Source organism: bacterium (genome assembly GCA_021371935.1).
GTDB lineage: Bacteria > Armatimonadota > UBA5829 > UBA5829 > UBA5829 > UBA5829.
In genome coordinates this window covers 346,028-403,698 of the sequence record JAJFVF010000002.1, presented here as the reverse complement: position 1 = coordinate 403,698, position 57,671 = coordinate 346,028, and the positions used below count along the sequence as shown (strand labels likewise).

Annotated in this window: 42 protein-coding genes (2 of these 42 running past the window's edge); 27 read left to right on the top strand and 15 right to left on the bottom strand. The window is 48.0% G+C overall.

What is annotated here, in order from left to right:
• The 7 genes from LLG46_01845 to LLG46_01815 all read left to right on the top strand — a co-directional run.
• Window positions 1-1,262 carry the 3' portion of an ABC transporter ATP-binding protein/permease gene (locus LLG46_01845; GenBank protein MCE5322038.1) on the top strand. 454 nt of this gene lie to the left of the window's left edge, so the window shows 1,262 of its 1,716 coding nt (coding positions 455-1,716); its start codon lies beyond the left edge, outside the window; it ends in the stop codon at window positions 1,260-1,262.
• Complete coding sequence (locus LLG46_01840) at window positions 1,259-2,440, top strand: glycosyltransferase family 4 protein (GenBank protein ID MCE5322037.1); 1,182 nt, start codon at window positions 1,259-1,261, stop codon at window positions 2,438-2,440. The genes LLG46_01845 and LLG46_01840 overlap by 4 nt, the downstream gene beginning before the upstream one ends.
• Before the next feature lie 16 nt (window positions 2,441-2,456).
• Complete coding sequence (locus LLG46_01835) at window positions 2,457-3,614, top strand: radical SAM protein (GenBank protein ID MCE5322036.1); 1,158 nt, start codon at window positions 2,457-2,459, stop codon at window positions 3,612-3,614.
• 89 nt (window positions 3,615-3,703) lie between these two features.
• A complete protein-coding gene (locus LLG46_01830) occupies window positions 3,704-4,777 on the top strand; it encodes a glycosyltransferase (GenBank protein ID MCE5322035.1) in 1,074 nt (357 codons plus the stop codon).
• Window positions 4,755-6,623 carry an O-antigen ligase family protein gene (locus tag LLG46_01825; GenBank protein MCE5322034.1) on the top strand — a complete coding sequence of 623 codons (1,869 nt, stop codon included), beginning with the start codon at window positions 4,755-4,757 and terminating at the stop codon, window positions 6,621-6,623. The genes LLG46_01830 and LLG46_01825 overlap by 23 nt, the downstream gene beginning before the upstream one ends.
• Window positions 6,620-7,483 (top strand): hypothetical protein, encoded by an 864-nt coding sequence (locus LLG46_01820; GenBank protein MCE5322033.1) that lies wholly within the window; start codon window positions 6,620-6,622, stop codon window positions 7,481-7,483. Before LLG46_01825 ends, LLG46_01820 begins: the two co-directional genes overlap by 4 nt.
• A 36-nt stretch (window positions 7,484-7,519) precedes the next feature.
• Window positions 7,520-8,251, top strand: coding sequence for a sugar transferase (locus LLG46_01815; GenBank protein MCE5322032.1), 732 nt, complete (start codon window positions 7,520-7,522; stop codon window positions 8,249-8,251).
• Window positions 8,252-8,305: 54 nt separating this feature from the next.
• On the opposite strand, the gene LLG46_01810 is transcribed toward LLG46_01815, so the two are convergent.
• On the bottom strand, window positions 8,306-8,683 hold the full coding sequence (locus LLG46_01810) for a HEPN domain-containing protein (protein ID MCE5322031.1): 378 nt from the start codon (window positions 8,681-8,683) through the stop codon (window positions 8,306-8,308).
• A gap of 198 nt (window positions 8,684-8,881) precedes the next feature.
• Between LLG46_01810 and LLG46_01805 the strand changes: the two genes are divergently transcribed.
• The 5 genes from LLG46_01805 (at window position 8,882) to LLG46_01785 (ending at window position 16,595) form a co-directional block, all read left to right on the top strand.
• Window positions 8,882-11,902 (top strand): extracellular solute-binding protein, encoded by a 3,021-nt coding sequence (locus tag LLG46_01805; GenBank protein ID MCE5322030.1) that lies wholly within the window; start codon window positions 8,882-8,884, stop codon window positions 11,900-11,902.
• Window positions 11,903-11,912: 10 nt separating this feature from the next.
• A complete protein-coding gene (locus LLG46_01800; GenBank protein MCE5322029.1) occupies window positions 11,913-13,925 on the top strand; it encodes a carbohydrate ABC transporter permease in 2,013 nt (670 codons plus the stop codon).
• A 93-nt stretch (window positions 13,926-14,018) separates the two neighbouring features.
• Complete coding sequence (locus LLG46_01795; protein MCE5322028.1) at window positions 14,019-15,002, top strand: ATP-binding cassette domain-containing protein; 984 nt, start codon at window positions 14,019-14,021, stop codon at window positions 15,000-15,002.
• Complete coding sequence (locus LLG46_01790; protein MCE5322027.1) at window positions 14,999-15,790, top strand: ABC-2 family transporter protein; 792 nt, start codon at window positions 14,999-15,001, stop codon at window positions 15,788-15,790. The genes LLG46_01795 and LLG46_01790 overlap by 4 nt, the downstream gene beginning before the upstream one ends.
• A 1-nt stretch (window position 15,791) precedes the next feature.
• Window positions 15,792-16,595, top strand: a complete 804-nt coding sequence (locus LLG46_01785) for an ABC-2 family transporter protein (GenBank protein ID MCE5322026.1) — start codon at window positions 15,792-15,794, stop codon at window positions 16,593-16,595.
• A gap of 60 nt (window positions 16,596-16,655) precedes the next feature.
• On the opposite strand, the gene LLG46_01780 is transcribed toward LLG46_01785, so the two are convergent.
• From LLG46_01780 to LLG46_01750, 7 genes are all read right to left on the bottom strand, one after another.
• Window positions 16,656-17,663: a peptidyl-prolyl cis-trans isomerase gene (locus LLG46_01780; protein ID MCE5322025.1), complete on the bottom strand. Its 1,008-nt coding sequence runs from the start codon at window positions 17,661-17,663 to the stop codon at window positions 16,656-16,658.
• A 22-nt stretch (window positions 17,664-17,685) separates the two neighbouring features.
• Window positions 17,686-18,456, bottom strand: a complete 771-nt coding sequence (locus LLG46_01775) for a FliA/WhiG family RNA polymerase sigma factor (protein MCE5322024.1) — start codon at window positions 18,454-18,456, stop codon at window positions 17,686-17,688.
• A gap of 211 nt (window positions 18,457-18,667) precedes the next feature.
• Window positions 18,668-19,519 carry a metallophosphoesterase gene (locus LLG46_01770; GenBank protein MCE5322023.1) on the bottom strand — a complete coding sequence of 284 codons (852 nt, stop codon included), beginning with the start codon at window positions 19,517-19,519 and terminating at the stop codon, window positions 18,668-18,670.
• Window positions 19,520-19,638: 119 nt separating this feature from the next.
• Window positions 19,639-22,011, bottom strand: a complete 2,373-nt coding sequence (locus LLG46_01765) for a hypothetical protein (GenBank protein ID MCE5322022.1) — start codon at window positions 22,009-22,011, stop codon at window positions 19,639-19,641.
• 12 nt (window positions 22,012-22,023) lie between these two features.
• On the bottom strand, window positions 22,024-24,375 hold the full coding sequence (locus tag LLG46_01760; protein MCE5322021.1) for a hypothetical protein: 2,352 nt from the start codon (window positions 24,373-24,375) through the stop codon (window positions 22,024-22,026).
• Between the two features lie 23 nt (window positions 24,376-24,398).
• Complete coding sequence (locus LLG46_01755; protein ID MCE5322020.1) at window positions 24,399-26,774, bottom strand: beta-galactosidase; 2,376 nt, start codon at window positions 26,772-26,774, stop codon at window positions 24,399-24,401.
• A gap of 129 nt (window positions 26,775-26,903) precedes the next feature.
• Window positions 26,904-27,626 carry a prepilin-type N-terminal cleavage/methylation domain-containing protein gene (locus tag LLG46_01750; GenBank protein ID MCE5322019.1) on the bottom strand — a complete coding sequence of 241 codons (723 nt, stop codon included), beginning with the start codon at window positions 27,624-27,626 and terminating at the stop codon, window positions 26,904-26,906.
• A 513-nt stretch (window positions 27,627-28,139) separates the two neighbouring features.
• On the opposite strand from LLG46_01750, the gene LLG46_01745 reads away from it, so the two are divergent.
• Window positions 28,140-29,519, top strand: coding sequence for a hypothetical protein (locus tag LLG46_01745; protein ID MCE5322018.1), 1,380 nt, complete (start codon window positions 28,140-28,142; stop codon window positions 29,517-29,519).
• A 5-nt stretch (window positions 29,520-29,524) separates the two neighbouring features.
• On the top strand, window positions 29,525-30,895 hold the full coding sequence (locus tag LLG46_01740) for a S41 family peptidase (GenBank protein MCE5322017.1): 1,371 nt from the start codon (window positions 29,525-29,527) through the stop codon (window positions 30,893-30,895).
• Between the two features lie 80 nt (window positions 30,896-30,975).
• Here LLG46_01740 and LLG46_01735 read toward each other — a convergent pair whose 3' ends face one another.
• The 4 genes from LLG46_01735 to LLG46_01720 form a co-directional block, all read right to left on the bottom strand.
• Window positions 30,976-33,354: a fibronectin type III domain-containing protein gene (locus LLG46_01735; protein MCE5322016.1), complete on the bottom strand. Its 2,379-nt coding sequence runs from the start codon at window positions 33,352-33,354 to the stop codon at window positions 30,976-30,978.
• 80 nt (window positions 33,355-33,434) lie between these two features.
• Entirely contained in the window at window positions 33,435-33,899 is a 465-nt protein-coding gene (locus LLG46_01730; GenBank protein ID MCE5322015.1) for a hypothetical protein, read from the bottom strand.
• Between the two features lie 358 nt (window positions 33,900-34,257).
• On the bottom strand, window positions 34,258-34,932 hold the full coding sequence (locus LLG46_01725; GenBank protein ID MCE5322014.1) for a hypothetical protein: 675 nt from the start codon (window positions 34,930-34,932) through the stop codon (window positions 34,258-34,260).
• 352 nt (window positions 34,933-35,284) lie between these two features.
• Window positions 35,285-35,926, bottom strand: coding sequence for a PEP-CTERM sorting domain-containing protein (locus LLG46_01720; protein ID MCE5322013.1), 642 nt, complete (start codon window positions 35,924-35,926; stop codon window positions 35,285-35,287).
• A 792-nt stretch (window positions 35,927-36,718) separates the two neighbouring features.
• On the opposite strand from LLG46_01720, the gene LLG46_01715 reads away from it, so the two are divergent.
• Genes LLG46_01715 through LLG46_01705 form a run of 3 tightly spaced genes read left to right on the top strand, consistent with a single transcriptional unit; the run spans window position 36,719 to window position 39,818 of the window.
• Complete coding sequence (locus LLG46_01715; GenBank protein ID MCE5322012.1) at window positions 36,719-38,005, top strand: sugar ABC transporter substrate-binding protein; 1,287 nt, start codon at window positions 36,719-36,721, stop codon at window positions 38,003-38,005.
• Window positions 38,006-38,028: 23 nt separating this feature from the next.
• A complete protein-coding gene (locus LLG46_01710) occupies window positions 38,029-38,958 on the top strand; it encodes a sugar ABC transporter permease (GenBank protein ID MCE5322011.1) in 930 nt (309 codons plus the stop codon).
• Window positions 38,955-39,818, top strand: coding sequence for a carbohydrate ABC transporter permease (locus LLG46_01705; protein ID MCE5322010.1), 864 nt, complete (start codon window positions 38,955-38,957; stop codon window positions 39,816-39,818). Before LLG46_01710 ends, LLG46_01705 begins: the two co-directional genes overlap by 4 nt.
• A gap of 44 nt (window positions 39,819-39,862) precedes the next feature.
• On the opposite strand, the gene LLG46_01700 is transcribed toward LLG46_01705, so the two are convergent.
• From LLG46_01700 to LLG46_01690, 3 genes are all read right to left on the bottom strand, one after another.
• Entirely contained in the window at window positions 39,863-40,549 is a 687-nt protein-coding gene (locus tag LLG46_01700) for a cytidylate kinase-like family protein (GenBank protein ID MCE5322009.1), read from the bottom strand.
• Window positions 40,550-40,655: 106 nt separating this feature from the next.
• Window positions 40,656-42,611, bottom strand: a complete 1,956-nt coding sequence (locus LLG46_01695; protein MCE5322008.1) for a hypothetical protein — start codon at window positions 42,609-42,611, stop codon at window positions 40,656-40,658.
• A 173-nt stretch (window positions 42,612-42,784) separates the two neighbouring features.
• A complete protein-coding gene (locus LLG46_01690) occupies window positions 42,785-44,206 on the bottom strand; it encodes an NAD-dependent malic enzyme (protein MCE5322007.1) in 1,422 nt (473 codons plus the stop codon).
• A 314-nt stretch (window positions 44,207-44,520) separates the two neighbouring features.
• Here LLG46_01690 and pilM point away from each other — a divergent pair, with 314 nt between their 5' ends.
• From pilM to LLG46_01640, 10 genes are all read left to right on the top strand, one after another.
• Window positions 44,521-45,642 carry a type IV pilus assembly protein PilM gene (pilM, locus tag LLG46_01685; GenBank protein MCE5322006.1) on the top strand — a complete coding sequence of 374 codons (1,122 nt, stop codon included), beginning with the start codon at window positions 44,521-44,523 and terminating at the stop codon, window positions 45,640-45,642.
• A gap of 59 nt (window positions 45,643-45,701) precedes the next feature.
• Window positions 45,702-46,304: a PilN domain-containing protein gene (locus LLG46_01680; GenBank protein ID MCE5322005.1), complete on the top strand. Its 603-nt coding sequence runs from the start codon at window positions 45,702-45,704 to the stop codon at window positions 46,302-46,304.
• Window positions 46,285-47,040, top strand: a complete 756-nt coding sequence (locus LLG46_01675; GenBank protein MCE5322004.1) for a type 4a pilus biogenesis protein PilO — start codon at window positions 46,285-46,287, stop codon at window positions 47,038-47,040. Before LLG46_01680 ends, LLG46_01675 begins: the two co-directional genes overlap by 20 nt.
• Window positions 47,027-47,680, top strand: a complete 654-nt coding sequence (locus tag LLG46_01670; protein ID MCE5322003.1) for a hypothetical protein — start codon at window positions 47,027-47,029, stop codon at window positions 47,678-47,680. The genes LLG46_01675 and LLG46_01670 overlap by 14 nt, the downstream gene beginning before the upstream one ends.
• The gene (locus tag LLG46_01665; GenBank protein MCE5322002.1) at window positions 47,670-49,967 is read left to right on the top strand and encodes a secretin and TonB N-terminal domain-containing protein; all 2,298 of its coding nucleotides are present in this window, start codon (window positions 47,670-47,672) and stop codon (window positions 49,965-49,967) included. Before LLG46_01670 ends, LLG46_01665 begins: the two co-directional genes overlap by 11 nt.
• 285 nt (window positions 49,968-50,252) lie before the next feature.
• Entirely contained in the window at window positions 50,253-51,983 is a 1,731-nt protein-coding gene (gspE, locus tag LLG46_01660; GenBank protein MCE5322001.1) for a type II secretion system ATPase GspE, read from the top strand.
• Between the two features lie 86 nt (window positions 51,984-52,069).
• Entirely contained in the window at window positions 52,070-53,125 is a 1,056-nt protein-coding gene (locus LLG46_01655; GenBank protein MCE5322000.1) for a type IV pilus twitching motility protein PilT, read from the top strand.
• 6 nt (window positions 53,126-53,131) lie between these two features.
• Window positions 53,132-54,346 (top strand): type II secretion system F family protein, encoded by a 1,215-nt coding sequence (locus LLG46_01650; GenBank protein MCE5321999.1) that lies wholly within the window; start codon window positions 53,132-53,134, stop codon window positions 54,344-54,346.
• A 77-nt stretch (window positions 54,347-54,423) separates the two neighbouring features.
• Window positions 54,424-55,767, top strand: coding sequence for a sigma-70 family RNA polymerase sigma factor (locus LLG46_01645; GenBank protein ID MCE5321998.1), 1,344 nt, complete (start codon window positions 54,424-54,426; stop codon window positions 55,765-55,767).
• A 128-nt stretch (window positions 55,768-55,895) separates the two neighbouring features.
• Window positions 55,896-57,671, top strand: the 5' portion of a protein-coding gene (locus tag LLG46_01640; protein ID MCE5321997.1) for a GAF domain-containing protein. It continues 24 nt past the right edge of the window; 1,776 of the gene's 1,800 nt are visible here — the first part of the coding sequence; its start codon is at window positions 55,896-55,898; its stop codon lies off the right edge, out of view.

The window sequence follows — 57,671 nt, the reverse complement described above, 5'->3', positions numbered from 1 at the left end:
CCGCCATACCCGGCCTTTTAATGAAGGTTAAATATGCTCGTCAGCTTTTTAAGTGGCACATTCTCGCAACCTATGCATTAAGACAGTCTCACTATTACAGTGAAGTATTAACCAAGGATATATATACAAAAGAGATTCGAGTCTTTGGCCTTGGAGAGACATTTTCAAAGATATACCGCCAAGTATGCGACAAGCTCAGGCATGCCAGGCTAAGGCTCGCAATCAACCATATTCCTTCTGAGTCTGCTGCTGAGTTAGGAACCATTTTAGCCCTATTTGGGTCTTACGCGTTTATCGCTCATAAAACGATCGTAGGGGATATCAGACTTGGTTCTCTCTTTATGCTGTTCCAAGCATTTCAGCGCGGCCAAGCATCATTGCAGCAGGCTCTAACAGCATTATCCGAACTATATGAAGATAATCTTTTTCTCTCAAGTCTCGATGAGTTCCTTAAGCTGCCGACTCTCGTCAAGGAACCAAGCAAACCAGTAGCCGTACCCCGACCGATGAAATCAGGTGTCAACTTTACTGATGTTGCATTCATCTATCCGAAGAGCGACAAGTTCGCTCTCAAGGAAATTAATCTTTCCATAAAGCCGGGTGAGATTATTGCGCTGGTGGGCGAAAACGGTTCCGGTAAATCGACACTGGTCAAGTTATTGTGCCGTCTATATGACCCCACCGATGGCTCCATTAAGATTGATGGGACAGATCTACGTGAAATGTCTACTGCAGGGTTAAGACAAGAGATAGGAGTCATCTTCCAGGATTACGCTCGGTATAATGCGACTGCTGGTGAAAACATATGGTTTGGGGATGTAAGCAAAGAACCAAACAAGGATAAAATTGTGGCGGCGGCTAGGCAATCGGGGGCAGACATTGCAATAGAAAATTTAAAAGATGGATACGATACAGTTCTTGGCAAGGCATTTCAAGATGGCGAAGAGCTTAGCCTTGGCCAGTGGCAAAAATTGGCACTTGCAAGGGCTTTTCTCCGAGATGCCCAGATAATAGTCCTTGATGAACCTACAAGTGCAATGGACCCAAACGCAGAATATGAGTTTTTCGAGAATTTCCGTCAGCTGGCCCAGGGACGATCCGCCGTTATTATCAGTCACAGGTTCTCAACGGTCAAAATGGCAGACTATATTTACGTGATGCAGCGTGGGAGGATTATTGAAAGCGGTACTCATGATCAGTTGATAAGCATTGGTAATGTGTACGCGAGTATGTTTGAGAAGCAGGCGCAATACTATAAATGAAAATTGGTATAGATGCGCTCACCCTTGTCCCCGGAAATACGGGAGGCGTGGAAACATACATCAACAATCTCATCAAGAACATCGCAACTATTGATACGCAATATGAATATCTGGTTTTCGCGCTTCCGCAGGCTGCCGATGCCTTAAGTTTCGGCCATAAAAATATACAGGTGAATGTATGCCGGATGTCAGCTATTAAAGGTCTTAACACCTGTCTGCGTGTTTTATATCAGCAGCTTGTTCTTCCCGGCAAGATCAAGCGCCTTGACATTGATGTAATGATCTTCACTTCTAATATTGGATGTTTGCGATGTCCGTGCCCGAGTTTGCTTATTATTCATGATCTTATTCGGCATTATTGTGCAGCGAATCTGCCGGGACAGATAGGATACGTCAGAGAGAAAATTCTTCCTGCCCTTATCGGTGCATCAGCCAGGGCTGTTACGAGAATTGCAGCGATTTCAGAGTTTACGAAGCAGGATATTATAAATCGCCTCGCCATACCTGCTGAAAAAATAGAAGTCGTCCATAATGGTGTCGATGAAAACTTGAGAGGGACTGCCAGTAATTGCAACGGCAAGAATATACTAAGCAAAATTAAGCAGCCTTATATCTTATTTGTCGGATATCATCATCCGCATAAAAATCTTGTGAGACTCGTTCAGGCATTTGTAATGATGAAAGACAGAACTCGAATCAGCCATGCATTGATAATTGCTGGGAGAAAGGAAGCCGGAACGCAGGCCTTAATGCGAGAAGTCCATTCGCATAATCGAAGGGACATATTCGTGCTGGGTGCAGTAAGTTCGGATGAGCTGTTGGAGCTTTATAAGGGAGCCTCATTATTTGTATTGCCGTCACTGATTGAAGGATTCGGGCTGCCTTTGCTTGAGGCTATGAGTTTTGGAGTTCCTATAGCTGCCTCGAATGCAGGCTCAATTCCGGAGGTTGTGGGAGATGCGGCCGTATTATTTGATCCTGAAGACGTGAATTCAATGGCGAACACAGTAGAAATGGCACTTCTGGATCGCAAACTCAGCCAGCATTTAGTCAAAAAAGGTTATGCAAGAGTCAGAGAAACCGGTTCTTTTTCCTGGCACGCAGCAGCAAAAAAAATTTTAGCTTTGGCTGAAGAAATCAGCGAGCAACCCTCTGTTGGATTTACACTAGTTCACTAAGAGAGGCATCAAACAGTTGAGCAAGAGCGGGGTAGCCTTAGGTTATATAGGAAAGATTATACGCAGGGAGCGAGAGTTCCGGGAATGCCGGCTCAAGCAAGCGCTTCTTGATGTCACTTTCAAATGCAACTTGCGCTGCCAAATGTGTGGTGTATGGTGTGACGAAAATCCAAGATGGAAAAATGAGCTCGGTGAAGACGAATGGCTGAGAGTTATCGATGAACTTGCGGATTACGGATGCGAACGCATATATCTAAGCGGTGGTGAACCGACAATACTACCCGGCTTTGGCAGAATGATCAAACACGCCAATCTCAGAGGTATGACTGTATCATTCAACAGCAATGGCACTAGACTTGGCGAATGGGCACATGAAATATGCTCATACGCCGATATGGTGTATATCTCAATAGATGCACCCGACGAGCGACACGATGTAATCCGGGGAGTTAAAGGAACATTTGAAAGAGCCGTAAACGGTATTCGCCAATTACTGGATTATAAGCGGGAAAACAGCTGTTCGAGGCCTCGTATTCATATTAGCACGGTATTGACTCAAACCAATGCTGATTGCATTCCCGATATGGTCGAGTTTACTGACCGACTGGGTGCCGACATTCTGTCACTGCACTATGTGTGCGCCTCACCGACGTGGGCTGTCGAACAATCGCTATTGGATGGTGAATGCGTTTCTTCAGAGAGATTTGCTGTTCTGGATGATGAGAAACTTTATGTCGATGCCGATGGCCTTAGGGCTATTCGAGAGGGTTTGAATAATATACCTGAAACAAAGAACGTTTGGGTGCTGGCTGATCCAGTGAGGAGTCTGCCAGACGAGTCTTTTGAGACCGGCATATTTCCGATCAAGCGATGCGTAAATATATCCAATGTCCTAATGGTGATGCCGGACGGTGCAACAACTATATGTCCGCACCTTGCCGAGTTCTCCATGGGTAATGTTCATGACCACAGTATTCGCGACATCTGGGAATCAGATACTCGCAGGCGACTCAAGAATCATTTAAAAAAGCACCTGTTCCCGGTCTGCAGTAATTGTTCGTATTTTAGCTGCACGCTTACTCTAGATCAACTTTTTCGAATCGCACTGCATCGCCGTTTGCCAAATCCAAGTGTCCAGCGGACATTCGACCATCAAAAGAAGGCAAAAGTATGAAAGTTGCGCTTGTACATGACAGACTAAATGTTTATGCCGGTTCGGAAAGAGTGCTCGGACACATACATGAGCTTTTCCCGAACGCACCGGTGTTCACAAGCATCGCAGATATGGATTGCCTGCCTAAATCATGGAAAAGCTGGGACATCCACACGTCAAGCCTGCAACGTTTTTCACTAGCCCACAGGAACCATCGGCTATTCCTGCCATTGATGGCACTTTACTTTGAGCAACTCGATTTATCGGAATATGATCTTGTCATAAGCAGTAGCCATTGCGCAGCAAAATCGGTGATTTGCGGGCCTAATACTGTTCATGTGTGCTATTGTCATTCTCCACTGCGATATGCCTGGACCACTGATCCAGCTTCTTTCTACTCAAAGAGAACCAATCGCTTAAGTAAGTCCATTATGGCTGCCGCAATGCATTGGGCAAGGCTATGGGATTACTGCAGCGCGGCCAGAGTGGATTGCTTTATAGCAAACTCAAATACCACCAAGGATCGAATAAAGAAATATTACAGGCGTGAAGCAGATGTTGTATATCCCGGTGTGGACATTTTTCGCTTTCAGATTAGTGATGACATTGGTGACTATTATCTTGTGCTTTCAAGGTTGGTTCCGTACAAGAAAATTGATCTAGCCATAAATGCTGCTAATAAGCTAAAACGTCGACTGATCATTATAGGCAGCGGTCCTGATGAAAGATTGCTGAGAAAAATCGCAGGCCCAACCATCGAATTTCGAGGAAACCAGCCTGATTATGAAGTCGCAAATACTTTATCTCACTGTAGAGCGCTTCTTTTCCCAGGAGAAGAGGACTTTGGCCTGACTCCTGTGGAGGCTCAAGCATGTGGCAGACCGGTAGTGGCGTATGGCCGTGGAGGTGCCACTGAGACGGTAATCGACGGAATTACAGGCCTGCTTTTCAAAGAACCGACAGTCGATTCACTCTGCGAATCCATCGTTCAACTAGAATCAATGACCTTGAATCCAACTCGAGCACGTAAGAATGCTGAACATTTCTCAATTGAGGCTTTCAAACAATCATTTTGTTCAACCCTAAACGAAAGATTACCCGCTTGGATTTCAGGACATATTCCACCGCCTGCTGCTCCAGCTAGAACAGATGAGGTCATTTATGAAACAGCAAACTATCGATAATGTTGAAATAGACTCACTGCCGACTTTGAAAAAAATTGATAGTGGGCAAACAGCGGGCTGGATTCTTCAAATTGGACTTGGCATCCTGCTTGGATTCTCTGCAATACAACAACTGCATAGCAAATTGCCAATCGATGACGTCTCTTTCCTTCTTGCGACGATGGCAGTGCTGGTGGCTGCAGTTCCCCTGCCATTCATTCCGAGACTGAATATACCATGCAGCAAAATTTGGAATGCTTTTCTAATCATTGGACTGGTTTGGTATGCCTTATTCTCGGTGATGAGTTATATATATTTTCATAGGTATACATTTTTTGAGACAGCCGACAAGCCACAGGCAATTGCGACATTCACACTATCTGCATTGCCCATTGCACTCTTAATAATCATCCTCACCCGGCGAACCAAACATGCCTCGGCAATGCCCTCGTGGATGTTTGCGCTATTGCTATTTGGTATTTGGGGTCTACCATATAATTTACAATTCGGCCAGCTCCCTATCTGGATACTCAGCTTTGTCATTGCTTATCAGGCAGCTTTTCTCGCTCGTGGAGTACGAGTCCTGCTGCTAGCAATATCAATTGCATGCCTGGAATTGCTGGCTCTCAGCTTAAGTTATTATATAGCTCAACCATCTTTTCCACGGTTCGGCGCAGACTCTCTTGCAGGTCCCAGCACTGTCGGGCATTACATGCTTCTAATTATAGGCATATCTGTTGGTTCACTGATTTATGCTTCCAAGAAAGCTCGCTTCCCGGCAATCATCATTACGGGATTTTTTATTGTATGCCTGTTTCTAACTCAAACCCGTGCAGCTCTTGTTGGGATGCTTGCTGGAGCACTCTTTTTTATATTACAACAGCCGCGCAACAGCAAGATAGACCGTCGAATAGTTATTAGCCTGGTGCTTGTCGCTATTGCTGTGGTTCTTATTGTAACTATGCTTACAATAGCTCGCCAGCCACATGAAGAGCGTGGAATGATGCTTGTCTGGGCAATGCGAGAATTTGCGCACAGTCCATTGATCGGAAATGGCATAGGCTCCTGGCACTCATCATACACTGAGCATCTTATTAGTGCACATCTGCCTCTGACTGAAGATCACCTTCATTGCCACAACATTTTCGGCGAAATACTGTGCAATATGGGCCTTGTCGGCTTGTTTATTTTCGTACTAGTTTTCTATTGTTGCTATAAAGTGTTTGCCAATGCGCGAGAATCTTTGGATAACCCGGCTGAACGCAATGCTCTGATCGCCTGTGCAGCAGGAATTTTTGGATTTATATTATCGCTTGCGGTTGATGTAATTTATTGGTATCAAGCTGTCATGCCGATTATTCCAGCGCTGATAGGCACTTGGATGGGCTATATGGCTTCAAAAGACAGCAACTCAGCATCATATATCGTTGGAACGAGTAATATCAAAAGATATATGTTTGCCATAACAACGGTGGCAGGAATGGCGCTGATTTCGATTTTATCAGCTAAATCTCTGCCGGTGAATTATCAAGATTATGCAAAAAAACTGAGTCACAAGTGGTTTGTGATGGGTGATGCCGGCGAACTGCCTTTTGGCGATATCCAGGTCCGGACAATAAATAAATCGGGGAAACCCATTGAAGGAGTAACGTTAACTCTTCATCCATATAGGAAGCAATGTTTCTCCGACAAAAATGGTGATTGTCTGTTCAAGCATATACGAAAAATACCGGTGGGGCAAAGCAATCATCTGAAACTCCATTGCAATGGCTACAAAGATCAAGTAACCGATTTTTCACAGGTGGAGCACGGTCCAACATTACTTAGAATCACACTCGAACCTTTGAGCAAAGGACAAGAAAGATGAAAAGCATGATTTATGAGCGAGGCTTATTATGGATATCACTGTTGATCGCAATTATTGTCATCTGCAGGGGCGGTATTGATCGAATATCTGCAGCTTCACCATCGACAAATACTAATGACAGCTCTCATTCAGTGCGCATATATTCCACCCTTGCAGAAATTAAACAAGCTAAAGACGGAGAAATAATATTCAGACCGTGCAGTGGCAATGAGCCAGTGGTAACGTTCATAAGGATTGAAAAAAACCTGAAGACGAAGGCATCGTGGTTTTCAATTGAAGCTCGTGATGCAAGTGCAGGTTTATGGGTCGAGACAAATCATGGCATGTTTTTGCCTGATCCATTAGCTGAGGGTGACAAGATCGTTTATATGAAAGGTAGACTGGAATCAGTTTGGTACGCAGGACGAGTATTTCGGCTGGCTGCCGTTCCGAAGTATTCGCCGGGTAATCCTCAGGATATACCGGAAGCGATTAGTGTGAGTGTGAGGGAATGTGGTGGTGCTAAAGATGGCAACACTCCCGGTACAGTAAACGCTGTGGGACGGAATACTGATAGTATGCTTATAAAAGTCAAAGGCATATCCAGTGGCTATGGTAAGAATGGAGAGTCTGAATGGTTTTTTCTGGACGATGGAAGCGGAGTGCCCAACGATAATGGCTATAAGGGTGTAAGGATCATGAGAGGCACTGATGTATTTGATCCGAGTGTTCATTTCCCAACCAGAGATGGTACCAGAGTTGAGGTTGAAGGATTGTCCACAAGCAAAGACATTCAAGGCGTTGGTAGAATTCGTGGATTAAGGATCAGATACGATGGCAAAGGAATTGTCAGTGATAGAGTCCGCATGATAGGCAGGTAGTATTGGTCGGTGCCAGGAACTGGAATGGAGATTTTGATGATGAATAAAGTCATTGATCAGGATATAGATGCCGAGTGCAGAGTGTCTTCTTATGAAGTCGATCTCAGTTCCATTGATACAGCACCCACTTCAATGCTTCATAAAGAACTGCAGGCTAGCTCTACAGCAAAGCGCTGGGCTGATCTTTTAGTAGCGATTCTTTTTCTATTTATTACTGCCCCATTGATTTTCATCTTATCCCTTGTCATAAGACGTGACGGTGGGCCAGCGCTTTTCCGCCAGCAGCGAATAGGCCGTAATGGAAAGCTGATTACTGTTCTAAAGCTAAGATCAATGGAAGTTGGAGCCGAAGAGGTAATACGTAGAGATGAGCGAATGCGAGAGCACTATAAGTCTAGTTTCAAACTGGCCGATGACCCGCGCGTAACTCCGATTGGAAAACTGCTTAGAATAACATGCATTGATGAACTTCCACAGCTAATCAATGTCATACTTGGTGATATGAGCCTTGTTGGACCTAGACCCGTGTTATATGAGGAAACTTTGATATACGGTGATTCGAGAGAATTGATCCTGTCGGTGCAACCCGGCATGACCGGCTGGTGGCAAATTCATAGAACTGAAGATACGGATTATCCTGAACGAGTACGAATGGAGGCATGGTATGTCAGCCATTGGTCGTTGCTTCTCGATTGCAAAATCCTGCTGCAAACTTTTCCATATATCATAAAGATGGTCGTGAAGTACCTTGTTAATAAGGAGGTTTAGCTTTACATGCTGCGGAGATATCCGACTAGGTATGTAATATTCGCTAATACACAGTCAATACATCGACTCTTTGATCCAGTCAACTATTGTCTGAGCACAGCGTAGGTGAAGACGTGCGGATTTGCGATCATAGTTTTGAGAAGGCACGCCTGAGACTGCTTCAGGACTGCGAGTGGCAAGAAACTCGGGGTTCAGTTCAGCGGCTGCATTCATAACCTCCAGTGGCGCTTCGAGTCCATTGCACATCTGTATCAGATTATGACCACGTGGAATTTTCTGTTCCTGCTGAATTGTGGCAGCCCTTAGAGCCTGCTCGGCAGCCTGCTGCGCAAAAAACACACTGGCAAAATAAACCCCAGCATCCAGAAGCGTTACGGCTGCTGCATAATTGGCACGCGCCTGCGCCCAGCAAGCCTCCGACATTTTTCTCATACCTGTCCAGCCTTCACGTTCCACTTGTGCACCTTTTATTTTGATAAGTGTTGATACCCTATATTTTGCACAACCAACGCATTAACATTCTAATGTAGCTTATCTTTACAACGGACTTGTAATTTTGCTGATGAGCTGAGTTATGATATACTCAAGTAAACAAATTATACAATTACAAATAAGGGATATTTACCAGTAATGATCAGTCTTAAGTTCTGGAAAGCAGCCTCTCTGAAATTTATATTCTCCACATTGCTGTTCATCACAACTTTTGTTGTATCGCTGCCTGCTGTTTTTGCACGTGAAAAGGTGGAACTACGACTGTGGAACGTTCCAGACAAGTCTATTGCCGACCCTCGTTTCGTGGCGAGACGCAGAGTGTTTGAAGAGTTTTGCCGCAAACACCCGGAAATCAGAGTAAAAGTGCTTTCGCCTCTAGCGGTTCAAGAAGGCCCTGCATATGAAAGTAATGAGTTCCTTGCCATGGCAGGTGGAGTTGCACCAGATGTACTGACCCCATATGTGCGTAAAATCCCAGCCTATCGTCAGCAGAAATTCTGCTATCCATTGAACGATTACCTCACAAGATATCGCAAAAGCACAGGCAAAAATTTTACCGGTATTGCTGCCCCGAGTGCCGCCTGGGAACCGGCCATTGACGGCAAATCGGTAATTGCCATCCCGCAATCGTTTTATGCTCTTGCGCTCAAGTGTGACAAAGCCTGTTTTGCCAGAGGGGCACTGGCAGGCCGCGCTCCAAAAGACTGGGATGAACTCTATAGATATGCGCGCCATATGACAATCGATCCGAGAAAAGAACCTGACTCCAAACCAGGAGACCGCAGGCAATATGGGCTTTCAATGCTCACAGGGTTTTCTGCAGGATGGCACTTTATTGACTATGTATGGTCTGGCGGCGGGGAAGTGGTGCGCTCATACTATCGCAAAAATGATTCCCTTATACCTACGCCTCCACCTATGGCTGACTACAACCATTTGAATATAACAATATCGGATGCGGCAACATACTATCCAAGACTGCAAAACGCCGATGAAACCCTTCGTAAACTGGGTGTGCCGACAGGTTATTCGGCATATGATCTTGAATGGCGAATGGTTACAAACGAACCAAAAGCCATGCGAGCATTCTATTTCTACAGAAAGCTGATCCATCAGCCATGGATGCGCAATGGCGATCATGAGTTTGATATTACGCCGGCGATGTTCAAATCTGGCAAAGCTATAGACCCACAGACCGGCAAAGTATTTGACCTCAAAGACCAGGCTGTCCGTAAACGCATCTATTGGGGTGTCACTCAGGCAAAAGACAATCAGTCCGGCAGGCTCGGAGGAGTGAATGTCTCTTATGCGATGGAAATATCCACTCTCAGTGACGCTGATGTTCTCGATCAATACAAATTCTTTGTTGCGCCTATCCCTTCTTATAAAAATGAGAAGCATGTGGCATACGTTGCGGGCGATTATCTGGCTATAAGCGCGGGGATCAAAGCGGAAGACAAACTAGGCAGGCGCAATGTCAACGCTATCAGGGATGCCGCATGGAAATACATTGAGTTTTGCACAGGTTCCGAAGCGCAGCGCATTATAGCCCAAACGCTGATCGGCTATGGCATGGGTGAGTATGTACGTCCCTCCATCCTAAAAGAAATCGGATACACAGACCTGCTTGCTCGTCAACCGGCAACTATGCGACAGCTCTGGAAAGATATCGAGACAAACGGCAGAGTCGAGCCATACTGCCCCGGCTGGACCAATGTTCAAACGCGAGAGCTGAACATGCCGATCGAGACACTCATAAACGACACGCCCGATCCAAATACAGGCAAGTTCAAATACGATCCCCAGAAAATCATGGATGAGTCTGTACGCAATGTAAACACCATGATATTAGGCAAAATGCCGGATTCAGAGGTCAAGCGCCGGTCGAGGATCGGTTGGGGCATCTTTGCGATAATGGCCCTTGCGCTAGTGTGGGCTGCCAATAAAGTCGTCAAACTTGCAATGAGCAGTCAGGCCAAGGTCAATGACAATGAAGGCTTTGGTGTGGGCGGAAACAAAGAGCGCAAACGGCTTTACGCATGGCTTTTCCTGATACCCGCTGTCGGCACAATACTTATCTGGGCATATTATCCGCTTATGCGGGGAATGATAATGGCATTCCAGGACTATAAAATACTGGGCGGGTCCAGTTTTGTCGGTCTGAGAAACTTTATCGAAGCTGCAAGCGAGCCCAAGTTCTGGCAATACCTACTGCAGACATTCCAGTATATGGTGATGCTTGTCGGATTGGGCTTTTTGGCGCCAATCGGACTTGCAATACTGCTTACCGAAATACCAAAAGGCAAGGTGTTGTTCCGCACTATATTTTATCTGCCCGCTGTGACGACCGGAGTGGTCACACTCTTCCTCTGGAAATGGCTGATCTATGATCCTACGGAATATGGCATCATCAACAGCCTTATCCTTTGGTTTAACACACTGCCAGGTCCGCTCGCAATATTTATTAAACTCGCCGTGCTTGCAATCGGCATAATGATTACTATTTCACTACTCTTGCAGTCTACAGCCACAACAAACTCAAAACGGGAAAGATGGTTGGCTGGTGTGCTGGGGGGCACGCTGGGTGTCATCATTGTCGGCTACCTGGGCAGTCTCCTTTTTACGGGTGGACTGCACGCCGTTTCTACGGCTTTCGGCAGCAAATTCAATTTCAGTATACAGTCGTTCCTGAGAGACCCGAGCCTGGCTATGCTGTGGCTGGTGATCCCGGTCATATGGGCAGGAACAGGTCCCGGGTGTCTGATATACCTTGCCGCAATGAAAGGTATACCGGAAGAACAGTATGAAGCAGCAGACCTGGATGGAGCGGGTTTCTGGCAGAAAGTCATAAATGTCATGTATCCGAACCTGCAGGCTCTTATCATCATCAACCTCGTGGGAGCGGTCGTGGGAGGATTCAAGGAGTCTACCAACATCTTCTTGATGACCGGCGGCGGACCGCAGGATGTGACTATGACAACCGGCCTGTATATCTGGTATAACGCATTCATGTTCCTCAACTTTGGCTTGTCTACGGCCATGGCCTGGATTATGGGCGCGATACTGCTCGGGTTTACGCTGAAGCAGCTTCAGATTCTTAACAAAATCCAATTCCGAAACACATCTGTCGAACAAGAAGCAAAAGGCGCGAAGGGGTAAGGCAAAATATATGTCTCTGGTAAGTGTGGTTGGACGCAAGTCCCTTAAGGTCAGATTAATGTTTTTGGCAATGTATCTCCTGCTGATGGTCGGCGCTGTGACAATGGTCTACCCGTTTTTGCTGATGGTATGTATGGCAACGAGCGGCAAATCCGATTCAGTGGAGTTTAATCCAATTCCTGCATACTGGACAAACGATTCTATCCTGTTTAAGAAGTATATTTTTGATGCCGCGCCGATTGAATCGCTGAGCGTATGGTTCGACAAAGACAACTGGTTTACAGTCCGCGATATACAGGCATCTGATTTTGGTCAATTGCAAAAAGTGCCAGCCAGCCATCGCAAAGCTGCCGCTTCGGATGCACGTGACTTCATAGCAAACGTCTGTCCCGCTGAATTCAAACAGCCGCTCTTCCTGGACACCACTGTTAGTGACAGCCCGTTTGCATTGCAAGCTGTATATTTCAAATGGCTAAAAACCAAATATCACACCGTTTCGGCGGCAAATAAGGCCTATACCGATACTGCGCAGACTTGGGAGGACTTTGGAATTCCAACTCAGTCAGACCATCGTAAGCCGGACGGCAGCAATCGATCAAAGGATTGGCGCAAGTTCATCGAGACGCGCAGTCCTGAATGCACCGCGCTTTTTGATGCGGACACTGTTCTATACAAATTTTTAAGCACTGCCAATATACCAACGACTCTGAAGTCAATCCCAAGAGACGCGAATGGCCACCCTATACTTTCAAAAATCACCTACGATGATCTTATTACAGGAAAACTGGGACCTGATATCAAACATGACTTCCTAACCCAGTCTGCATGGGCAAAATATATAAGGCTCGATATGGCGAAGGCTACTCCCGCTTGGAAAGCATATCTCGCTCAAAACAATAAACCTATTTCCACCCGGCTCACAGATACGGAACCCATCACAGAAACCGATGCGGCTCTATGGAACCGATTCATACAAACCAATTGCCCTCTGGGCGCGATATCGCTGATGAGACCCGAAGACAGTTGGCGGCAATACTTGAAGCACAAATACGCTAATATAGAGGATGTAAACCAAGCATACGGCACCAGCTATTCTTCATTTGAAACCGTCAGAATACCATATGCTGTCCTGCATTATGATTATTTCCTGTCGCATAAAGACTCAATCCGGCGGCAGTATATGGTTTATAACTTCGCCACCGTCATCAACTATATCGCGCTTCACGGTCATGCTCTCTGGGTCACAGTGATCTATATCTTGCTCACCATAGGCACAACGCTCACCGTGAACCCACTTGCAGCATATGCAATGTCGCGCTTCAGGCTTAAGGAGACTTATCATATATTGGTATTTCTGCTTGCCACGATGGCATTCCCAGCGGAAGTGCTGATGATCCCAAGTTTCCTGATGGTAAAAAGCTTCCCTCTCGGTGGATTGCTTGTGGTAGCAGCCTGTACACTAGGGTTTATTTTGTTCCAAAAGAAGTTCGGCTCCAAAATGCCGTTGATGCTGAGCGCAACGCTTGCACTGGTTGTCACAGGAGTGCTTGCGGGTTGGGTGCTGCCACATGTCGCGTCCGCCCTCCATTTCAACATATCCGCAAGTCTGATGAACTCATACTGGGCACTTGTGCTGCCGGGACTTGCCAATGGATATGGTATCTTCCTGCTCAAGGGGTTCTTTGACAGCCTGCCCCCCGAAGTGTATGAAGCCGGTTTGATAGATGGAGCGGGGGAAATGCGTATGTTCTGGAGCATTACCCTGCCGCTTTGCAAACCCATACTGGCTGTCATTGCGCTTGGTGCGTTCGGAGCGGCATATGGAGCCTTTATGCACGCATTCCTGGTCTGTCAGGACCCCAAGATGTGGACACTTATGGTCTTCATCTATGAATTCCAACAAAAACATACGATGCCGATGGTAATGGCTTCCCTGGTAATCGCAGCCATTCCGACTATGGTAGTGTTTATGTTCGCTCAGAATGTGATCCTGCGTGGCATTATTATTCCGACATATAAATAACGAGTAAAAATCGCACGTCTACGAAGGAATATCTGATGCGCTGGTCGAAGTTGTAGCTTCGTCTCTACTTCTACTTTACATCGGGTATGTCCAATGCCACAGATTATTGCCGATAATATCGTCAAAACGTTTCGTGTCGCCCAACGAACCTCGGGCACGTGGGGAGCATTCAAAGGACTGGTACGGCGCAATTATCAAACCGTGCACGCCCTCGATGGCATCTCGTTCCAAATTGAACCGGGTGAACTGGTTGGTTATGTCGGTCCAAACGGCGCAGGTAAATCGACTACCGTAAAAGTGATTTCGGGAATTCTGGTTCCCGACTCGGGAATGTGTGAGATACTTGGTAGAGTCCCCTGGAAACAGCGTGTGGCACATGTACGCGATATAGGTGTTGTGTTCGGACAACGCACACAGCTTTGGTGGGATTTACCCGTAATCGAGTCTTTTGATCTGCTCAAAGATATCTACCGGGTCTCGAATAAAGAATATCTGCAAACAAGAAACGAACTCGTTGAGATTCTTGGTCTGGCAAATCTGGTAGATACGCCCGTCCGTCAGCTCAGTCTGGGTCAAAGAATGAGATGTGATCTTGCTGCAGCGCTCATTCACTCACCTTCAATTCTCTTTCTGGATGAACCTACAATCGGTCTGGATGCGGTCTCAAAACTCGCGGTTCGAGATTTCATAAAACGGCTGAACCATCAAAAAGGAACCACCGTAATCCTCACGACACATGACATGGATGATATTGAAGCCTTGTGCAGTCGGATAATCGTAATAGGCGGCGGACGCATCCTTTCTGACGGCACGCTTGATGATTTGCGCATCAGCGTCAGCACTGAACGCAGACTTATTGTGGATCTTGTTGATGAAAACAGCCAGATCAGCGACCCAGACGCCGAAGTTATCAGTCGGGAAGGCAGCAGAGTCCATATGCGGTTTTATCCTGATCGAATTTCGCCTGCGGAGCTTATATGCAGGATTGCAGGCAAGCATGCTGTGCAGGACTTGTTTATAGAAAACCCGCCGATTGAAGAAATAATCGCACGTCTCTATAGAAAGATAGGCCGATGAGAACATATTGGGCAATAATAAGCGCGAGGTTTCGCATGCTGCTGCAGTATCGTGCGGCAGCAGTTGCCGGTTTTGGGACTCAGTTGTTTTGGGGGCTGATTCGTATCATGATTTTCGGCGCCTTTTATCATTCTACAAAGTCGAGCCAGCCGATGACATATCCAGAGGTGGTGACGTACATTTGGTTGGGTCAGGCACTCTTCGCCATGCTGCCGTGGAGTATGGACAGTGATATCAGAGCTATGATGCGCACAGGGACAGTTGCGTACGAATTGCTTCGTCCTTTGGACCTCTACTGGACCTGGTATTGCCGAGCGGTGGCGATGCGCATTGCTCCCACTGTACTTAGAGCCATTCCGCTAGTGATAATTGCTATGCCATTTTTTGGCATGAAGCCGCCTGCCTCGGCTGGGTCAGGACTCGCATGGGCCGCTGCAATGATCGGCGCTTTGGCTGTCGGATGCGCGATTACCAATCTCATATCCGTCTCGCTCTTCTGGACGATTTCAGGCGAAGGCGCGAGTCGGTTGATTCCAATAGCCGTATGGATGTTTTCAGGGTCTATAATCCCACTGCCGCTGCTGCCCGGATGGGTTCAAAACATATTGTATGCGCTTCCATTTCGCGATCTGGTCGATACGCCCTTCAGGCTCTACTTGGGACATATTCCTGCATCTGACATATGGCTTGTTCTGACCCGTCAAGCAGCATGGACGATTGCACTGGTGATTTTTGGACGATGGATTATATCCCGAGGCACTCGCATGCTGGTGGTGCAGGGGGGCTGATATGTCCAACACGATCGGGCTTTATTTTAGATATGTGACAATTGCAATACGCGCACAAATGCAGTACCGGCTGTCATTCGCCATGAGTGCAATTGGAAATCTTCTGGTCACGGCTATGGAATTCATGATGATGTGGGCTCTGTTTGACAGGTTCAAGGCGCTCAACGGTTGGACACTGCCCGAAGCTGCTGTTATATACGGGATCGTCCATGTCGCATTTGCTATAGGTGAAACGGTTCCACGTGGGTTTGATGTGTTTCCAGGGATGATAAAGTCCGGTAATTTCGACCGCGTACTACTCAGGCCACGAAACGCCGTACTTCAGATATTGGGCCAGGAAATTCAATTCACCAAGATCGGGCGTTTTGCACAGGGATTTTTTGTGCTCCTCTGGGGCGCAAACACTTTGCAGATAATCTGGACACCTGCAAAAATTGCACTAACAATGGGAGCTATTATAGGCGGAGCATGCTTTTTCTTTGGGCTGTTCGTAATGCAGGCTACAATGGCATTCTGGACAATCGACAGTCTGGAGATCATAAATACTCTCACGGACGGAGGAGTGGAGACTGCTCAATTTCCAATCTCAATCTACAAACCATGGTTCAAGCGATTTTTCACGTTTGTTGTGCCACTGGCGTTTGTCAACTACTTTCCATCATTGGCCATATTGGATCGGCCTGAGAATGCATCGCTGCCCATAATGCTGCCCTGGCTTGCACCAGGGGTGGGAGTTGCATTTCTTGTAGTATGTCTACACATCTGGAAAATCGGAGTCAGGCATTATTGCTCGACCGGCAGCTAACAAATTGGGCGCGACTGATTGATCGCGCCCGATATAGCCTCTCAGTATATTATTATAGAATTACTTGGCAACCGGAGTTTTATCGGAAGTCGGTTTGAGCTTTTCTTCCAGGCTCTTGGCTGCTTCCTTCTTGATATTATCTACTATTCCTTTGTATCTCTCGGCATTGACTACAATGTCCGATTCCTTGGTAAACTTCTGCATATCCTCGCGGAATGTGCCTGTCTGCGAACCTTTTGCAACAGCAATCTGCTCGCGGATCATATCCTTCACGTCATTATATTTCTGGATCCGCTGCGGCCGTTTGCGCTCTGCTCTCACAATAACCCACTTGCCGCCATCCTCAAACGGTTTGCTGAACTTACCCGTCTCGGATGAAAAAGCAAAGTTTCTTATCTGGTCTCCGAACTGCTTATCTTCCTTGCCGACCCAGCCGAGCTTACCCTGGCTCTGCTTGAGCATTGGAATGTCGTTGGTCTGCAGGGCAACTGTGGTAAAATCAGTGCCGCTCGAAATCATCTTGTAGGCTTTGTCCACAGCCTTCTTGTCTGAGTTGATAATGACACTTACGAACACCTGAGCCGGACGCTTGAATGGCGAGTTCTTTGCCGCAAGGGCCTGTTCATATGCCTTTTTGACATCAGCATCAGGGACGGTGACACCCTTGGAAACAACATTCACCAGAGCTTGCTGAATGGTGAGCTGTTTCTTGAGATCGTCCATCGTCATACTGCGCTGAGCAAGTACCTTTGCCAGGTCTCCCCCGCTCTCTTTTTTGATCGCTGTAATCTTTTTGTCGATCTGCTGCGAAGTCGGCGCCACGCCTTCCTTCTCGGCAAGCCCTTGAATGAGCTTCTCACCGATGATCTGCTCGATCACATATTGACCCGCCATTTTTGTCCCCTGCTGAGTCTGTACGGGCACCTGCTCGAGTCTTGAATAGAACTCATCTTTCGAGACTTTCTCGCCATTTATCTTGACAAGGCCCTTCCTTCCGCAGCCTGCAAGTAGTGTGCTCAATATTGCCAGTACCACTATAGCGATCAGACTAAATCTAATCTTGTGCATTAAAATGCGCTCCTCTCAGAATTTAATGGAACAGCGCCAAGTCGCGCTGTAAATAGCCCCTCAGCCTCAGGACAGCCTGCGTGTGAAGCTGATAGACCCTGGACTCTGATACCTCAAGAATTTTTCCGATCTCTTTGAATGTGAGACCTTCATAATAGTAAAGAGCAATTACCAGTTTTTCCCTATCAGGCAGTCGGTCGATACCCTCGCCAAGAGATTGTCTCATCGCTGACGACTCTACATCACCTGAAGTGTCTGCGGAATCATCACAGACCACATCCGCCAGATGTATCTTCTCATTGCCTTCACTAGAAAGGACAATGTCGTCCAAACTCAGGAGCGATGCACGGCCTGTGTCGGCAAGCAGCGTATGAAATGCATCCATCTCCAAACCCATCGCTTCAGCCACTTCTTCTTCAGTGGCAGGTCGCCCAAGATGGCTCTCCAGCTCGACATAGGTCCTTTCAAGAGCCTTGACTCTCTCTCTGACCGACCGTGGCACCCAGTCTTCCTCACGCAGCATCTCCAGAATCGCTCCACGAATCAGAGCGATTGCATACGTCTCGAACTTGACTTCGCGCTTGGTATCGAACTGGTCTATAGCTTTTATAAGACCAATAATTCCCGCGCTTACCAGATCGTCACGCTCAACATTTGGAGGAAGACTCGTTACTACACGTCCGGCAGTAATTTTCACCAAATACGCATAATGCTGGATCAGCGTATCTCGCGCCTTCACATCTCCACCGATCTTGTACCTGTGCCAGATCACCTGCAAATTAGGTGCGCTCATTTACAAACTTCCCAACTATCAAAGTAGTGGTACGAGCCTCATTGTACAAGACACACAAGTTCGTGTCAACAGATGAGCTTGCCAATTGCCTATCCGCCTGACAAACTCTTATACGCGCATGTACCTCGGCAGGATTCCCGATAAAACAACTTCTTGTGTTCTCCCAGAAAATATATCGGCTAAAAAATCGTTGGCCTTAACAAAAGTTAATTCAGCATTTCCTGCGAAGAGTAATATAAACGATCTCAGGCGGACAGAACAAACGAATGTGCAAGCGGCTGGTACCGATGCCCCGACATACAAATAAAGTGCTCTCGCCAACATCATCCTTCAACAATCGCATAAGCATATCAGGTGTATATAAGCCGTCGTTGAGCTTGCGATTGGCGCGCATATGTGTCCAAAACCAACTAATGCCGGGAATGCGCACCTGGCCTCCATGAGTATGCCCCGATAAAATCAGGTCCGCACCCCTGGCAATGCCATCCGGCGCTGATGACGGGCAGTGTGTGAGAAATATTATGAAATCCTTTGGGTCAACACCAGCAAAAGCAGCATCTATATCCGCACTGCGCGAATACGGATCATCAACACCTACAATCGTAATGCTCTGACCATCTCTGGTGATCCTGCTTGAGGAGTTGACCAACATATCCAGACCGTCAAACGTCAGCGCTTCTCTGATGATCTGGGTGCTTACCCATGGTTTGTGCTCAGAGTTACCCAAAACGGCAAAAATTGGATCACGATGTGTGATTGCCGAGCACACCCTCCGGAATATATCGGACGCTCGAGGCTTGGATGTAACGTCACCGGTAACCATGCACGTGTCGACCTCGGTCCTGCCGATGATCTCCATCGTGCGTTTTTCCAGCAAGCCAAGCTTGGTAAGGTGCAGGTCTGATATGTGCAGTATCCGGTAGCCGTCAAATGCGGAAGGGAGATTCATAAATACCAACTCCAGTTCCCGCACCTGCAGGTTAAACTGTTCACATGTCATATAGCCGCCAAGGCCTGCAGCAGCAGCGCCCCCAATTATGGCATATATCGTGCTTGCATCCAACTGATATACCAGACTCCTCAAATCAGAAATTAGATGTATGAGGCTAGAAGTAAGAAACCTCGGTCAATCCTGCTAATATCTTACCTCTCCTGGTATATTCTACCATTTTCAGGCATATATTATGGCTTGTCGAATTTTACCAGATCAAAGTTCGAAGTGTCGAACACTAAATATTCCCTGCCTGCGTCGCAGCCGAGTTTTACTTCAACTATCGAACTCGTTTCGAGATGTCCATCGACTGCTTTACCCTCTTTGCCATATGGTTGTAGATCAGAAAATTTAAAAAGCAAATGACGCTTGCCCGGGTCGCTGGGCACGATTGTGCCTGCGTATGCAGCGCCGTCTTGCTGCACGAAGATGATGTTGATCTTCGACTTGTAGCTCTCTACCGGCACATCCAGATCGAATGCCACAGCGTCGTAGCCGGACATGTCTACGGGCTTATCGAAACGCATGACTGGGTATGCCCATCGGTCACCCTCACCCTCAAATTTGGTATCTATGCGCAACACATCAGGCTCGGGATTATTCATCTTTAGTGCGCAATTTTCCGAAGCATCAGGAACCCATTTATCGGGGTCCTTTGCCCAACCCAGCGCTTTGTGTTCATAAGGCTGAAGAACAAGCAGGTCATAACTGAACAGGCTTACACATTGAGCAGGCTTCTCATTTTTAAATTTGCTGTGCACAACAACCCTGAACTCGTTATCACCAACCTTTCCGGCAGGCTGCACTTTGAACGTCAGTACCTGGCGTCCCATCGGTTCCAACGTAACGTCGCGCTTCGGGTTACCGATGCTCCATCCATCCGGCACACTCACTTCGACACTGCCACTGGCTCCAGTCTTATTATTGAAATTGTATGCTTCCACGGTATAATCAAAAGCGCTATGGTCAGCCATCTTATATGCATTCTCTACCTTTGAAACATCCATATTCGCATGCCCGTATATCACGATCCGGGAAGGCTTGAGTTTGGGCAGTCTTCCCGGTGCACGAGGCGTACCAGCCAGCTTGTTCTCGATGGTCTTGCCAATGTCGAGCAGATAGACAGCCTCTGGACCAGTTTTCAGCCTAACATAGCCGTTATTGCAGGCAATCGTGCTCTCGGCACCGAAAATATTTGCCAGGCGCAGCGTCTCCCTGTCAGTCGGGACTATAATCTCCGAGTCTTTGTCCGACCAGACTACGAGCACGTTGCCTTTGGCAGTGGAAAACATTTGAGCCGTGACGACATCATTGCCGGATTTGTATTCACCTTTGTATGTGGACTCACCAATAATATTTGCCGCCGCCGAGAGAGCCAGAAAAGATGGATACGGAGTCATATCCGGCTGCAGCGCTGCCCACTGGACCGGACCCTCATTGTAACTCGGCAAAACGAAGAAAAAGCTCTTGTCCGTGCCAGCCACTGCCGACATTACCTCGAAGCGAGGTATAAACTGGCATTGAGTGCGCTGGTCTTCAAAGCTCAATATCTTTTTATTAGGTCCTTCGGAACCTTCAAGAGCAATGCCTGCCTCCGTGAGCCAGATCGGACGGTCGGCCGCGCCATACTTGCTCAACAGCTCTATGTGAGCCGCCAGTGCGCCGGGATACACGGACGGTTTGTCATAAATGTGCCAGTTGAATATGTCGAAGTAATCTGTTGTGCCGGACTCATACATGCATTGCTCGGTCGGCGTCACCCCTTTTAGCAGCGCACCCTGCAGCACTGTCGCCTTCGGATTACCGTCCTTATAACCCAGATAGATCGCCTTTACCATTCCTGAATAGCGGTCGGCCGCATCCAGCAAAAGACGGGTGTCCGGCTCATTCCATATTTCCCAGACGCTTATTCGACCCGAAAACTCGCTTGCAGCTGCACGAGCGAAGTTATAAAGGTCGCGCAGATCATCAGGACAGATGTTATTACTGCTTGATGGATGAGACCATTCTGGGCTGTCGTGCCACATCTGACAGATATGAACCCCTTCTCTCGCGTATTTGTCCGCAAGTGTCCTGTATACTCCCCAGCTAAATACGCCGCGCTCTTTTTCCGTGCTTCGCCAGGCAAGCCTCTCGCGAACCCAACTTATGCCCGCAAGATGGATCATACGAACCATCGTGTCGTGATTTTCATTCTTGACCAGCCAAGCTCCGGCGACATCCGTGCAGACTCGGCCATCAGCAGGCAGGGGAGCATTGCCTCTGTCTATCACAACGCCTATTGAAGCCGATACTTCTGTTGAGTTGTCTTTGCATTTGAGCAGATACCAACCCGGTTTCAGACCGGTGATTTTGATCTCTGATCCGCTGCCGCTTTTGACGCTGCTGCCGAAGTAGTCGGTCAATTCATAATTGACGCTGCCCTGAGCATCTTTTACTTGTAACGTTATCGCACCGTCTGCCCTGATAGTGTTACCTGGCGCATCGGATGTGATCGTCATAGCAAACGCATTGGGCACACCTATAAAACACAGCAGCACCGTGAGTGATAAAGTCCTGATCATTAACTTTGGCTCCTAAGGATTATTGAATTTCACAAGTTCGAAACCGGATACGTCGAAAGCAACATGCTCCGACCCCGCATTGCAGCCGAGCTTTATTGATGATATCGAATCTGAATCAAAGTGTCCATTCGGATCCTTGCCCATGAAGTCCAGACGCTCAAGATTCTGGAAGAGAAAGACTACACGCCGCTTGCCGATTGTGGGAAGTGTGGAGGCTATATAGTGAGCGCCGCTGCTCTCCACAAACATAATACGCATCGTCGTCGAGCCCATATCCTCCGGCACATTCAAATCGAAAGCCAGACCATCATAGCCCGACATATTCAGCGGCTGTTGGAAGCGAAGTATCGGGTATGCCCACTTGTCCCCCTTGCCAGCAAATGTGAAATCAAAGTGCAGGGTGTTGGCATCCAGGTTGGTCAGCATGATAGTGCCCACTGGAGAAGCCTCTTTTACCCATATCGAGGCGTCTGTCCAGTCCAGTGATTTGCGCTCAGAGGGCTCGACCATACCAGGGTCAAAGATGAATGAACTAATAGTTGGCGCCACTTTTTCATTCTTGAAATTGCCGTTAGCTATGAGCCTGGATGACTCTGCGCCTGGTGAACCTGGTTTGACTTTGAATGTCAGTGACTCCCGCCCCATTACTCCAAGCCCGACATTTCGCTTGGCATCCTCGACAATCCAACCCTCGGGCGCGGCAAGCGTTACTGTGCCTGTGGCAGAGGCTTTATCGTTGAAATTGTATGCATCCACGACATAGTCAAAAACGCTTTGATCGGCAAGTTTATATGCTCCCGCCTCTTTCATGACAGGAAAGTTTGCATGGCCTACAAGCACGACTCGTGAAGGATTGAGCTTCGGCAGTTTACCCATAGGGCGCGGCTTGCCAGTCAGTTTACTTTCAATGGACTTGCCTACATCAAGCAGATAAACCGCATCCGGGCCTACCTTAAGCCTGGCATAACCCATCGGACAGCTAATTGTACTCTGCTGACCGAATATATTCGCCATATGAAGCGTCTGCTTTTCGGTCGGAACGATGATCTCGGACTCTTTGTCTGACCAGGCAACCAATACGTTGCCCTTGGGAGTAGAGAATACCTGCGCCGTCACATCATTATTGCCGGACTTGTATTCACCCAGATAACTTGACTGGCCGATGATATTGGCTGCCGCAGACAGAGCCACAAACGACGGATAAGGTGTCATGTCCGGGTGCAGAGCGCCCCACTGGATATTCCCTTCCGTATAGTTGGGCAGAACGAAAAAGAAGTATTTGTCGTTTCCCGCCGCAAGCGACATAGCAGCGCCGCGTGGCATATATTGACACTGAATATGTTGATTCTCTGAGTTCAACTCGAGTTTACTTGGACCTTCGGTTCCCTTTACCACGACGCCTGCTTCTGTGACCCATACAGGACGAGTTGATGCGCCAAATTCTTTAAGCTGTTCCAACTGAGAAGCAAGAGCACCCGGATATATATCGGGCTTGCTGTAAATATGCCAGTTGAACGTATCGAAGTAGTCTGTGACGCCGGAATCGTATATTCCGCGTGTGAAATTGGTGACTCCTCTGGCAATTGAACCCAGAAAAACACTTGCCCTTGGATTGCCGTCCTTCAAACCGAGATACGCAGTCTTGACCATTCCAGCGTAAAAATCATAGGGCAGACTGCCGTCCGGCTCGTTCCATATCTCCCAGGTCTCTATCTGATGCGCAAAATTGCTCGAAGCCGCGCGCGCGTAACGGTAATAGTCCCTGAGGTCACCCCGACTGACATTATCTTTGATTGCAAGTTGAGTCCATTTGGGAAAGTCGCCCCAGTGCTGACAGATGTGAACACCCTCGGCCTTATACAAATCCGCAAGAGTCTGATATTCACCCCAGTCTATATTGCCGCGCTCCCGTTCTGTGCCGCCCCAACTCAATCTCTCACGAACCCATGGGATACCCGCAAGATGGATCATTTGAACGAGCGATTTGAACGAATCTCCCTTTACCAGCCATGCCCCGGCGACATCGGTGCATACGCGGCCATCCTCTGGCAGTGGTGCGTTTCCACGGTCAATTACCACGCCGATAGACGTGGAAGTTTCCCCTGCTGAATCTTTACACTTGACCTCATACCAGCCGGGTTTCAGCCCAGCTATATCAATTACATTTGTTGACCCATCTGCTATCTTGCTGCCAAAGTAATCCGATATCCGATAACTAACGGCTCCCTGAGCGTCCTTAATTTCAAGCCTTACACGGCTTCCTTCCTTAAAGATATTGCATGGAGCGTTGGATGTTATGGTCAGAGCAGAAACGGGACCGCAAAGTGCGCACAGTACCATCAATGCCGATATTGTCTTGTGCATTTACATGTTCTCCTGGATACAAGCTAATCGAATTTCACGAGTTCGAAATTTGATACTTCAAAAGCCAGATACTCACGCCCACATGTGCAGCCGAATTTGACTTTTGATATTGTTTTCAAGTCAAGGTGTCCGTTCGCATCCGGCACTTTAGCGTCAAACGGCTTCATATCACTGAAAAGCAGGACGACACGATGCTTTTTGCCAAGGGACTTTGTCGCACCCATATAACTCGTGCCATCTGGCTCTACCAAGACCAGCCGGATCATTGAAGAATAGCTGTCTTCGAGCATATTGAGATCAAAAGCTATGCCATCGAAATCGGACATGTCGACTGGCCTGGCAAAATTGAGCGTAGGATAGGCCCATTGCTCGGCTCCGTCGTCATCAAATTTCGTGTTTATGCGAAGCAATCCCGGCTTTGGGTCGTCAATCCTCAATGAGCAGTTTTGGGACGCAAGAGGAATCCACTGGCCTGGAATATTGTTCCAGCCCAGAGGCTTACTGGCAACAGGTTTCACAGCCGCTAGATTGAACCAGAACGAACTGACACAGTCGGCTACCTTTTCATTTGCGAAATTGCCATGGGCAATGATTCTAAACCTGCCCTCCGAAAGTATGCCCGGCTTTACCTGGAAGATGAGTACCTGTCGCCCCATAGGTTCGAGCGTTACATGGCGTACGGGGTTCTCGATGCCCCAGCCATCCGGAGCGACCAATTCGACCGTACCTTTTGCTGCTTTTTTTTCGCTGAAATTGTAGACCTCGACGCTATAATCAAATGCACTTCGGCTGGTAAGCTTATAGACGTCTTCCTCCTTGATTACCGGCAGATCAGAATGACCCATCACAATTACACGCGACGGGTTTAGCTTGGGCAGCCTGCCTCGCGGACGGGGATTGCCGGTAAGCTTTTTCTCGATAGACTTGCCAATGTCGATAAGATATATGGCATCAGGACCAACATTTACATTCAACTCGCCCTTTTCTGTCGAAATATGGCTTTCCTGACCGAATATGTTCGCCATCAGAATGCTCTTTTTGTCTGTCGGCACGCTCATCTGGGTCTTGATGTCCGACCATGCGACCATCACATTGCCCGTGCGTGTCGAAAACACCTGCGCGACTATTTCATGATTGCCTGTCTTGTATTCACCTTTATAGGTAGACTGGCCGAGGATGTTGGCCGCAGCAGACAGTGCAACAAATGACGGGTATGGCGTAAGATCAGGATGCAGAGCACCGAACTGAATACCACGCTCCAGATAAGAGGGCAGCACAAAGAAGAAGCTCTTATCCGTACCTGCCGCAAGTGACATAACTGCATTGCGAGGGATAAACTGACACTGAAGATGCTGGTCATCTCTGTTGAGCAGTTCTTTTTTTGGTCCCTCGGTGCCATCAAGTCTGATTCCACACTCGGTCAGCCAAATTGGACGATCTGTAGAACAATACTGACCCAAGAGATCCATATGATCGTTCAATGTTTTAATGTAAGTTGAGGGCTCATGATAGTTGTGCCAGTTGAATATATCAAAATAGCCGGTTGTGCCGGAATCATACAGACCACGCAAGAAATCGCTTACACCCCGCAATAATGAGCCTTGCAGCACATATGCCTTTGGATTGCCGTCTTTCAGACCCAGATACACAGCCTTTAGATAACCTGAGTAACGGTCACTGAGCTGGGACCAGAACTCGATGTCCGGCTCGTTCCATATCTCCCAGGCCTCTACCTGACGCGAAAAGTGGCCCGAAGCCGCACGCGCATAGTCGTAGACATCGCGAAGATCATCAGGACAGATAAAAATGCTGCTGCTGGCAGGATGAGACCACTTCGGTGAATCATGCCACAATTCATATAGGCGAATTCCCTCGGAAGCGTAGGCATCAGCAACAGCTTGATATTTATTCCAGTCGAACTTGCCCTTTTCCGGCTCGGTCCCTGTCCAACTGAACCTTTCACGTGCCCATGGGATGCCTGCCAATCGCATAATCCGAGCCAAGTCTTTGTATTTGCCGACATCTATCAGCCATGCCGCAGCCGCATCAGTGCATATCCTTCCGTCCTCCGGCAGAGCCGCTTTCCCCCTATTGAGCACGACACCTATTGAGGTCGTTACCTCTGACGCCGAATCGCTGCATTTCAATTCATACCAGCCCGCAGGCATATCCGACAGGTTTATATCAGCAGTTGTAGTGCCGCTTGTTACAACCTTGCCAAAATAGTCGGTTAGCTGATAGCTGACCGCGCCTTGGGGATCATTAAACGTGAACCCAACGGGAGCACCCGCCACAAATATGTTGCCGGGCGAGTCGGATGTGATGGAAAGAGAAAATGCGAAGGGAGATGATACACAAGACAGACCCAATAATACGAGGCAAGATAGTACCTTTGACATCATAGACCTCCGTGTGCTATTTCGGGGAATTACGTTAAGTGATGGCCGGAATAATAACGGCCATCACTTAATTATACATCAACTAAATTAATATACTATTTGTTGGAATAGAATAGCGTGATGTGATTTTTAGTGGTCATCCCTATCATCACCCAGGCCGGGAAGGTAGCCCCATAGCCCATGTGGGTCACTTCGGGCGATTTTGGGATTCATATTTTTTACATGGCCATCGAAGAAAAGATAGTTCATCACTTTGCCGCCCTTATGTGTGCCCGTGCCGACACCAGTCCCGGAATCGCCTTCAGCCCAACTCCAGGAACCATACATATTATACGCGCCAGTATATGCCACTTCAAAAAGTAAAATGTAATGCGACGGTCTGGGCTTCATCTCGGCTGCAGACCACCAAGCCTTGTGATCTTTCCAACTTTTAACAATATTGTATTGCGACCTTGGCTGGGTATTTACCACATAGGTGCGCGGCAGTATTTCTCTTGTCGCCGTGCTCGCGGGACGTTTGACAGTGTCTGAAGGACACTTGAAGACACTGTAGTTCTTCACATACTTGGAGATCGCAATATCCCATGTGCAAACTCGTTCACTTGATACCTGATGAAGTGGGTCAATCAACTCCTCATCAGTCGCCAGATTGCGTGCTGCTGCGGGATACCAGCCGTTATATTCGTCCACATACATTGCATATGCATTGCCTAGCTGCTTAAGATTCGCACTGCACGATGCAAGCTTCGCCTGATCTTTTGCGCTAAGAAAGACAGGATACAGAACAGCGGCCAGGATTGCAATGATTGCAATCACAACTAATAACTCGATTAATGTAAACCCTCTCCTCATAATAATCTACCTCTTCCTAACATCAAATTTGCCCTGCCGCATTATGCCTGCCAGCTAATTGGAATGACAAATTATCACTTTTTATCATAATCATGCTTTGACCGCATGATTCTCTTGCTTACATTACATTATGTATTATGGGTTAGTTTGCGCTGGTTGTCAAGGGCAAAAATATCAATAACTACATCATTTATTATACCAGAATTGTATTGCTTCCAGTTGGTCCCTCTACATTTAGTAGATTAGCAGAGAAATCAGCCTCCCACCACCGAAAAACAACCAATATGTATCGAAAAATGACAATGCCTGCAAATTTCGACCGTCTTCTATTTGTGTTGCACGGTATACAGGCTTGGAGAGAACTATCATAAGGCACACATCGTCATGTTCTGTGGCAGACGGAAATAATTGACATGCCTTCTTGGCGTGGTATAATCAAAACAAGGAATAGAATTGGACCAGATTGATTGCACCGGGGCGTCAATCCCGGTATTTTTTTGTAATGAGGTTGACATGCGAACGATTTACAGGATAGGGATAGGCTTGCTGGTGGGGCTGTGTTTCACGGCAGGATACACAGTAAGACTTGGCATTACCGCAAGAGAGAATACTGCGCTTGTAGAGAAGAAATTCCCATCATTGATACAGGGGACACGAATCGCCGCCGTCAACTTGCAGGGTGCAGACATAAATTTCCAACCCATACAAACACTGTATGTGGTGGTGCAGAACCTCCGTGAGCACTATGTCGAGCAGTTGACAAAGAAAGACGAAGGACTTATGACATATGATGCCTTGCGCGCAATGCTATCCTCATTAGGAGACCCAAATACTAGATTTACAGATCCGGATCAGAAAAAACTGATTCTGGATGCGCAAGATGGAAAATTTCATGGGATAGGGGCAATGCTCGGTATAAAACGAATTAAAACCGATGGCCTCACCGAGGAACACCTGATAGTGATCACCCCTATTCCAACCGGACCGGCAGCAGATGCGGGACTTAAAAGTGGAGACGATATCATCAATGTCAACGGTAAAATTGTGCTTCCTTTCGATCCCTATATGAGGGCAAATAAGCTGGTCAAGGATAATTTGAACGGGAAAATTGATCGCAACAAATTGCGAAAACAGCTCAAATCCGAACAGCAGAGAATTGATAACGGCATCGCAATAATGGACGCTCAAGACCTTTTGCTTTCGGAAGACAATAAGACTGTCGAACTGACCGTGAAACGTAATAATTCAGCAAAAGAGCTGACGATAAAGCTGCAACCGCGAAAGATCACCCTGGCGGCTTTAGCAAGTTCAATAATTGACAATGGTCAAATTGGATATGTAAAGATAAACTGCCTGCGGCCTGGTGTGGAAGATGACTTTGCTTCAGCAATAAACAGCTTCAGGTCCAGTAGCGTGAGCGGGCTTGTCCTCGACTTGCGCCAGTGTGCAAGCGGTAATGTGGAATCAGCGCTTTCAGTTGCAAAGCAATTGACACCAGGCAAAAGGTTTGCAATTCTGCAAAAATCCAGGGACAGAAAGTCGAATATTGAGATCGCAGGAAATCCAAGCACAGCCTGGAATAAACCTGTGATAGTCCTTGTGGATTCGAGCACTGCACGTACAGCCGAAGTGTTGGCTGCGGCCCTAAAAGAAAATGGAACAGCTCGGCTAGTCGGCAAAAAGACCTATGGCGATTCAGCATATGTGACTTTGATAGAGCAAAAAGATGGCTCCGCAGTTCTTATGACAACCGGCAAACTACTTACAAGTAAAGGCAACGACTTCACCGGTAAAGGGATTTCAGTTGATGTCGACGTAGCATCCGGCGATAAGAATGATACGCAGCTAAATGAAGCCGTCAAGCTGCTCGCCGCCAATGGAAATAGGAGTTAAGCTTGATGAAAAGAACACGGATCGCACAGGTCATTTTAATTATATTATTGCTGTGCGCAGCATTTGGGATGGGATTTATTGCCGAAGATGTTCGAGCAAGCGGATTCAATATTTCCAAACTGGTCGCATCTCTTCAATTACTGCCTCAGAAGATCGAGAACGCGCAGGGCAGCAGTGACAACAAATCAGATAAAATAACACTGCCTCTTATCGATACATATTCTTCGGTCATGGAGCGCTTGAAAGCCGACTATTATGGCGATAAGGTAGACGAAAGAGAGCTTACTTATAGCGCCATCAGAGGCACACTTCATGCGCTGGGCGACCCTTTCACGCGATTTATGGATCCGGACGAATATAAAAGTATGCGTGAAGAAAATGAGGGCACTTTTACCGGAATCGGCGCTCAATTGGACACAAACAAAAAAGGTGAGGTCTATATCAAGGAACCGTTGCCTGATACACCCGCGCAGCGGGCTGGCGTCAAGAGCAACGATGTAATCAATGCTGTTGATGGAAAATCGATCAAGGGAATCGATATAGAAGATGTGGTTAAGTTGATTCGGGGCAAGGCAGGCACAAAAGTCAAACTCACAATCAGACGCCCAGGACGTGCAAAAATGCTGGACATTGTGATTACTCGCCAGGTAGTCCAGTTCCAGAAAGTGCGTTCGAGAATGATCGATGAAAAAAGCGGCATAGGTTATATCCGCCTCTATCAGTTTAATGAAAAGAGTGATGAGCAGTTCGATAAAGCAATGGGTGAGCTTGAAAAGAAGCATCTGAAAGGATTGATACTCGATTTGAGGGGCAATCCCGGCGGTCTCCTACAGGTCGCAGTGGATATCGGCAGCCGGTTTATCGAGAGCGGTCCTGTTGTGATAATCCAGGAACGCGGTGGACAGCGCAACCCGTTATACGTAGAAGAGGATAAGCATAACCATAAACGCTATCCATTGGTTGTGCTGGTAGATAGTAGCAGCGCGAGCGCATCAGAAATTGTATCGGGAGCAATAAAAGACGATAAAGCAGGCACACTGGTCGGAGTGACAACATTCGGTAAAGGGCGGGTTCAGACTATTATGCCGCTGCAAGACGGCTCCGCTGTGGCAATCACTACAGCTAAATATCTGACGCCAAATGGAACCGATATCCACAAGAAAGGCATCACCCCTGATGTTGTGGTGGAACAGCCAGATATCGACACTGTGCTCAAGAGTTTGCCAGAAGCAGAAAAAGAAGACTATGATCCAAGCGATCCTAAATATGATGTGCAGCTATCAAAAGCAGTCGATGTCCTCAAAGTTAAACTCGGGCTCCTGCCCAAAAGCACATTAGATAAAATGATGAATACTACAGCCAAACTAAACAAGTAAGGCACTGATACCTGCAATGCAAATAGCAGCCCCGATGAAAATGTCACCGGGGCTGTTTTCTATGTTATATTATGATGATTTTACTCCTCGGCTGGAATGCAGGTCCAATCGCTCGCAGAATTGGTAATCAGCCTGTAGACATCATATTCACCTGTAGAACTGCCATGCGGATAGTATGGGTCAATATGCTCTATAGAAAGAACGCCCGTAGCCATTAAGTAATCGCCTGTAGCGACCTCTTCCCCACCTATGACCTTAACCCTTACTCCCTTGATGCCACCATATGGATCGACAAGGCCTGTTCCATCATCTACCTGGCATATCTGGGCTCCCTCAGTGTAATCATAATTGGAATCCGTCACTTTACCCCATAACCTTACGCGAGACCCCACATTACATACATATTGCGACGCATATAGCGCTATCTGATTGCAAGCACTGCCTCCAATACTCTTCTGTGACATTCCGAGCGGGTCGGGCAGAGTAAACGGTCCTTGTGTAGTTGTCCAATCGTAAGCAAACAGTGTAGCTTCTTTCCACGCATACACAGGTGCACCCTTAATGGTTACCTTATCCCCCACACTCGGCGGTGTGCCTCTGGATGTGTCAAACAATACGGCTATACCTGCAGGGATATCAGCACACTGGATATATCTGCGTGGATATGATGTGCTTGTATACGAAACCGATGGTGCTTCAGCAGTAACCAGTGCATCTTGGATCTCTGCGCCCGTACACGTCGCCATCTCCTTTAGGTTACCTATACTCATAGCAACCGGCGCACCAAAGGTGGCATCATCAAGTGCCACGACATGCTCCTCCGAGTATTTGTTGACAACGTCAAGAAACACAGTCACAATTCCACCGCTGCCCGCTGTTGCCGTTACTCCACCTGTATGCCACTGATTGTTGTTTGTTGGTGAAAATCCCGTCCACCAGACAATGTCGCTGTCTGTAGGATCGACCCCACCATCCGGGTCTATGCCCAGTCGAAACTCAGTATCGTAGAAACTGACGCTGTTGTTTTGTGTGGCAAAACGTGCACACAGTGTACATAACTGGCCCGCAGACCAATATAGCCTTTGGAAAACGCCACCATTTTTATACTCTGACGTCGTTTGGGCACCAATAAAGTATGAGCCGTCATATGCCTTAATTTGTGCAGATGACCAAGTTTGTGTTCCAGACGAAGGATATGGCCCAATTCGACCGTCTATATCTGTGCTGCCGGTAATCGAAGACTGATACAACACCCATGGGGACAAATCATTCTCAAAGCTCGAATTTTCGAGGGATGACACAGGGTCAGGATATGTGTGGAATGTCTGATCATCCGAATGAACCGACGTATATAGAGACCTGCTTGCCCAGACTCGGAAATGATAATCACTATTCTCATCCAGACCAGTCAGATGCACTTCATGTTCTGTAGTAAGCTCGGTATCCAAGTCGCTCGTGCTGCCATAGCTTGTTGTTTTGCCGTATTCGACCTGAGATGTAGAAGCAACATCAGTGTTCCATTTTATTATCGTATCAAGGCCTTCGGTTGCAACCGATATGTTGGAAAAGCATATCGGCAAGTCGAACGTGCAGTCGCCGGAATCTGTATCATATGCATTGGGAGCAGTACTTGTCGCTATGAAATGATATTGACTCGACGGATTGAGGTTTTCCAGCAAAAGGGAATGATCAGTAGTCAGAGTGTCATCCTGCACATAAGAACCATAGTTTGTATCTAGTCCATAGTCCACACGGGATTTAGACGGTATATCGGTGGTCCATTCGATGCGAGCCGTTGTATCCGGCCTGTTGGGATCATCACCTACATTTACAGTGGGTCCACTGGTAATGTTTATGTAAGTCTTTATGCTTACATTGTCCCAAAGAGATGATACCGTCGCATTATCCTCAAGTTGAGCATTCTCAATGAACAGCGTATATGTGCCGGAGCCATATAGATAAACCGTGGCTGTCTGCCATGGATCATAATCACCCCAGTACACAGATGACCACTGTGAAGCATCATTTCTGTCAGATGTGGAAAAATCTGCAAGACCTACGCTTACGCTGCAGCCGTCGGCTAAAGGTCCCCAGTTTAAATAGGTGTCATAGCCCTCTGAATATGCCCTGCCACTTATTGTAATCTCGGCAAAACCATAGCCCCACGTGAAAACTTGATACACACCTCCATTTTTCGGTGGGTCTGTTGGATATAGTGATTGTAGACCACAAACATTGCTGCCATCCGGCGCACTCGTTGATGCAAATATGTCAAACACACATGGTGAACTACCTATACATCCCGTAGTAGGCAAGGCACCATTTGTGCTTCCAGCATAAGCTGTCCACCCGGTTAAGCCGGATTCAAAACTGGGATTTGTGATGGGATTGTCTATGCACGAAGCAGGTGTGAGGATGACGAACGTCAACACAATGCTAATAACAAAAACTTTAGTCATTGACATTGCTCGCCACCAGTCCCATCCTGAAAGTTAGAAGTTGGAATCAATAGGTTGGAAGCCTCTACCCAAACATTATACTAATAATAAGAAATATCAGATTGCTGTCTTGGTCTGAGATTTGGCTGCACTGTATCATTTATTATAACTGTGCTGGAAATGCATGTGACAGCAACAATATCCCCCTTGCCGGGTGGATTTATCGTGCTGCCTGTTGCAAGATTGCTGTAACTTACACGCACTCCGATATTGTCACTCTCGACATCGTTTTCGATATGCATCGAACCATCTTTAAGGCCGGTACCATCATTAATATAGAAAAACTCATTTGAAGTATCAACCCAGGTTACAGCACCCCAGGTCTTGATAAGGAGTCCAATATTGTTGGCACCTGCTCCATTTTCAACGCCAGGAGTGTATTCATTGAGAGCCGACCCGCCAATTGCCCGATTGTTTATTGCAATAGGCTGCACTTCTTCAGCGTATAGCACGGCAGAAAGAATAACGACCATGCAAACAGATATAATCAATGTGAACAGCTTCATCAGGTCACCTCGATTTTTACACCTAATTGTTTTATACCTCAAAAATAGTCCTTTGGCAAGTGCAGCAGGCGAGTTTTTAGACGTTTACCGTGAATTATTCAGACTAGACTCGGAATGACAGTCATTGGTCGCCCATCGTGTAACAATAGCTTGCTCTATGTGAGCATATAATCACAGTGATTGTTTTCCCAACATATATGATGTTAAAACTCATGCAGGCAATAAAAAAGAGTGGCTGCCTGGATTTTACTCCCTGCAGCCACCCCTATGGGGGAAGTCCCCCTTAAATTCATAGTGGCCGGATTAAATTACTAACTTAATACATTGGTCGGTGTTGACCGACCCACCTAACTTGGAACTAGCTGCCCGGAATGATCAGGGCAAGGTTGTCCTTGAAAGTTAAGAAATAGTAGCCATAGCCTGGCGCCATTTCCTCACTGTCACAAAGATCATAACCCATACTGAAACTAGTCTGATATACTGCATCAAATCCAGTCATTGAGCCTTCACACCACCCTGCTGCAGCGGCATCAGCCCAAGAAAGCAGCTGTACGCCATCCGTCAGTTTGAAATTGTCACCCATACTGCTGACAGTAACAGGAACACTGGTGTTGAATGGAGTGCCGATAAGATGCCAGCCGCCGTTGTCCAAGCCGTCCAACTGATCTCCAGGCAGAGATATCCACATATCCGTCTTTACCCCTGCGGAAGGAACTCCATCAGCAAGACCATCATAACTTACAGTGTAGCTGCCATCGGATAGCAACCAATAACCATCACCTAACAAAACACCAGCAAAGGCATCAGGGTCAAGGTCATCATAACCAATAGAAGTCTGACTTGCTGCATCAAACCTGCTAAGGTTGTTAACAATATTGATGCCAGTGAACACATCCAGAGGATCGGAATTCAGTGGAACGAGTGGAGCACTGATACAGTTCCAGTCCACGTAAACATCGTATGTCGCTGTCTCAGCCATCACTGCACCTGCCAAAACCACCACCATTGCAAGCACTAAACCTAATGTTCTCATCTTTTCACCTCCTTTCAGTATATTGAGCTTTGAATTAAGAGTTAACATAACTATCCACCTCCCCCTTTCAGATTGATTAGACTGAGTCAATCTTTCTAGACCTCCCGCCTGCAATATAGCATGCACCCTGAGGCCTGTCAACCTGGTAATATTACTGGATAAGTGCGAGTCTCAAAACATGTTTTCCCAGACGACTCTCGATGAAAACCATCGAAGATCATTCATATAGTTGCCCTGCCCTTTAGCCGGCAGCGGCTTTTTGTTGCTTTTAAGATCCCCTTTGAGGAAAGATTGCCGCCGACCGAATGATCGGCGGCATAATTGGTGCACCAAGAATTTACTTGGCTAGCGTTTACTTTCTGCGGCGAATGCCAAAGCCTACGAGGCCGACAAGACCGCTGAGCATAGCGACCATACTGCCCGGCTCAGGGACTGCAAGAGTCAAATCATACGTCTGACCCTCGGAAACATCAAAATACCACGTAAAGAGCGGCGCAGTGGATGAGCCATTTTCCGCACCGGTGAATGTGTATGATGTAACGGATTCTCCATTACATATAGCGGACCCACTATCAATAGACAGCGTTACCGGCTTAACAACGTCATATGTCCCGGTCGGATTCCAACCAATCAGTTTGATCTGATCACCGACAAAGCCGTCCTGCTTCCATATCTTGATATGCCAAGTCGCATTGGTTGTAAGTGGAGCACGAAGGTCTTTGTAATAACCATTCATCGCGCTACCAACACCTAGATCAAAGCAACCAATACAAGCCAAATCACCAGTGCCGGCAACGTTATTTGCATCGTTGCTATCAACCCCATCCAATGCACCAGTCCTGGTGCCATAAATCGCAGAGCTGTTAAGGCCTTTTGAACCCGCTGCGTTGGTAGCCTTCAAATAGACCAACCAATCTGTTTCCGATGCGCTGACCATTGCGGCCAAGCCCATCACCATTGTAAGAACGATACCCAAAACGATAAGTTTCTTCATTGTTTCACCTCCTCCTCTCCGATTAGAAGATGCGATATTATCGCGTATCCCTGTGCTCAGCAACTGTTTCCCCCTTTCTAGCTCATCTGAACTTTGCGGAATTCTCACTCACTTGCATATGTTGCAAATTTCGTGCCAATTCGGCTGACTCAGCGGTGCACCACCAGGGGAAATAAGAGCACAAGCCTTAAAACCAGTATTTTGACGAGTCGCGTTAGGTTACTACCCTCCCAGGCGTCTGTCTAAAGGCTTGGGTTTCCGCGCCATGAAGATATTGGCGGAATTCCGTCCTTCCTTTCACATTTCACTGTCCGGCCTCTTCTAAACGAGAGGCTCTTTATTAACAGTGCTAACAAAGTGCTGTGTTGGCAGTTTAACATCGGAACGTCGGGTTGTCAACCCTTGTTAGATAAATCAGGTAATTATACCTAATCGAACCAGATCCTGCCCTAAAAAAGGCCGGGTACAGCCAACACTTACAAGTGTAATTTATCACCACATTGCTGAGCTGTCAATGGCTTTTTTTGACTTTTTTAAGCACAGTAAGTAAATCACGGTTGGTCGCTTGCATACCACTATAGTTGTTCACATCAGTAAACCACATACAATCGTGCAATTTACTGACCGTAAATTGCTTAGCAATATAACAGGTAATCATTACAGGCGAACTGCATCATAACTAAAGTCCGCATATATTTCACGATTTTACAGAATGGCTTGCACAGAAACCGGAAGGATAAAGTAAACCGTATATATAACTTGTAGGCAAAGCACCAAGATCAGGGTATTTGGATGGACAACAGACTGCCTGCCCGCCTCGGGGCAGTTTTTATTATTATAGCGCTTATATGTCCCCTCATAACGGGATGCGGCAAGAAGCAGCCGGAGAACGTCACAACCATACGATTCAGCTGTTGGGGAAATGATATTGAAGAAGTCAATATCAGAAGCCTGGTTGCCGAGTTCGAGAAAAAACACCCAAACATCAAAGTAGACCTCGAAATAATGCCCTGGTCACGTGTGCTCGATAAACTTATGATTTCCAGCGCCGGGGGAAGACCGCCGGATGTCACCCGTATCAGTTCGCTGTGGTCTGCACCGCTTGCAGCAAAGGGACTTCTCGAACCACTGGACTCCTATGTAAAGCGAGACAATTTCGATATAGACGATTTCTATCCGCAGGCTATAGAGGGCTGGGGAAAGTATAACGGTGTTCTATATGAACTGCCCACAGATATAGAAGTATTTGCGCTCTATTATAATAAGGAAATGTTCGACAAATACAAAATACCCTATCCAGAAGACTCATGGGACTGGGAAAAATACGTCGAGGTCGCAAAGAAATTCACCAGGGACCTTGATGGAGATGGGCAGTTGGACCAGTGGGGAACCACAATCGATGTGCGCTGGCAAAACTATATCTTCCAAAATGGTGGAAAAATACTCGGCGAAGACCGAAACAGATGCATACTTGACCAGCCAGCCGCGTATAACGGGCTGCAGTTCAGAGCGGACCTTACCAACAAATATCACGTGGCACCTAATGCGCAGGAGGCCGCCAACGTGGGAACCAACAAGCTCTTCACATCCGGTAGGATTGCAATGTGCATCGGAGCAAGTTATATCGCGGAACTGGTCCTCAAAAAAGAAGCAAAATTCGATTATGATGTGGCAATGCTTCCAAAAGGTCCCAAAGGCAGGGCAGCAGCATTGTGCGGTGCAGCGTATGGTATGCTTGCCCGCTCAAAACACAAAAATGAAGCCTGGGAACTCGTTAAATGGATGACTGGCAAGCAGTACCAACGGCGGACGGCAATTACGCTCCAAATATTTCCAAGTCGCAAATCCGTTGCACAATCAGGCGCGTATTTGTATCTCAATGCTCCACCAAAGAACAGAAGAGTGTTTGTCGATATGATCAAATATGGCCAGACCCTTCCAATGGTTTCGTGTGCACCTGAGATGACTCAAGTCACAACAAATGAATTGGATTTGGTTTGGCTCGGAAGGGAATCAGCAGAGCAGGGATGCAAAAAACTTGTGCCCCGTATAAATCAAATGCTCAGGCATAGCGACTGACGGCTCAACCACAGACATATACTATGGCTAAAGAGAAAAAATCACTATTACAGCGCAAAGAGGCAATAGAAGGGTATCTGTGCATCAGCCCATGGCTGGTAGGATTTCTTTTCCTTACCCTGGGACCGGTCATCTTCTCGCTTGCAATGAGTATGTATAAATGGGACATGGTCAACCCACCACAGCCAGTGGGGCTGGGAAACTATGCCACGATATTTACCGATGATGAATTGTTCGTCCAGTCGCTGAAAGTAACTGCCACTTATGCAGTCTGTGCAGTGCCGCTCGGCATGATATGTTCGCTTGCACTGGCAATGCTGCTCAATCTCAAAGTCAAGGGTATGCAGTACTTCAGATCTATATTTTATATCCCTGCGATTCTGCCCGGCGCAGCAGTAGCAATGGTCTGGCAGATGGTCTTCAGGCCGGAGTCCGACGGCATCTTTAACGCGATTCTCGGAGGCATTGCACACCTGCTGCATATAGCTTTCGCACCTATACCATGGCTTACCAGCCCGGATTGGGTGCTCAGGTCGTTTATAATAATGAGCCTGTGGAGTGTCGGCGGAGGAATGATAATCTACCTGGCAGGACTGCAGAGCGTGCCTACACAGCTTTATGAGGCCGCCGAGATTGATGGTGCAGGCAGTTGGCAGAAATTTCGCAATGTGACGCTGCCGATGATCTCGCCGACACTCTTTTTCAACCTGATAATGGGCATCATCGGCAGCTTCCAGGTCTTTACCAGTTCGTTTATCATGACCAGTGGAGGACCGGCAAACGCCTCGCTCTTTTATGTGCTTTACCTATATCAGAAAGCATTCAACTATCTGCAAATGGGGTATGCCTGCGCACTGGCATGGATATTGTTTGCAGTGATTTTGGCACTTACACTGTTTGTTATGAGCACATCGCGCAGGTGGGTCTATTATGAGGCGGAGTTGAAAAGATGAGCAAGACTAATGTTGCAAAAAAGAGGCCGGGGACGGCCAAGAAGAAGATGTGGATGTCCATCGCTTATGCAGCGCTCATATTAGGTTCCATTATCTCGCTCATTCCGTTCCTATGGATGCTGGGAACATCATTTAAGGACCCCACAAACGTATTCTTGGACCCGCCACAAATATGGCCGAAGCCCTGGCTGTGGAGCAATTACAGCAAGGCTTTTTCCAAGATGCCTTTTGCATTATATACATTTAATACAGTGCGTATTACGGCAATATGTATGTTCGGTCAGATGCTCTCATGCTCGCTGGTGGCATTCGGCTTTGCAAGGATGCGCTTCCCCGGCAGAAATGTTCTGTTTGTGATGCTTCTCGCAACAATGATGCTGCCCGCGCAAGTCACGATGATCCCTGTCTTCAAGATATTTGCCAGCCTCGGCTGGTATGACACGATTTTGCCGCTCACTGTGCCGTCATTCTTCGGCTCGGCATTCTTTATATTTCTGCTGCGGCAGTATTATATGACGGTGCCGCATGAGATGGACGAGGCCGCTCGTATCGACGGAGCAAACACCTGGCAGGTATATTTCAAAGTGCTTCTGCCACAGGTTAAGCCTGCGCTTGCGACACTGGCGATATTCTCTTTTATGAGCCACTGGAACGACTTTTTAGGGCCGTTAATTTACCTTTCCAGCCCGGCCAAACGAACCCTCGCACTAGGGCTTTATGCTTTCCAGGGACAGTATTTCACCGACTGGAACTACCTGATGGCTGCTTCGGCTGTAGTAATGCTGCCTCTGCTGATACTCTTCTTTGTGGGACAGAAGTACTTTATCCAGGGCGTTGTTATATCAGGGGTAAAAGGCTAAAGGGTCAGGATTCGAAAATCTTGACCCAGATTAGGTTAACCAGTTTATGCCGGGCAAGGCTTTGAGCACCTGGCTTTGAGCGCCACTTTGATAATTTCAATGGCATCATCATTAGTGAACTCGTCCATCCAGATTGAAAGGTCATAGTGTGCGGACTCGACCTTTTCCCTGCCGAACGCTTTCTCAATAAAATGCTCACGATCCCTATCGGACTGCCTGATCTTCGCATCGGCCTGTTCGCGTGTAAGGTCTTCATAGGTCATCATGTTCGCGATACGACGGTCAAATGAAGCATCGATCCTAATATTCAAAGCCTTCGGTAGTAGCAAATTTGCACCGCGGCCAAGGATAATGGCATTTCCAAGTCTGGCAATTGCCGCCACTGCGTGAGCAAGATGCTTGATATAAATGAACCCACCGACTTCATGATCGCCTAATGCCGCACGAGCAAACAGCTCAATTTCAGACTTGGTGTGCTCATCAAACTCTTCCACTACCCTGCGCGATACCGATGCATCCTCAGCCATAGCGTCGAGCAGTTCTTTATCCCACAAGCTCCAACCGAGGTCATGAGCGAGCTTTTCGGCAATTATTCTGGCACCGCTGCCCATTCCTCGAGAGATTGTAATTACAGGATGATGGCATACAGTGCCCGAATCCTGCAACCTGCGGCGGGCAAGCTCCGATCTACTTACTTGCTGATTGACCAGTTCTTCGATGTACTTTGGCATCTTACTCCCCTGCCTTTCGATTCGAGTCACTTATGATTGCAATTAGCCTTACATGTACTATTTCCACATATCCGCGTCTGTCCCTGCGTTACAAACGTCTGATTTTTCACCTCGCCCAGACGTTTAACTTCAGGTCATTTGCCTGCTCGATATTTATATCTCTGATCATAACAGTCTTTTGCTCACCGGGGATGAGGTCGAAATAATTGTCTGATGGACGAGCAAGATGCGGCAGATTGGATAGTGTAACATTGCGAGCGTAAGAATCGACTGATATCACCATTTCATGGGTGGTCTCTGAAAGCTGCTCTCTGTGGACCAGGAGTTTCGGCAAAGGAAAATGCATTTGTGACCAGGGCAGAGCAAAGTACACACCGCGTGCTATCACCTCTTCGCGTACCTCCAGCATAGCGACAAGGCACTGCCTTGCCGGATCGGTTAAGACCTTATCCAGCGGCTCACTCTGCCAGGCCATAGCTGATGAGTTGGGTTCAATATTCACCTGCACTTCCCACGTGTCTAGCCCGCACGCGTCAAATGTCATCACACCGATTTTTAACTTGCCTTCTATGCCGTGCAGTCGGTCATCCGTACATATGTATGCCTGAAGCCGGCCACCAGCCTGCCTAAACGATATTATCACCGTATCAAATGCACGTTTAACATAATAGTATGCCGGCTTTGGAGATATGTAGCTGTCAACCAGGCTGGAACTGATTGCCGGACGAGAATCGTTAAAAATATCCAGAAGTGCGGAATCAGTTTTCTGCCTGTCGCACCTGCGGCTCTCTATCTCGGCCTTAAGCAGTTCTCCCTGCAAAATGCCCGCATATGTAGCAAACTGCTCGGCAGTCTTGAACTCGCCCATCTTATGTTTCGTAAGCTCGATCATGTCCGCTGAGCAGCCATGATAGGTCATCATCTCACTGTCCGGTGGAAAAAGCTGTTCCTGGGATATAAATCTGCGCAGAGAGTCTATCTCTGGCGGACCGGAAACATGAAGGGTGTCGGCAAAAAACGTATTTGATATGACTTGGCGAGAATGATCGAATTTCCTGAGCACTTTCTGGATGTCGGCGGCATCATTACCTGTCCAAGCCGCAACAGACGCATGATTGCGCAGGGCTTTCAAAGCAGCCTCCGCATCTTCGCCCTTATCGGCTGTAGGCAGGCTCTGACAAAGCATAATGCCCATCTCATCGCACGTCCGATAGAAAAGAGTGCCCTCAATTCCCTGAACCACGAGCAAATTGATACTCGCATCCTTCGCGAGCTCGACAAGTTCGTGATAGCACTCGTCCGGCGAATGCGAGATGTTTGTCCAATTTGCAGCCTTTGCAAATATCATTTCACCATTGACCAGCAGTGTCGGACCAATTTTGCCCTCAAGTTCGATAAAACTGATATTCCGCACACCAAATGAAGCCTGGGTGACATCCTGCACTTCCTCCTCGCAGGTAATGCCCACCATACAATTATATAAAGACGCCTCGCCGACTCCGTTCGGCCACCAGAACTCAGGCTCTTCTATGCGGATAACAGCCTCGATGACCCCGCCGAAGGGCGATATATAGTCGTCGATCTCAATCTTCTCTCGATTCTCACCTTTGGATACGACTATCGAGGCCACAACACGAACATCATCTTGAGTGTGGTTCGCGACTTCGATATAAATCCACGCATTTGCCCAACTGCCCTCGAGATCCGTGTCGATGTGGATGTTCTCCATCGAGACAAGGTCGCAGGAGATAAGCCTCACATCACGGCACAATACTGTGCCCGGCTCGAAGAGTATTTCAATGCTGTTGTCTCCGGCTTTTACGGCATCGGTGACATCAAGTTTGCGCTGGATCAGTCCACCCTCTGCTTGGCCTATTTCACGGCCGTTGAGGGTAATCGCTGCAGTAGCGCTCACACCGTCAAGTTCAAGATATGTCTGTCGTTGAAGAAAATCTTCATCTACCGCGAATCTGCGCTTGTATAACCAACGCTTCTCGCGAACCCATTTAGTCTGCTCGGCATTCATGCCGAAATCCGGATCAGGAATTTTGCCTGCATTCATTAAATCTTGCTCAACCTCACCGGGGATCTGAGCAATTACAATATCCGATCTTTTATCGCTTTGACAAAGCTGCCAGGAGCCATTTAGGGACAGAGTGTTTTTCATAAATTAGAAGATTTCCCTTTTTCCTCCAGATAAATCCTTTTGAAAGACACATCAACGAACGAGGTGACTTAAAACTCAAAGTAAATCGGCGTCTTTGCCAAATTCTGATCGGAGGCAACATCCATAACGGCCTTCGTTACCCGCGCAGACACCTTGTCGTTAAATGCGCTTGGGATCACGTAGTCGGGCCTCAGCTCATCAGGCTCTATTACAGACGCTATTGCTTTTGAAGCGGCAGTGAGCATTTCGCGTGTGACTCTCTTCACACCCGAGTCGAGCAGTCCCTTAAATAGGCCAGGGAAGCAAAGGACATTATTGATCTGGTTTGGATAGTCAGACCGGCCTGTCGCTACAACTGCAGCAAAGTCAGCCACTTCCTCGGGCGGAACCTCGGGGACGGGATTAGACAGAGCGAATATTATAGGGGCTTTGGACATCACTCGCATATCTTCGCCCCGAAGCAAATCGGGACCAGACAGACCCAGGAACAAATCCGCTCCAGCCAGTACGTCTTTCAGCGATCCGCGCTTGTTATCTTTATTTGTAACTCGGGCAAGCCATGCCTTGGAGGGAACTTCCTCGCCCCTGCCCTCATAAATGGCGCCCTTACGGTCGCAGACTACGATATCACCTATCCCAAGGTCCATCAGCGCACGGCTGCAAGCGCATCCTGCAGCTCCCGCGCCTACGACTACCGCGTGCATGTCCGCCGGGTTCTTACCCGTTACCTTGACAGCATTTATGAATGCTGCGCCGACAACTACGGCAGTGCCGTGCTGGTCATCATGAAAGACAGGAATATCCACAGCCTCGGTGACACGCCTTTCAACTTCAAAACATTTGGGAGCAGCTATGTCCTCGAGATTGATCCCGCCGAATGTCACCGATACAGCTATCGCAGTCTGAACGAGGACCTCCGTATCTGTGGTATCGACGCACACCGGAAATGAATTCACTCCGCCGAACTCTTTGAAAAGCACAGCTTTGCCCTCCATGACCGGCAGAGACGCCAAAGCACCGATATTGCCCAGGCCGAGAACGGCTGAACCATCCGTGATGACGGCCACCGTATTGCGCCTTATTGTGTAGTCACGAGCGGCACAGCGGTCTTTTGAAATTGCCTGGCAGACACGCGCGACTCCCGGCGTATAGGCCATCGATAGATCCACATAGTCTTTCAAGGGAGACTTGGAAACCACATCGAGTTTGCCGTTTTCATGAAGTCTGAAAGTGCAGTCATAGGCATCCTGCACTTCCACATCTGGAACTGCTTTAACTGCGCTGACTATGCTTTCAGCATGCTCGTCGCCGATTGTATCGACAACTACATCACGGACGATGTGCGTCCGGTCGGACGACACAATACTGATCGACCCGACGCTGCCGCCTGCCTGCGCTATGGCTGACGTCACTTCGGAGAGCCTGCCGATACTGTTGGGATATCTTAACCTTATGGATATGCTGTTTCCGGGACTCGGGGTCTTTTTCAATTCCTGCTCCTTACAAATAGCTGAGGGCTGAGAGTGGAAAGCGAAGAACCAAGCCACTACCGCCAAGTCCATACTCCGACACAGGGGGCGCAGAATCCTTCTACAAACCCCTATCCCCCGTCCCCTAACACCAAGGACCCGGCAAGATTTCCTGTTCTTTTATATACATCTAATGTTGAGCCCAAAAATGACGATAATCCATGCTAGGAAGCGTGCCCGTAGCGTTTCCAATACAAACGCCGACGTGTGTGCGCCGGAGGTCGTCTTGTCTGACAAAGACAGACGCACAGGAAAATCGGAGGTCGCAGCAAATAGTGCTAAACTCACTCTTTTCAAAAGAGACTACTGTCGGAATCGACATCGGTTCGAGCTGTATCAAGGCAGTGGAAATCGAGCCGACCGCCCGCGGATGGGAACTGGCTAACGCGGCGGTCACACCCACACCGCCTGATGCAGTCAAAGAAGGCGTAGTCGTCAACATTTTGGATGTTGCCCAGGAAGTGCGCAGCCTGCTCAAAGATGCCGGCATACGCGCCACTGGAGCCATCAGCGCTATCTCCGGTTCCCAAGTGATAGTGCGCCAAGTGCAGTTTCCGAAAATGCCGGAAGCTGTCCTTCGGAAATCGATCAAATATGAGGCCGGTAAGCATATATCCTCATCTATGGAAGACAGCGTTGTCGAGTTTGAAATACTCTCAGATATGCCCGACTCCAATGAGATGAATGTAATGCTGGTGGCAGCACCGCGTGAAATGGTTGATTCACGCGTCAAAGTTTTAGAATCCGCAGGGCTTGAACCATTGATGGTCGATATTGAGGCTTTCGCACTCATCAGATCGCTCGTCGAGTTCAGCGCATCGGATGAATACCTCCGCAAGACAGTTGCACTGATCGACATGGGCGCAAGCCATACTGATGTCAACATCGTAAGCAAAGGCGAGTTTGCCCTTACCCGCAATATTCCAATAGCGGGCAACAGCTTCACCAATGCCATCAAGTCGCTTACAGGCGCATCATTTGATGATGCGGAGCGCATGAAAATAGAGATGGCAAAAGACTACCCGCTGGATCAAATAAGCGCAATGGACGATGAGAATCGGAACTGGAAAGTAGTACAGCCACTTCTTGACGAACTGATTCGCGAAATCAGGCGATCAGTCCATTTTTATCAGTCACAGTTCCCCGAAGGCAGCGCCGATACAATGGTCAGCAAGATTGTCCTGACTGGGGGCACGGCACGAATGCCGGGCATGGACGCTTATATGTCGGCAAAGCTGAGTATACCCACAGTTATTTCCGAGGTATTCAAGCAGACGGCTATCGGTACCAACCGTGTTTCCGAGTCTTTTGTCACAGAACATGGTCCGATTCTTGCAGTGGGAACTGGACTTGCTCTGAAAGATCTGATTCCAGAAACAAAGAATGCTGCGGCCTAATGCCGGCAGCCAAATACTTAATAAAAAATCTCAAATACTAAATTGGAAAGGAGTTCCTGATGCCTTCCATAAATATGATAGCTCCCAGACGCGCAGAAAAACAGCGTCTGGAAAGAGACATGCGCAGACTGGTCCTTGTGATTCTGGCGGAACTGATAATAGCCGTCATTCTGGGCGGATGGGCATGCACAAAGGCATATACGATGCGCTTGAATATCAATCGTCTGGATGCGCAGATTGCTAAACTTCAGCCAGTGGTCAAAGAAATTGAGCAATATGAAAGCGCAACAAAAAAACTGACACCCAAGATGGACCTACTCGCTGATGCTAAAGACAGCACAATGCGCTGGTATAACTCACTCGATAAATTAACGCAAAGCCTGGCAGCATCAACTTACCTGACGCGTATCTCAGCATCGCAGTCCACAGACAAGAGTGTACAGACAACGGTCAGTCTTACGGGAATCTCAGACACGCAGGAACGCGTCGGCGAGACAATACTCCGACTGCAGACAATACCCGACTTTGATAAAGTTGACCTCCATTTTACAAAGAAGATGGCAAGCAACTCTCAGAGCGGTTTTGAGTTTGAGATCGGGGCGACTATGATGAATGGCAACACGTCGAAAGGAGTAAGCAGCGATGGCGCAAGTAAATCTTAAGCCCAGCTCAAAAGGGATTACGGCGCTAATAATCATCGCGGTGGTGATCTTTTTCGGCTGCACCCTGGCATATGTCGCAGTTGCGGGAAAACTTAAAGGCACGGCGGCAGAGCTGAAGTCAAAAGAAGAAAAAGTGGCTCAAAGCAAGGAAATTGCTCAAAAGCTGGAAGAATCGAAACTCAACTATCTGGACGCAAGGAGCCAGATACGCTTTTTGGAGTCATCGGTCACAACTTCGGCTTACGTTCCCACCCTTCTCAAGCAGCTTGAATACCTTGGCAAGTCGGTTAATCTCAATGTGATTGGTGTTCGCCCACAGGCCATAAAGGAACAGACTGGACCGCGAAAACTATCGAGTGGCGCGCAGGCAGCCGCAGGAAATGTCGAGGCAGCATCCGAACAAAGGTCTCAGCCCGGCAGCCAAGCAGTAAAAACAAAGACGGCTCCCTATGATGAACTCAATATTGACATTGAGGTGGAGGGCAAGTATATGAATGCTCTCGACTTCTTGTATAAACTCACCAGTTTTCCAAAGATCATTGCTGTGAATAATGTGCAGATGAGTCCGGCAGGTAGTGAACAAGTTATCGGTTCGCCGTCACTGAACATAAGAATGAGTATTACAGCATATGTTCTGAAAGACGATGCTCCGGTTGCCGCGCCGAATCTTCCGGCAGACACGATTACCGGCAGGAATCCAAGCAGTGAAGGGAGAGACGGCAATGAAGCTGGATAAGCAACAAGTCCCTCAGCTTATAGTGCTGGGAGTCCTTGTCTTGATCTGTATTGGTTACGTCTCATTCAAAGTGATATCGCCCGGCACGAAACCGCCCCCTGCGCCAGTGTGTAAAGCCGATCATCAGACCGAGAATAGTTCTGCGACTGATGAAAGCACTGACACAGAGGTATCGAGTCTTGCAAATGGGACTTTCCCTGACCTTATGGTCACTCCGCCAAGGAGAGACCCGTTCGCTCCGGTTGCATCATTGGAAATTGATAATGCTAAAACGAACAAGCCTGTCGAGACGACCAGACCATCGACAACGAGGGTTGATAAACCTTACCCTTCAGTAAGGGTGCCGAAGATTGAAGCTAATCCGTTCAATCCCTTCCGGCAATCAGCCACTAGGACAATTCAATCCGAACAAATTCAAGTTCAGGAACAAGAGCCGGAATTTGCGCTCACCGGCATTATCCGTGGTGATCGCAACGTCGCCATTATCCGATCTGATGAAGGTGGACGTTATATCGTAAAGCAGGGCCAGCTCATTGATGGGCGCTACAAAGTTGAATCCGTTTCCGACGACGGCGCAACGCTGGTCTACAAAAGTCGTCGTATTCACGTGAAATTAGGAGGAATCAAGAATGCGAGCTAAATTCATCGCCTTCATGCTGGTCCTTATATGTTTGGTCTCCAGCGCAGCTTTCGCCGATAAGGCGATAACCGGAATAAACGTAGTCAACAAAACAGACCGCGTAATCATCAGTATTCAGGGTAATAGTGCTCTGAAAATGACGCCACTGGTTTCACCCAGCGGCAGATACGTGGGGTTTCAGTTCCCATGCAAACTCATTGCAAAGGGCGGACTTGTTGGAATCCGCTCCGGCAGAATATATAATGTCAGATATTCGAATTTTACGGCCAATCCGCCCAGGACACGTGTGGTCGCAAATACACGCAGCCATGTGCAGTATTCGACCTCTTGGGCTGGTGACAAGAGCCGAGTTGAGATTACAATATGGAAGAACGGCATACCCAAAGCAACAAGTGCGAAAAGCCAGGCAGCTTATCCGCTTACTCCGGATGCTTCTTCAGCCGTATCTTCAATTACAAACATAACAACGACAAGAGCCAAAACGCAGGTGCGCAAAGATATGCCTGCTCCTCTTGTCAGCGCATGCACAAAGGCTATGCCTATCCCGTCAGCCAGGCCCGCTGCACCCGTTGCGAAGGTTTTGGGGCTGACAGAAGTCGCTGAGGCTCCGAGCGTATCCGTGTCCATACCCGTTTCAAGCATACCAAAAGATTTCCGTCCCAGGTTTAGTGACGAGCCGAAGAAAATCGCACGCGCAGATTCTGGTGGAAATGGTAGAGTCGCGGCAGCTTCGGAAAAGAGAGTCTCGCTCAACTTCCTTGGAGCCGATATCAACGACGTGCTCAAAGCGTTGTCTGTGCAGAGTGGTCATAATATAGTGGCAAGCAAGGATGTCACCGGAAATGTTACGGTGAGCCTGTCTGACGTCACCGTAGATTCCGCACTCGATTATGTCGCAAAGCTCAGCGGTTATGCCTATACAAAAGAAGGCGGCACTTATCTTGTCGCTTCAAAGGATTCCCTCAAGACTCTGACGAGTGGAAACAATGGAGATCCGACGACTGAGGTCATCAAACTCAGCTACGCAATGGCCGACGATGTAATTGACCTGGTTAAAAACAGATATCCCAATCTGCAGATAAGTAAGATTGGTGTCGAACGGACTGCCAGGGTAGGACTATCGAACAACGCTGGTGACTCTTCCATAGCTCTACGCAACAATCTGCTTGTTTTGACCGGCACTGAAAGTGAAGTCGAAGCAGCAAAGAGTCTCATTGAGCAGTTTGAAGATACTCTGAAAGTGCAAGTAGTTGAGAGCAAGAGGGCAATTTATAAGGTCAAATATGTAAACGCAAAAGAACTGGCCAGCGCAATCGCTGTTCTAATTCCTGGCATCGGCATTACTTTTGCTCCCACTGAAGGCTTTGACTTGGCGGGTCCCAAGTCCATCAAGGTGAATGACTCCGGCTCGGCTGTAACTCAGGACGAATCCAACAAAATTCAGAAAGAGCAGAATGCTTCACAGCAGGCAAGTGACCAGATCGGTCTGATGGGTGTCACGGGCAGCCAGGCTGGGACAAGTTCCAAACTGGTAAGTATTGAAACACGTACCAGACCGCTGGCAATTGTCATAACCGGACGAGAGTTGGATGTGGAAAAAGCCCTGCAACTGGCTAAGGAGCTTGACATAAAGTCGCCGCAGATCAAGATAGAAGCCAAAATCACAAGCATCAGCAAAACAGGTGAGCAGCAGCTTGGCCTGGACTGGAGTTGGGACGAAATATCCTTTACGGAAAGCCCGAGAAATACCTGGACAAGAAACGCGACGAATTTCTCTGCGACACTTGATGCACTTATTACCAACGGCGATGCAACGGTGCTGGCTTCGCCAAACCTGCTGTGCCTTGACGGGAAACCCGGTGTGTTCTTCGTCGGTGACGAAGTGACCTACGTCAGTTCGGTCAGCTCTTCATCAAGCGGCGAAAAGACTTATAACACAAGCACTGTGCAGGCAGGTGTGCAGCTCAGGCTGGTAGGAAGTGTGAACCCTGATGGATACATTACACTCAACCTTCATCCTGAAGTCAGCACGGTCACACTTACTACGGAAGACAGTGTGACACTGCCAACCGTAAACAGGCGTTTTACAGATCATGTCGTGAGAGTCAAAGACGGTTCGACAATCGCGATCGGCGGCTTGATAAGAGAAGACGAAGTCGAAAGCATGAGCAAAATTCCTCTTCTGGGAGACTTGCCATTCTTTGGAAAACTCTTCAGGCATAAAGAAACAAGCCACGATAAGAACGAAGTGGTCATGTTCATCACGGCCTCAAGTTTCAATGACTAATATTCCAGGACGAGCGCTCATAGCTTCCGCCTGGTGCCGCCCCGCCGGATATTTCTGGTGGGGCGGCGATGAACACACTCAATTACGTAAGCTAAATAAATTGCAAGTCTCGGTCTGGAAACCGTATATTCAGAGCAAGTTCTCTGATACAAATTCAAGACCGTATTTCACTTAACAAAACGGCTCTTTGGCCGATAACTGAATTTGGAGATGCTGGCTCTTTCGCAGCTCTCATTTTTTTGACTTAAAATCGGGGCGAAATGCTCATAAACTTTAGAGAAGTATATGCAGAAGACTGAAGCAATAGGTGAGGTGTTTCTGAGATTAGGGATCATCTCGAGGCAGCAGCTTGACCAGGCGCTGGAAAAGCAAAAGCTCCTCAAGCGACAGGACTCACTGGGTGACGTTCTAGTGAGTATGGGACTGATCTCGGAAAAAGACCGGGTAAGGGCACTCGGTGAGCAATGGGGAGTGCCGTTCGTTGACGTCACCGAGCTTGAGGTTGACTCAACAATAATCAAGCTCGTGGCGCAAAACGCGGCACGTAAACTCAAAGTATTGCCCATAGCCAGAAAAAACGGCAAGCTTACCCTGGCGATGAAAAACCCGCTGGACATCTTCGCCATTGATGAAATACGCATGATGACGGGTGTAGATGTTGAGCCCGCTATTGCACCCGAAGAAGATATCATAAACGCCATTGGGCGGCTATATCGGACCGGCGCGACCGCTTCGGAACAGGTAAGCGATGTTATTAAAGAATTCGATTCCGCCGATATAGATTTCACCGGCGGCGACCATGGAGATGACGAAGAAGACATCTCCATAGAGCAGCTCCGTGAACTATCTGAAGAAGCGCCTGTAATTAAACTGGCCAACCTTATCATCAGCCGTGGAGTCAGTGACGGAGCCAGTGATATACATATAGAGCCGGGAAAAGATGCCGTGCGTATCCGGCTTAGAATCGACGGCATTCTGCATGAAGTTATGCAGGTGCCCAAGAAAATTCAAGCATCGCTTACGTCAAGGCTGAAAATTATGGCCGAGATGGATATAGCAACCAAACGGACACCACAAGACGGCAGAATCTCTGCAGTTATCGACGGCAGGCAGTTCGATTTTCGTGTCTCGACACTGCCTTCGGTATTCGGAGAAAAGATAGTGTTGAGAATTCTGGACAAGAGTTCGATCTCAATTGGACTTCACAAACTCGGACTTTTGCCGGAGACACTGGAAAGGTTTGAGAGTCTGATCTCAAGAACATACGGGATCATACTCGTTACGGGACCGACCGGCAGCGGGAAGTCAACAACACTGTATTCGGTTCTATCAAAATTGAACTCAGGCGAGAAGAATATTCTGACTATCGAGGACCCTGTCGAATATGAAGTGGCGGGGCTGACCCAGGTGCAAATAAACACGCGCGCGGGTCTGACTTTTGCATCGGGTCTGAGAACAATGCTCAGGCAGGACCCGGATATAGCTATGGTCGGAGAGATTCGAGATGCAGAGACGGCAACAATAGCAACAGAAGCAGCGCTGACCGGCCACCTGGTGCTTTCAACGCTGCACACAAACGATGCACCCGGAGCGCTTACGCGACTGGTTGACATGGGAATCGAGCCGTTTTTGATTGCTTCGAGCGTAATCGGAGTGCTGGCACAGAGGTTGGTGCGTGTGGTCTGCCCGAAATGCAAAGAGCAGTATCAACCTCCGCGCGACGCCATAAAAAGGCTTGGAATAGACATAGATGGAGATGCGCGGGTCAGTTTCTATCGGGGCAAAGGATGCGATCACTGCCGCGGAAACGGATATAAAGGCAGACTTGGAGTCTATGAACTTATGCATGTAAATGATCGCATACGCGATCTGGTGCTGCAGAAATCATCAGCACACCTGATCCGAGAAGCGGCGGTCGAGACAGGAATGAAGAGCCTGCGAGATGATGCTATCGCAAAAATTCTTTTGGGGCAAACTACACTTGAAGAATGCCTGCGAGTCATCTATGCAGGATAGAGGAGAGAATGAATATGCAGCCGGACACAATATTTGACGAAGCAGTCGATATCTCTAACGATTCGCAAGTCTTGTCAATCGAAGATATGCATTTGGACGATCTGCTGCGCACTGTTACCGAAAGAGGGGCATCGGACCTGCACCTGACGGTTGGTCTGCCGCCAATACTTCGCGTGGACGGATCGCTTGTGCGCACCAACTATCGACCGTTGGGACCTAACGATACGCAGCGCGTTATCTATGACATTTTAACCAATGACCAGGTAGAAAAATTTGAGCGTACCAAAGAGCTCGACTTTTCTTATGGTGTCAAGGGAATTGGCAGATATCGCGTCAATGTATACAGACAGCGTGGAAGCGTAGGAGCAGCCTTGAGAGCTATCCCGGATCAGATCCCCACCTTTGAACAGCTCGGACTGCCGTCGGTGTTGAGAGAGTTAAGCAAAAAACACAGTGGGCTGATCTTGGTCACAGGTCCGACCGGAAGCGGCAAATCTACCACCATCGCATGCATGATCGACACGATCAACAGTGAGGACCCGGTGCATATTATGACAATGGAGGACCCGATAGAATACCTCCATCGACATAAGAAGGGAATGGTCAATCAGCGTGAACTAGGCCAGGATACGGATGCATTCGGCAATGCCCTTAGAGCAGTACTGCGAGAGGACCCTGATGTGATCCTGATAGGTGAGATGCGCGACCTGGAGACTATTGCTGCTGCACTCACATTGGCCGAGACCGGTCACCTTGTCTTCGGCACACTCCACACAAGGTGTGCGCCGCAGACCATAGACCGTGTCGTAGACGTCTTTCCTCCGCACCAGCAGGACCAAATAAGGGTGCAGCTTTCCAACACCATCGAAGCCGTTGTCGCACAGCAACTGCTGCCGCGAAATGGCGGAGGCAGATGTGCTGCCATAGAGATTATGGTCGCTACAAGCGCTATCAGAAACCTGATCCGCGAAGGCAAGACTTATCAGATTTACAGCGCTCTTGAAACGGGTGCTCAGTTCGGTATGCAGACTATGGATAAACAGCTCGCCGAAATGAGTCGGATGGGCTACATATCCCAGGAAGAAGCGCTCGCACGCGCTATCGATAGAGAAAACCTAAAGAGATTGATCCAGGGAGGTTAAACAAATATGTCTACCTTTGTCTATACGGCTCTGGACCCGAACGGCAAAACTGTGAAGGGTAAGGTGGATGCTGAGAGTGAGCAGTTGGTGATGTCAAAGCTCCACGAACAGAGATACCATATACTCTCACTAAATGAGGAGCGGTCTCACGCAAAGGCCGTGTCGAGTTCCACGATCCCGAAAGGGAAAGTCAAGCTCAATGATATGGTTATATTCAGCAGGCAGTTCGCTACTATGATTGATGCTGGCATAGCCATAGTACGCTGCCTTGATATCCTGGAGGGTCAGACAAAAGACCCCGTCCTTAAGCCCGTTATCGCACAGTGCAAAAAAGACGTCAAGGGAGGCTTGAGCCTTACCGATGCATTCGGCAAGCACCCGAATGTGTTTTCGCGTCTATATGTAAATATGGTCAAGGCGGCGGAGACAGGCGGTATTCTCGACAAGATTCTGGAAAGACTCTCTGGATTTCTTGAGAGTGAGCAGGAGATTCGAGGCAAGATCAAATCGGCCATGGTATATCCGATCCTGGTTTTGAGTTTCGCCGTGATAATGGTAATCGCGCTCTTCCTGTTCGTATTGCCCAAGTTTAAGGAAATATTCGATTCCATGAACGTTGAGATGCCGGGCGCAACTAAAATGCTCTTTGCACTGAGCGACATTGCGGTCAAATTCTGGTATGTGCTGCCGATACTAGTGGTGGGTGGAGCTTTTGCCTATCGATGGTATCGAAACACCGACAGCGGCGCATGGCAGATTGATATGCTGAAGCTGAAGTTTCCCGTAATCGGCGAACTGGTGCAGAAGATGGCAATTTCACGCTTTTCGCGCACATTCGCTACACTGATCGCCAGCGGCGTTCCGATGATGCGTTCGCTGGAAATAGTGGGAGAGACTTCGGGCAATCGTGTGATTGCACACACGATTGAAAATGCCAGAAACGCCATTCGAGAAGGCCAGAAGATCAGTACTCCCTTGGCGACAAGCGGTCTCTTCCCGCAGATGGTTACGCATATGATCGATATCGGAGAAGAGACGGGCCGACTCTCAGAAATGCTTGCCAAGGTCTCGGATTTCTACGATCAAGAGGTTGATAACGCCGTCAAAGGCCTGACCTCCATGATCGAACCCTGTCTGATCGTTATGATGGGTGGTCTGGTCGGTTTTATCGCCATCTCTATCATGGCTCCTATATTCAAACTGATCAGTTCGGTTGGTTAGAAGTGAGAATTGAAATATAAAATTCTAAATCTCAAATATAAAATGTAGTGAAATCTTTGTTCTTGTGAGGATACAACATGCGGTTGGGAAGCAGTCGAAAGTTAACCGAAGATGAAATCCAGGATCGCCTGGTCCAATATGCGCAGAGTCCGGATTCTAAAATACGGGACGAGATCGTCCTGCAATATGCCAATCTTGTCGAAAGCATAGGCAGAAGATTTATGGGCGCCTGCGAGCCTCTGGAAGACCTTATCCAGGAAGGCTATGTTGGACTGATCACATCCGTCGACAAATATGACGGCGATAAGGGTGTCAAGTTCTCTACATATGCGACCCACTTCATCGTCGGCCAGATAAAACACTACCTGCGCGATAAGGGCAAGATAATCAAGGAACCCGCATGGCTTCAGGAACTCAATCAGAAAATGACTCGGGTGATCGAGTCATTAAACCAACAACATAATCGACAGCCTACTGAAAAAGAAATCGCAGAGATGATGCAGATGCCGGAAAGCACGGTGCGTGAGATGCTGACAACGCGCGAAGTGTTTAAGGTGACCTCACTTGACGGAGACAAAGACGAAGGCTCGGGTCCAAAAGAAGAAGAAAAGATTTCGGACCAAAAGTTGGAGACATTCCAACTTCCTTTGGAAGACAAGATTGTTCTTGAGTCTGCACTCGACAGACTCAAGGATATTGAACAGCAAGTGATCGCAGATCATTTCTATAAAGGGCTCAATCAGACTGAGATCGCAAAAAAACTGGATATAAGCTGTAACTATGTCTCGCACATTCTGCGCAACGGCACAAAGAAACTGCGCAAGATACTCGCTACCGATGAAATTCGAGATGCACAAATGCAGCGCACACATGTATCCAAGCGCAAACCTGGTGAGAATATAGCCGATTCGATGAGTGTGATTGACTCTACCACCGGACTCTACAATCGACAGTATTTCCTGGAAAGGCTCGACGAGGAGATAAGCCGAGCCTATCGTGGAAATCATAAGCTCTCTATCCTGCTGCTTGATATTCAACTGCCTGATGATTTGGACAGGTATGTACGTATGGTCCGCCTGGATGATTACCTCTACAATCTGGGTCAGGCTATGCGCGGACAAGTGCGCAAGATGGACCTTGTCGCCCGCTTTGGTGAGACTTCATTTGCATTTCTGCTCCCGCATACGGCCAGCCATACGCAGCATGTTGCAGACAGAATCTGCTCAATTGTCGAAGCAACCGGAATGGAGTCGGGACGAAAAGGCGCCAAGGTAATCGGCGCGGCAAACGTGGGAATAGCACGATATCCGGCTGACGCATTTACTGCCGAGGATATGCTCGAAAAAGCATTGGAAAACATGGGGCTTACCATGGGACAACTGACCGGTGAAGATAAAACTCAACTAAAGAAAGCGGCATAAGTTTGACCCAGATATAGTGCTGTGTTATAATCGCGTTATGTTCGATGGGCCTGTTTTCAGCGCAGCGGTGCGGCATAGTGTAATGTCGCGCCATTTTCTTTGAAGGCCCCTGAAGCGAGGTAATAGATTTGAACGCCGATGCAAAATCCCACCAAGCGCAATTAGAAGAGCTTGAACGGCAAGTAAAGGAAAAAGATGTAGCCATTGGCGCATTGGAACAGGCAAATAAGCGCCTGGAAGAACGTCTGAAGGAAAACGAGGCTGGCGCATCCGGCCCGACACCCCTTACAGAACTGGAAGAGACACTTAAGCGGCTGGTGACCAGGATCAGCATGATACTTCAGGCCGAAAAGTGCGTCTTCCAGCTTTTCGACAAAGACTCGGGTGAACTCCAAGCCGCAAAACCGGGCGTCGGTATCACCGACGAACAGATAAAAATGTTCAGAGTCCCCGCCACAGACGGCGTCTCGGGTGAAGTGTTCAGAGACCAGAAGCCGATAATCCTTTACGATGCTGTCAACGACCCGCGTACGGTTAAAGAGAACGTTGCACTGCTTGGAATAACCAACGGCGTCTGCGTGCCACTGGTAATTGAAAAGCGTGACGAAGACACAAATAAAGTTCTGGAACGTAAAATCATCGGCACAATGTGGGTCTTCAATAAGCGCTATGGCAATGTCTTCATCCAGGAAGATGTGAACCTCTTGGACAGGCTCTCGCGCAACGCAGCCTCGGTCATCGCAAGCGCACAGATGTATCGAGAAGTCGTCAAGGAAAAAGAAGAACTCGAGCATGTAATCGAGAGCGTATATGCCGGTATCATCATGGTACATAACAGCGGCAGGCTGATGCAGGTTAATCCATCGGCCAGAGAAATGCTCGGGCTTGACGATGATGCAAAGCTGGTGGGCGATTATAAGAGTGCAATCGAAAATGAGATCGTTCGCGATGTAATAACAAAAGCCTTTGAAGAAACCAGCGAAGTACAGGAAGAAATATCACTTCCCGATTTCAAATCTGAGGAAGAAGGCGCTGAGCGCTTTTATCAGGTCCAAACAGCTATGGTGAAAAGCGAGGACCAGACCAACATTGGAATAGTCGCTATCTTCAATGATATAACTGATATTCGCGCGATTGAGAGAATGAAAACAGCGTTCGTATCGACAGTTTCTCACGAACTGCGCACGCCACTGACCTCCATCAAGGGATTCATATCCACCCTGCTGCAAGATACCGAAGGCTTCTATGACAAAGACACGGTACACGAATTCTATACGATCATCGACCAGGAATGCGACCGTCTGACCAGACTTATCAGCGACCTGCTCAATGTCTCCAGAATCGAGGCCGGACGTGCTTTGGACCTCAATCCTGTGCCGGTGGATGTGACTGAAGCAGTAGAAAGAGTGGTCGCTGTCCAGAGGTCATATACCACCAAGCATAAGATAGAGATGGACCTCGACGACAATATGCCGACCATCGTTGCCGACCAGGACAAGTTCGTCCAGATATTGACAAACCTTACCAATAACGCTATTAAATACTCACCCAACGGCGGCACGGTCACAGTCAAAGGCAGGAAACTTGACGGTATGATCCGTATGTCCGTCGAGGATCAGGGTATGGGTATTCCCAAGGAACACTTGCCCAAGGTATTTGACCGGTTCCACAGGGTCGATAACCGAGACACTCGCAAAGTCGGCGGCACGGGAATCGGGCTATATCTGGTCAAACACTTTGTTGAAGCCCACGGAGGCAAGATATGGGTCGAAAGCGAAGTGGGAGTAGGCTCACAGTTCATCTTCGAGGTGCCGCTGTGTCCGCCGCAGTTCGTTGAAGAAATGAAGGAAAATGGCGGCGAGGCTAAAAGCGATCAGCCGGGAATGCGTCCAAAAGATATGGAA

Coding starts and splice junctions, on each gene's coding strand:
- LLG46_01840 (MCE5322037.1), top strand. CDS start 1,259: ATGAAAATTGGTATAGATGCGCTCACCCTTGTCCCCGGAAATACGGGA.
- LLG46_01825 (MCE5322034.1), top strand. CDS start 4,755: ATGAAACAGCAAACTATCGATAATGTTGAAATAGACTCACTGCCGACT.
- LLG46_01820 (MCE5322033.1), top strand. CDS start 6,620: ATGAAAAGCATGATTTATGAGCGAGGCTTATTATGGATATCACTGTTG.
- LLG46_01815 (MCE5322032.1), top strand. CDS start 7,520: ATGATGAATAAAGTCATTGATCAGGATATAGATGCCGAGTGCAGAGTG.
- LLG46_01810 (MCE5322031.1), bottom strand. CDS start 8,683: ATGAGAAAAATGTCGGAGGCTTGCTGGGCGCAGGCGCGTGCCAATTAT.
- LLG46_01805 (MCE5322030.1), top strand. CDS start 8,882: ATGATCAGTCTTAAGTTCTGGAAAGCAGCCTCTCTGAAATTTATATTC.
- LLG46_01800 (MCE5322029.1), top strand. CDS start 11,913: ATGTCTCTGGTAAGTGTGGTTGGACGCAAGTCCCTTAAGGTCAGATTA.
- LLG46_01795 (MCE5322028.1), top strand. CDS start 14,019: ATGCCACAGATTATTGCCGATAATATCGTCAAAACGTTTCGTGTCGCC.
- LLG46_01790 (MCE5322027.1), top strand. CDS start 14,999: ATGAGAACATATTGGGCAATAATAAGCGCGAGGTTTCGCATGCTGCTG.
- LLG46_01785 (MCE5322026.1), top strand. CDS start 15,792: ATGTCCAACACGATCGGGCTTTATTTTAGATATGTGACAATTGCAATA.
- LLG46_01780 (MCE5322025.1), bottom strand. CDS start 17,663: ATGCACAAGATTAGATTTAGTCTGATCGCTATAGTGGTACTGGCAATA.
- LLG46_01775 (MCE5322024.1), bottom strand. CDS start 18,456: ATGAGCGCACCTAATTTGCAGGTGATCTGGCACAGGTACAAGATCGGT.
- LLG46_01765 (MCE5322022.1), bottom strand. CDS start 22,011: ATGATCAGGACTTTATCACTCACGGTGCTGCTGTGTTTTATAGGTGTG.
- LLG46_01760 (MCE5322021.1), bottom strand. CDS start 24,375: ATGCACAAGACAATATCGGCATTGATGGTACTGTGCGCACTTTGCGGT.
- LLG46_01755 (MCE5322020.1), bottom strand. CDS start 26,774: ATGTCAAAGGTACTATCTTGCCTCGTATTATTGGGTCTGTCTTGTGTA.
- LLG46_01750 (MCE5322019.1), bottom strand. CDS start 27,626: ATGAGGAGAGGGTTTACATTAATCGAGTTATTAGTTGTGATTGCAATC.
- LLG46_01745 (MCE5322018.1), top strand. CDS start 28,140: ATGCGAACGATTTACAGGATAGGGATAGGCTTGCTGGTGGGGCTGTGT.
- LLG46_01740 (MCE5322017.1), top strand. CDS start 29,525: ATGAAAAGAACACGGATCGCACAGGTCATTTTAATTATATTATTGCTG.
- LLG46_01735 (MCE5322016.1), bottom strand. CDS start 33,354: ATGACTAAAGTTTTTGTTATTAGCATTGTGTTGACGTTCGTCATCCTC.
- LLG46_01730 (MCE5322015.1), bottom strand. CDS start 33,899: ATGAAGCTGTTCACATTGATTATATCTGTTTGCATGGTCGTTATTCTT.
- LLG46_01725 (MCE5322014.1), bottom strand. CDS start 34,932: ATGAGAACATTAGGTTTAGTGCTTGCAATGGTGGTGGTTTTGGCAGGT.
- LLG46_01720 (MCE5322013.1), bottom strand. CDS start 35,926: ATGAAGAAACTTATCGTTTTGGGTATCGTTCTTACAATGGTGATGGGC.
- LLG46_01715 (MCE5322012.1), top strand. CDS start 36,719: ATGGACAACAGACTGCCTGCCCGCCTCGGGGCAGTTTTTATTATTATA.
- LLG46_01710 (MCE5322011.1), top strand. CDS start 38,029: ATGGCTAAAGAGAAAAAATCACTATTACAGCGCAAAGAGGCAATAGAA.
- LLG46_01705 (MCE5322010.1), top strand. CDS start 38,955: ATGAGCAAGACTAATGTTGCAAAAAAGAGGCCGGGGACGGCCAAGAAG.
- LLG46_01700 (MCE5322009.1), bottom strand. CDS start 40,549: ATGCCAAAGTACATCGAAGAACTGGTCAATCAGCAAGTAAGTAGATCG.
- LLG46_01695 (MCE5322008.1), bottom strand. CDS start 42,611: ATGAATGCAGGCAAAATTCCTGATCCGGATTTCGGCATGAATGCCGAG.
- LLG46_01680 (MCE5322005.1), top strand. CDS start 45,702: ATGCCTTCCATAAATATGATAGCTCCCAGACGCGCAGAAAAACAGCGT.
- LLG46_01675 (MCE5322004.1), top strand. CDS start 46,285: ATGGCGCAAGTAAATCTTAAGCCCAGCTCAAAAGGGATTACGGCGCTA.
- LLG46_01670 (MCE5322003.1), top strand. CDS start 47,027: ATGAAGCTGGATAAGCAACAAGTCCCTCAGCTTATAGTGCTGGGAGTC.
- LLG46_01665 (MCE5322002.1), top strand. CDS start 47,670: ATGCGAGCTAAATTCATCGCCTTCATGCTGGTCCTTATATGTTTGGTC.
- gspE (MCE5322001.1), top strand. CDS start 50,253: ATGCAGAAGACTGAAGCAATAGGTGAGGTGTTTCTGAGATTAGGGATC.
- LLG46_01655 (MCE5322000.1), top strand. CDS start 52,070: ATGCATTTGGACGATCTGCTGCGCACTGTTACCGAAAGAGGGGCATCG.
- LLG46_01650 (MCE5321999.1), top strand. CDS start 53,132: ATGTCTACCTTTGTCTATACGGCTCTGGACCCGAACGGCAAAACTGTG.
- LLG46_01645 (MCE5321998.1), top strand. CDS start 54,424: ATGCGGTTGGGAAGCAGTCGAAAGTTAACCGAAGATGAAATCCAGGAT.